The organism is Luteococcus japonicus (assembly GCF_003752415.1).
Taxonomy (GTDB): Bacteria; Actinomycetota; Actinomycetes; order Propionibacteriales; family Propionibacteriaceae; genus Luteococcus; species Luteococcus japonicus.
On record NZ_RKHG01000001.1, the window covers coordinates 1,862,744 to 1,920,414 of the forward strand.

The window sequence follows — 57,671 nt, forward strand, 5'->3', positions numbered from 1 at the left end:
GAACCTCATCCGCGGCAACCAGGGCTTCGTGGGGCTCGACAACTACGTCTGGGTCCTCGAGCAGCCTCGTTTCTGGAAGGGGCTGCGCAATACCTTCAGCATCTTCCTGCTCTCCTCGGTTCCCCAGGTCGTGGCCGCAATCCTGATAGCTGCTGTCCTGGACGCGAACCTCAAGGCGAAGACCTTCTGGCGGATGGGCGTGCTGCTGCCCTATGTGGTGGCCCCCATCGCCGTCTCCCTCATCTTCGGGCAGGTTTTCTCCGACCAGTCCGGCGTCATCAATGCCGTCCTCGGACAGCTGGGCATGGACCCGATTGGCTGGCACAAGGACGTGCTGGCGTCCCACCTCGCCATCGCCACGATGGTGAACTTCCGCTGGACCGGGTACAACACGCTCATCTTCCTGGCCGCCATGCAGGCGATCCCGCGCGAGACGATCGAGGCCGCGGTCGTCGACGGGGCCAGCCGCGTCAAGACCTTCCTGCACGTCACGATCCCGATGCTCAGGCCGACGATCATCTTCGTCGTGATCACCTCCACCATCGGTGGGCTGCAGATCTTCGACGAGCCGCGCATGTTCGACACCACCGGCGCGGGCGGCGCGGACCGTCAGTGGATGACGGTGACGATGTACATGTACGAACTCGGCTGGGGCAGCCAGCGCAACCTCGGCCGCGCCTCTGCCGTCGCCTGGATCCTCTTCCTGATCGTCGTGACGATCTCCCTGCTCAACTACTTCATCACCCGTCGCATCTCATCCAGCGGCCAGACACATCCCACCCGCCGCCTCGGCCGTACCCAGGGAGGCACCCGATGAGCGCCCAGCTCTCCACCCCCGCCATCGAGCAGATCGCCGGAAAGGGAGCAGCCCGCGCGGCCCGGCGTCGTCAGGCCCGCCTCGAGGGTGGCGTGCGACGCCCCGGATGGGGCACCTACCTGCTGCTCACTTTGGTGCTCCTGGTCTCCTTCGTGCCGATCTACTACGCCTTCCTGCTCGCCTCGTCCACCAGCTCGGAGATTGCCCAGCACCCGATCCCCAGCCCGATCCCCGGAAGTCACCTGCTGGAGAACCTGCAACGCGTGCTCCACTCGGACATCAAGATCTGGCAGGCCTTCCAGAACAGCATGATCGTCTCGGTCGTCACTGCCCTGTCTGTGATGTTCTTCTCCACCCTCGCCGGTTTCGCCTTTGCCAAGCTGCGCTTCCGCGGCAAGCGATTCCTGCTGGCCTTCGTCATCGGCACCATGGCCATCCCGTCGCAGCTGGGCATCATCCCGCTGTTCATCGTGATGGCCAAGCTCGGCTGGACCGGGAAGCTGGCCGCCGTGATCGTGCCGGCCATGGTCTCCGCCTTCGGTGTCTTCTGGATGACCCAGTACCTGGAGGATGCGCTCCCCTACGAGCTGATCGAGGCTGCCCGCATGGACGGATGCAACATGATCCGCACCTTCTGGCACGTCGTCGTTCCGGCGGCGCGGCCCGCGGCTTCCATGCTGGGCCTGTTCACCTTCGTCGGCTCCTGGACCAGCTTCTTCTGGCCCTTCATCGTGCTCGGATCGTCGAACCCGACGCTTCCGGTGGCGCTCCAGCTGCTGCAGGCTTCCTATTTCAAGGACATGGCCCTCATCATGGCTGGTGTGCTCATCATCACCCTGCCCCTCGTCCTGGTCTTCCTCGTGGCCGGCCGTCAACTGGTTGCCGGCGTCATGCAGGGAGCAGTGAAGGGATGAGGCCAGACTCCTCGACGCCCACGCTGGACGACGTGGCGCGGCTGGCCGGAGTCTCCCGGGCAACCGCGAGCCGAGTCCTGAACTCCGGGACCACCGTCCACGAGGACAAGCGGCGTGCCGTCGAGGCCGCCGTGGCCAAGCTCGGCTACGTTCCCAACCATCTGGCCCGTGCCCTCGCCACGCAACGCGCCGGCGTCGTCGCCCTCATGCTCCCCGAGAACGAGGACCGGATCTTCTCCGACCCCTTCTTCTCGCAGCTCTACCACGGCGCCTTGCAGGGCTTCACGGGCTCGCGCACCCGCGTCGTGCTGTCCGTCAGCCAGCCCGGCGACGCACCGGACGCCATGGCCCGGTACCTGTCCAGCGGACACCTCGACGGAGCCATCGTCGCCTCACACCACGGGTGGGAGATCGCTCGCCAACTCCATGCCACGGGCCGTCCGGTGGTCTTCATCGGTGATCCCGGGATCTCCGGGGCACCCTATGTGGACATCGCCCAGGAGGAGGGGGTCAGGCTGGCCGTCGATCACCTGGTGGCCCGCGGGGCAACACGGATCGCCACCATCACCGGACCGCTCGACATGGTCGTCGGACGACGACGTCTCGAGGCCTTTCGCGACACCCTGGCCGACCATGGGCTCATGCCCGTGGCAGCCGTGGCCGGTGGTTTCACTCGGGAGGGCGGAGAGGCTGCCGCCCAGGAGCTGCTGGCCAGGGAAGCCGGCTTCGACGGGCTCTTCGTTGCCTCGGACCTGATGGCACGGGGGGCACTGCGCGCCCTGCGCCGGGCGGGCCGCGAGGTTCCACGAGACCTGCTCCTGGCCAGCTTCGACGACAGCGTGATCGCCACCGAGAGCGATCCCCAGCTGACCAGCGTCGGCAATCCTGCGCCGGAGCTGGCAGCCGAGGCGAGCCGCATGCTCCGTGCCATTCTGGCCGGTGAGGCGGTCGATTCGCCATGCATCCTGCCCACCCGGATCAGCGTGCGCGAATCGGCCTGATTCCCCAGTTGCCCGTGCTCTTAGGGTCAGACCATGACCGCAACGCTGCCCACCGGCCGTGACCTGCGCGGCCCCCGCCTGGTCGCCCACCCGTTCACGGAACAGGACTGCACGGACCTGGTTCCGGTGCTGATGGACGAACGAAGCTATGCCCACGGCTGGGTGATGCACCACCGCCCCTCGACACTGGAGAATGCGACGCGGATGGCGCGTGACTGGATCAACCCGGGCTCGTGGGACGGCAAGGGGCAGGGACGGCTCAGCTACTGTTTCCGGCTGGCGGCCGACTGCGACCTCGGGACGGCGGGCACCTTCGTCGGCAGTTCCTCGCTGGGAGAGGTGAACCTGCAGCGCGAGCAGCTGCACCTGGGCTGGACCATCTACGCGCCCGCCTTCTGGGGCAGCGGCACCAATGCCGAGGCGAAGTGGCTGCTGCTGCGCGAGGCCTTCGAGGGCTGTGGGATGGGCCGGGTGAAAATCCAGACCGACATCCTCAACACCCGCAGCCAGGCCGCCATCGAACGGCTCGGCGCCACGCGGGAGGGGGTGCTGCGACGCGACCAGCCGCGCGAGGACGGGACGTGGCGGGACACCGTCGTGTTCAGCATCCTCGCCGACGAGTGGCCACGGGTGGAGCAGGGGCTGCTGGCACGTCTCCCCACCCCACCCATGTGACCCGTCAGTCCATGTCTCCGAGCAGCAGGCGGAAGACGACCGAGTCGTCCTTGCGCCCCAGGCCCTGCCGGCGTCCGCGCAGGTAGATCTGCTCCGCCGCGGCAGCCAGCGGCGCCTCCTGCGTCACCCCACGCGCCGTCTGGGTGACGATCCCCATGTCCTTCACGAAGATGTCCAGCGCCGAACGCGCCTCGTCGTGGTCGCCATCGACCATCCGTCGGCCACGGTCACCGAACATGAAGGAGGCCGCGGCGCCGGCGCCCAGCACCTCGTAGACCTGGTTGACGTCCAGGCCCATCGAGTCGGCCAGGGCGAGCGCCTCGCCGGCGACGGCGATGTGCACGCCACACAGCAGCTGGTTGACCACCTTGAAGCGCTGCCCGTCACCCGGGACATCGCCGACGACGGGAGCGCTGGAGGCCAGGGCATCCAGCACGGGTCGCGCCAGATCGGTGTCCTCGGGTGCTCCGGAGACCATCATCAGCAGGTCGCCCTTGCGGGCGCGCAGCACACCACCGGAGACCGGAGCGTCCACCAGGTGCGTGGTGACGTGGTCCAGCCGCTCCTTGGTCTTCTCGATGGCATCCGGCCCGACGGTCGCCATCACCATCACGACGGTGTCCGGGGAGAGGACCTCGGCGATGCCGCCCTCGCCGAAGAGCACCGCGTCGAGCTGCGGACCGGTGGCCACCATGATGCCCACCAGGTCCTTGCCCTGCGCGGCCTCCCGGGCGCTGGCCGCGCCCGCAACCGCGGGAGCCACGCTGGCCATCTGGTCCGCGCTCAGGTCGAAGGCCGTCACGTCGAAGCCGGCCTCCGCGGCCGCCAGGGCCATCGGGGCACCCATCGCGCCCAGACCGACCCAACCGATTGTCTTGATCCCCATCACTTGCTCCTCTTCTGGTGTGTCGCCTCGTCGGGGCGCTTCTGGTGTGTCGCCTCGTAGAGGCGCTTCTGCGAGGTCGCCTCGACGAGGCGTTCGACGGCTTCTGCGAGGGCATCGTCGCCCCCGACATTGCCCGGGAAGACCACATAGGGAACCCCGATGGTCTCCGGCGGCGCCTGCCGCGCGGTGAACATGGAGACCTGCCCGGGGAAGAACTGCCCCTGCACCACGGCATGGCTGATGCCGAGCCCGTTGGCGGCCACCTCGTGCGAGGTGATGCCGCCCTTGGCCACCACCCACGCCGGGCGGGCCTCGCGGACCCGGGCCACCAGCTCCACGACGGCGTCGGAGACCTTGCGGGCGATCTCTAGGGACTCGCCCTTGCTCTCGGTGCGCACCAGGTCACGGCTGGTGTAGACGACGCAGTCCGCGCTGGCCAGTTGGGCCCGCAGGGCCTCGGTCACCTCGGAGAGGTGCTCGTCACGGGTCTGCGGGTCCAGCAGGAGGGGAACCTGCAGTTCGAACTCCAACAGGGTCCCGCGGCGCTGCACCGCCTGCAGTTGGCGCGTCGTGAGGCCCACGTGGGAACCCACCACAACCAGGCCGTGCGAGCCCCGGCTCGGGTCGATGGCGATGTCCTCGGCCGCCAGCACCGCCGCGCCCTGCTGCCCGGACAGTGGCCGCACGAAGGAGGGCCCGCACCGCGTGATGAAGGTGCGGCCGACCGCCTCGCGCCGGGCGAGCGCCGCCGTGACGACCTCCATGTCGGAGTACTCGGTGGCGTTGACCACCACCCACGTCCTGCCGGAGACGGCGGCCAGGATCTCCTCGACGCGGTCGACGCCACCCTCGCGGATGTTCTCCAGGCCGATGCTGACCACCTCGTCAGCCTTCACTGCCCCGTCGGAGCGCTCCTCCAGGAAGCGACGCAGGTTGGACTGGGTGTATCCGAAGGTGGCGTCCTTGGCGAAGTCCGTGTCGGCCGCCTCGTGCGCCTCGCCCTGCACCATCGCGTAGTGGATGTCGTCCTTCGTGAATCGGCCGGCCTCGATCATCGCGGGGCAGAACAGGAAGCCGTCCACCTCCACGCCGCGTTCGGCCAGCACATCGGCCAGCACATTCGGTTCGGCCAGCACGTGCCCACGCAGCGTGGAGTCCGAGCGGGAGATCAGGTGGAGTCCCTGCGGGTTGACCCCGGCGTCGAGGACCCCCTCCAGGATGCGACGGTTCTTGGCGATGGCATCGGCCTCGGACAGGGCCCGGGTGTTCATCAGCACGAAGCAGGTGGCACCGGGCTCCTGCAGCACCTGCGCCGGGATGGCCGGGTCCTCCTGGAAGGCAATGTCGACGCCCGCCACGCACTGGGATCCGGTCGGATCATCGTCCAGCGCGAGGATCCGACGAGTGGACGTGGGATCTGTGGTCATGGTTCTGCTCCTTGCTCAGGACATGGCGCCGACGAGCGGCCACATCAGGGCCACGACGCCGAAGCCGACGACGGAGGCGACCGTGGTGGCCACCGTGTAGGACTTGAGGGCACTGGCCGTGTCCACCTGGTAGTAACGGCTCCACACCCAGAAGAGCGAGTCGTTCACGTGGGACAGCGCCATGGAGCCGACGCCGATGGCGATGGTCACAAGTGCGATCTGCATCGGGGACAGGCCCATGCTGGCGGCCAGCGGCGCAATCAGCGGCGCGGTGGTGATGGTGGCCACCGTCGCGGAGCCCTGGGCGGCGCGGATCAGGGCGGCCATCAACCAGGCCAGGAAGATGATCGGCAGGCCGGAACCGGACAGCACGTCGGCGACGGCCTGGGCCACACCGGTCTTGGACAGGACGAACCCGAAGGTGCCGCCGGCGCCGGTGATCAGGATCACCGCGGCAGTGGCGGGCAGGGCGGCACTGCAGACGTCCTCGATCTTGGAGGCATCCCAGCCGCGGCGCACCCCCAGGAAGTAGATGGCCAGCAGCACGCCGATCAGCAGTGCCGCGGGGCTTGCGCCGACCAGGGCGAAGAAGGAGCGCACCACGCTTCCCTTGGGCAGGGTCAGGGCGGTCACGGTCTGCGACATGATCAGCAGCAGCGGGATGACGATCATCGCCAACACCAGCCCGACGCTGGGCTCGTTGTCCTTGGCATCGGTCACGTCCTGCTTCTCCACGCCGGCCAGCGCACTGCCCTCGGCCGGGACGGGCGAGAAGACCTTCTTGACCAGGTATCCGCTGATCACCTGGCTGAACAGCCACATGGTGATGGCCGGGATGAAGCCGAGCAGCAGCACCATGCCGACGTCGGCGCCCATCAGCTCGGAACCACCCACGATGCCGGGGTGGGGCGGCAGCACGACGTGCACGGTGAGCAGCGCCATCACGGTGGGCAGGGCGAAGGTGAGCATGTTGGCGCGGCCGGGCATCTTGCGCGCGACGGCGAGCACGATGGGCACCAGCACGATCGTGGCGACGTCGACGAAGACCGGGATGCCGAAGATGAAGGCCGAGGCGCCCAGCGCCCACGGGGCACGCTTCTCACCGAAGGCCCTCAACAGCGCCTTGGCAAGCACCTCTGCACCGCCGGAGATCTCGATGATCTTGCCGAGCATGGCGCCCAAGGTGACGATCAGGGCCACGGATCCCAGGGTCTTGCCCATGCCCTCCTGCAGCGTGGGGATGACGGCGGCCATCGGCATCCCGGCCACGAGAGCCAGGGCGATGGAGACCACGATCATCGCGATGAACGGGTGGGCCTTGGCCTTGATGATCAGCGCGAGGATCGCACAGACCGCGGCCAGGCCCAAGAGGACCAGCATGGTGGGAGCCATCGAAAACCCTTCGGACGACGTTGTTCTCTGGGGATGTTGCGAAGGACAAACCTCCACAACTTGTCTGATATCTGACAAGATAGGTTCGAGGCAGCACGATGTCAATGGCCCGGAAGGACATCATGAAGGCGTCGGAACGCACCAGACAGCAGATTCTCGAGGCCCTGGCCGCGCGGGAATTCACCGTGGGCGAAGAACTTCCCGCCGAGGCCCGGCTCGCCGAACGCTTCGGCGTCTCCCGGTTGACCATGCGCGAAACGTTGGGCTCGCTGGCCGGCGCCGGGATCCTCGAGGTGCGCCAGGGCCGCCTCAACCGGATCGCCCCAGTGGCCGCATGGTCGGTCCTGGACCCGGAGATCGTCGAGGTGCGGGCCAGGCTCGAGGGGGACACCAGCAAGCTCGTCGTGGCCCTGATGGAGGCGCGTCGCGTCCTGGAGGTCGGCATGTCCCGGCTCGCGGCAGCGCGGATCACCGACGAGGAACTGGCCGCGCTGGAGGAGCAGGTCGAGGTGATGCGACGAAATGTGGACTCCCCCGACTGTGTCGAGGTCTCGGCAATGGCGGACATCCGCTTCCACGAGATCATCCTCGATGCCGCCCACAACCCCTTCCTGCGTGAGGCCTTCCACACCCTGGCGCAGATGCTGCTGCGCGTGCGTCGGGAGACCTCGCGCAGTAGGCAGGTCCGCCTTGAAGCACTGGGCTGGCACGACCGGATCCTGGCCGCCCTGCGGGACCACGACGAACAGGCCACCGCAGCGGCGATGGCCTCCCACATGGACCAGACCCTGGAAGCCACCCGGGAGATCAGCCTGCTCTGAGCGTCCCAACCGGGGTGACCACGCCCCAAGATCCTGATGGAGGAATCAATGAAGATCGTCATCGCCGGCGGCGCCGGTTTCCTGGGCAGCATGCTCACCCGCGAACTGCTGACCCGGATGGACGCCGGCGGCGCACCCCTGGAGGCCGACGGGATCACCTCGCTCGATCTGGCGCCGTCCCCCGTCGACGACCCGCGAGTGCACTCAGTCGTCGGGAACCTGGCCGACCAAACCCTGCTGGAGCAGGCGATCGACCACGACACCGTCGGCGTCTACCACCTCGCCGCCGTGCTCTCCGGGGGCTCCGAACAGGACTTCGACCTGGCGATGGCGGTCAACGTCGACGCCACCCGTGCACTGCTGGAGCGAATGCGTGCCGTCGGACAGGAGACGGGCCGCCCGCCGCACCTGGTCTTCACCAGCTCGCTGGCCGTCTTCGGCGGCACCATGCCCGAGGCAGTACCGGAGCACTGGGCCGAACAGCCCGACTCCACCTACGGCGCCTTCAAGGCGATCGGCGAACTGCTGGTCAACGAGTACTCCCGCAAGGGCTTCCTCGACGGGCGGATCTGCCGGCTCCCCACCATCTCCGTGCGGCCCGGCAAGCCGAACTCGGCGGCCAGTTCCTTTGCCAGCGGCATCCTGCGGGAACCCCTGAACGGCATCGCGTCACAGTGCCCGGTGCCGCACGGGACCCGGATGTGGCTCTCCTCGCCACGCACCGCCGTCGCAAACCTGGTGCACGCCATGGGGATCCCGGCCGCTGACCTGCCCGGCTGGCGAGGCATGAACATCCCGGGCATCTGCGTCACGGTGCAGGAGATGCTCGAATCGCTGGAACGCGTCGGGGGTCAGGACGCGCGTGCGTTGGTCACCGACGTCCCGGACCGGCGGGTGATGGACATCGTGTGCTCCTGGCCCGGCGACTTCGACGTCGAGCGGATGCTGGCGCTGGGATTCGTTCGCGACGAGGACTTCGACGACGTGGTGCGCCAGTACGTCGAAGACCACCTGTCCTGAGTCAGCGCTTGGTGCGGGGCGGGCCGGGGAGCAGGAACTGGCCCGCCTCCTTCCACGCGATGAGCCCACCGTGGACGAATTCTGCCGTCATCCCCTGGGCCTCGACGAGCTTCACGGCGTGCCCGGAGCGCAGGCCGGTGTCGCAGATCAGCAGGATGGGCTTGTCGGGCTCGGCGAAGGGGTCACCCTCGTAGACGGCGTCCATCACGTTCTCGGCCAGTGCCTTCACGTCGACCAGCCGTGAGCCGGGGACGTGGCCGGCCTCATACTCGCCCAGGCCACGCACGTCGCACATCACGCTGCCCTTGGCCATCAGCGCCAGCGCCTCGTCGACGCTGATCCCACCTTCGGGGGTCATCTTGTTGATCAGTCGGTCACGCAGTCCCATGGGGACCATCCCACCACATCCACCAGATGCCCAGAACCGAACAATGTGTGAGTTCGGGGCCCTGGGAGGGCCATGAACTCACACATTGTTCTGACGGGACGGATCAGAGGACCACGCGCGCCATCAACGAACCCACCAGACAGCCGACGCTGACGATGATGAGGCCGGGGATGATGAAGGAGTGGTTGATCACGAACTTGCCGATCTTCGTGGTGCCGGTGCGGTCGAAGCCGATGCAGGCCAGGTCCGACGGGTAGGTCGGCAGGATGAAGTAGCCGTAGGCGGCAGAGACGAAGCCGATCATCGTCACGGGGTCGACGCCGATCTTCAGGCCGATCGGGGCCATGGCGGCCACGGCGGCACCCTGCGAGTTGACCAGCTTGGAGACCAGGAAGAGGGCAATCGCGTAGGTCCAGGCGTGGTTCTGCACCATCGTGGTCAGGTTCGCCTCCAGGCCCTCGATGTGGGCGCCGAAGAAGGTCTCGGCCATCCAGGCGACGCCGAAGACGCTGAAGATGGCCACCATGCCGGCCTTGAAGACCGTCGTGTTGGGGACGTCGGAGGTCTTCACCTTGCAGAAGAGCATGATCAGTGCGCCGGCCACCAGCATCAGCATCTGGATCACCAGGTTCATGCTCAGCGGCTTCATCACGCCCTTGTCATTGGCGAAGCTGGGGCGCAGGCCGTCGAAGGCGCCCATCACGACCACCAGCGCGATGGTGGCGAAGAAGATCCAGGTGGCCCAGTAGGCGGTCTTCGGGAAGACGGTGTCCAGCAGGGTGGATCCGCCCGAGTAGATGAAGTCCCGCTGCTCGGGGTCGGCGATCCTTGCCTGGAAGTCGGGATCCTTGTCCAGGTCCTTGCCACGCTTGATGCTCCACAGCGCCGCGATGAGCACACCGCAGAAGGTGGCGGGGATGGATACCATCAGGATCTGCGGGATGGAGTAGACCTTGGTGCCGGCCTCCTGCGCGTGGGCGGCGAGCAGTGAGGCCAGGGTGACGGTGGCCACGGAGACGGGCGAGGCGGTGATGCCGGCCTGCGCGGCAACCGACGAGACGGCCATCGGACGCTCGGGGCGGATGCCCTTCTTCAGGGCGATGTCCTCGATGATCGGGAACATGGTGTAGACGACGTGGCCGGTGCCGCACAGCAGGGTGAGGAACCAGGTGGTCAGCGGCGCGAGCACCGTGATCTGGTTGGGATGCTTGCGAAGGATCTTCTCCGCGAACTTCATCATCACGTCCAGGCCGCCGGCCTGTTGCAGCACCGACGCGCAGCCGATCACGGCCAGGATGGTCATCATCACGTCGATGGGCGGATCACCCGGCCTCAGGTGGAAGCCGAAAACCAGGATGATCAGGCCGAAGCCGCTGATCAGGCCAAGCCCCAAGCCGCCATGGCGGGTGCCCATGATCAGGCACCCCAACACCACCAGTAGTTGTAACCACACCATCGTCGGAACTCCTCGTGCCTCGGCTCCCTCTTGGCCCGGGAAGCCGTCTGGTGCCCCATCCCACCGGCCCGCGCTGCCCCCTGTCGCGGTTGTGTTCTTTGTGTTCCCGAACACGAAGGGCAACCGGCGACGGGCCGAAGCGCCACAATGTGTGGGTGGAGACCCGATCACTGGCCCGGCGCTACCTGTGGCTGATCGGCGCCCTGCTGCTGGTGGAGGTCGCCCTGATGGCGTCGATGCTGGCGCTCGACTCGCGCCGCTACCAGCACGACCGGGCGCGCGTGCGGTGCACCCACATCGCCCAGGCCGTCGCCCTGTCCCCGGTGACCCGGCAGGCCCTGGTGGACGGGGCTCCGTCGCCGGACCTGACCGCCTATGCCCGAGACCTGACGCACGCCAGTTCCATCGACTTCATCACGGTGATGGACTCCAGCCGCGTCCGCTACAGCCACCCGGACCCCGCCCAAGTGGGCAAGACCTTCATCGGTGACCTGGGCACCGCCACCCAGGCACAACCCTTCACCCAGCAGTACTCCGGAACACTGGGCCCGTCGATGCGCGCGGTGGTGCCGGTGATGGAGGGCGGGCGGATCATTGGCTACGTCGCGGCTGGCGTCACCATCGAGCGGATCCAGAACGCGCTGCCCACCCAGCTCGGCATCATCTCCGGGCTCTCCGGGGTGCTGCTGGTCACCGGTCTGGGTGGTGCGCTACTGGTGGCCCGTCAGCTACGACGCGAAACCCACGGCCTAGGGGCCACGGAGCTCGCCTCGATGTACGAGTACCACGACTCGATGCTGCACGCGGTCCGTGAGGGCCTGCTCCTGCTGGACCGCGACGGCACGGTGCAGTTGTGCAATGTGGAGGGGATGCGGCTTCTGGGTCTCGAGCAGGACCCGACGGGGCGTGGGATCGGCGCGCTGGGCCTGACCTCGACACTGGTCACACCCCTGCTCTCCGGCACGATGCCGCCGGACCAGGTGCTCCAGGTGGGCGAGCGGATCTTGGTTGTGAACCAGCAACCGGCATCCTTCAAGGGGCGGCGCACCGGTTCGGTGGTCACCTTCCGCGACCACACGGAGCTGCAGTCCATCACCGGGGAACTGGCGACGGTCCGTGGCCTGACCGAGACGCTCCGTGCCCAGAACCACGAGGCAGCCAACCGGTTGCACACGGTGGTGAGCCTGATCGAGATGGGCGACACCGACCAGGCGGCGGCCTTCGCGACGGAGGAGCTGGCGGACCGGCAGGCCGTGATGGGAAGGATCGCGGGCGGCCAGCGCGAACCCATCTTCGAGGCGCTGTTGCTCGGCAAGATGGCGCAGGCACGTGAAGCGGGCATCGAGCTGGTGATTGACCCGGACAGCCACCTGGCGAGCATGCCGATCTCCCCCAGCGAGGCCGTCACGGTCGTCGGCAATCTGCTGGACAACGCCTTCGAGGCTGTCCGCGGTTGCTCGACGCGCCGGGTCGAGGCCTTCGTCCAGTCGACCCCCACCAGTTTCGTCTTCGAACTCGAGGACTCCGGGCCGGGCGTGCCGGCCGAGCTCAGGGACACGATCTTCACCCGCGGCTGGACCAGCAAGGCCGACGACCAGGGCCACGGCCTGGGCCTGGCGCTGGTGGCGCAGGTGGTCCACCGGCACGGCGGGACCATCACCTGCGGCAGCTCGGAGCTGGGCGGCGCCCTGTTCAGCGTGGATATCGACGCCGAGGACGCGGCGGAGGCCGTGGCATGAGCGGCATCCGCGTCGTCGTGGTGGAGGACGAGCCGATCGCGGCCCAGGCCCACGCGTCCTACCTGGAGCGGCTCGATGGCTTCGAGGTCTCCGGGAGCGCGCCGTCGTGCGCCGAGGCGCTGCGGGTCATCGCGCGCGAGAAGCCTGACCTTGTGCTGCTGGACATGCGCCTTCCCGACGGGCACGGGCTGGAGCTGCTGCACCGGATGCGCGCCGGCGGGCAGCTCTGCGACGTGATTGCCGTCACCAGTGTGCGCGACGTGGAGGTGGTGCGGCACGCCATGGCCATGGGCATCACCCACTACCTGATCAAGCCCTTCACCTTCGACGCCTTCCGCACCAAGCTGGAGAACTACCGCGCCTACCGCAGCCACTTGCACCAGACAGGCCGCACGGTGCCCGACGCGGTGGCCCAGTCCGACGTCGACCACCTCTTCGACCTGCGCTCGTCGGCCAATGGCGCCCCGGCGACGCCGAAGGGGATCTCGCCCGAAACTCTCCAGGCCGTCACCCAGCTGCTGGCCTGCGCCGAGGCGGGACTGTCAGCTGCGGAGGTGGCGCAGTCCGTGGGCACGTCGCGGGTGACGGCCCGTCGCTACCTGGAGCACCTGGCCCAGACGGGCTTCGCGGAACGACGTGAGCGCTACGGCCATGCCGGGCGCCCCGAGGTGGAGTACCTGCGCCACGGCTCTTGAAGACGGATCGTCGGCGCGCTTGGCTGGGTGGACACACAGAAGGAGACGGACATGTCAGACGCCATCAGGGTGGCCAGTGAGGGACAGATCGCCGAGGACGAGGCGATCGTCGTCGACGCCGCGACCGCGGGAACCGATGACGACATCGCCGTCTTCTTCTCCGAGGGCCGTTACTGGGCGCTGACCAATCTGTGCACCCACGGGCAGGCCTCCTTGGCGGATGGCTGGGTGGAGGCCGGAGAGGTGGAGTGTCCACTGCACGGGGCTCGCTTCTCCCTGAGCACGGGCGCGGCGCTGTGCCTGCCGGCCAGCGTGCCCGTCGCAACGCACCGCGTCGAGGTCCGCGACGGGGGGATCTGGCTGTGCCCTGAGGTCCCCGTCGAGGGTGCGGCGCTGTGATGCACGTCGCCATCGTCGGCGGGGGGCTGGCCGGCTTCAGCTGTGCACAGGAGCTGCGACGCGGGGATCCTCAGGCCCGGATCACGATCGTCGACCCGCAGGGTGCACCCTATGATCGGCCGCCCTTGAGCAAGGAGTACCTGACCGGCGAGATGCCGCGTGACAAGGTCTTCTTCCACGACGAGCAGTGGTTCGCGGAGCAGCGGATCGCTCTGGTCACCGACGCCGTGACGCGGCTGGACCTTGCGGGCATGACCGTCGAGCTGGACGGCGGTGGGTCCTTGACGGCGGACCGAGTGGTGCTGGCCACCGGTGGCCGGGCGCGCCACCTGCCCATTCGCGGGGGCGACCTGGCAGGGTTGCTCAGCCTGCGGACCCTGGACGATGCGGACCGGCTGCGCGCCGCTCTGGTCCCCGGGCGACGGCTGGCGATCGTCGGTGCCGGCCTGGTCGGGGCCGAGGTGGCCTCCACCGCGGTGGCCTCCGGCGTCGAGGTGACCCTGGTGGATCCCGTCGAGACTCCCTTGCTGGCCGCCGCCGGGGCCCTGGTGGCCGGGCGGCTGCACGCCATGCACGCCGTACACGGGGTGCGGGTGATCCGGGCGGCGATTGAGCGGATCGAGGCACTGCCGCCCACCTCCCCGCGCCTCGACCCCCGTTCCCCGAGCCTGTCGAGGGGCTACCGACTGCAACTCTCCGACCGTTCCACCCTCGAGGCCGACGACGTGCTGCTGGCCGTCGGACTCGTCCCCGATGACGGTCTCGCACGCGAGGCCGGCCTGGAGTGCGAGGACGGCATCCTCGTGGACCGGGCGCAGCGGACCAGCCACCCTCACGTGCTGGCCGTGGGTGATGTCACCCGACGCCGCGCCGAGGGGACGTCGGGCATTCGGCACGAGCACTGGGAGGCAGCGATGCGCTCCGGTCAAACGGCGGCGGCCGCCCTGTTGGGCACGGATCTCCCGAACCACGGTGCCAGCTGGTGGTGGAGTGACCGTTACGGAGTGCACGCGGAGGGGCTGGGTGACCTGGGCACAGGAAGCAGTGTCGTGCGAGAGCTCGGTGACGGCGCCGTGGTGGACTTCCGCCTGGCGGATGAGGGCCGCCTGCTGGGTGCGGCCGCCATCGATGCGCCGCGGGTGGTGCGTGCCGCCCGCCGTCTGATGGATGCCGGGATTCCCGTGACGGCTGAGGACCTGGCGGATCCTTCGGTGGACCTGCGCAAGCTCGGCCGCTGAGGGGAAATCCCCGGAAGATGTTTGTGACTGGGAAAAAAGATCACCCCGGGCTCCCCTTCAAAACTGTCGGAGCCACTGGTTAGCGTGTTGACCCGTCGGGCATCGGTGCTCGACGGGTCGCGGCGTTCCCCCTGCCGCGTACGGACACAGGAGACACCGTGGTCAACACATTCCGGCGTCGGGCGAGCGCAATGGTCGCGTCCGCCCTGGCGCTCACCTTCGGTCTGGGGACGCAACCTCCCCGGGCATTTGCCGCAGAGCGGACGGCCACCCTGGTCGGCAGCCTGCAGGACGAGCTGGGTTGCTCGTCGGACTGGCAACTGGACTGCGAGAAGACGCAGCTGACCAAGCAGCCCAACAGCAGCATCCACAGCACCACGGTCACCATCCCGGCGGGAAGCTGGGAGTACAAGGTGGCCATCGACAAGTCCTGGGACGAGGCCTACGGCGAGGGCGACGGCAATGCCAAGCTCGTGCTGGAGGCCCCGGCCGAGGTGGAACTCAGCTACGACGACGAGACACACCAGATCGGGCTACGCCCCACGAAGTTGGCCGGAGCGGTGGGCGACGAGGACAAGAAGCTGGCCACCGATTCCTTGCGCGAGGCGGTCACCAAGGAACGCTTCTACTTCCTGATGGCCGACCGCTTCGCCAACGGCAGCACCGCCAATGACACCGGCGGGATCCCCGGGGACCGGATGAAGAATGGCTTCGACCCGTCCGACAAGGGCTTCTACCACGGTGGCGACCTCAAGGGCGTGATCAACAAGCTGGACTACATCAAGGGCATGGGCACCACGGCCATCTGGCTGACCCCGTCCTTCAAGAACCGCCCCGTGCAGGGCACCGGCGAGAACGCATCGGCCGGCTACCACGGTTACTGGATCACCGACTTCACCCAGATCGACCCGCACCTGGGCACGAACGATGACATGAAGCAGCTCATCAACCAGGCGCACGCCAAGGGGATGAAGGTCTACTTCGACATCATCACCAACCACACTGCGGACGTCATCGACAATGCGCAGAAGTCCTATTCCTATGTGAGCAAGGACAAGGCGCCGTACAGGGACGCCTCCGGCAAGGTCTTCGACGACGCCGAGTACGCGGGCAAGGCGGACTTCCCGGCCCTCGACGCGGCCACCAGCTTCCCGCTGACGCCCGTGGTCGCCGAGGCAGACAAGGACGTGAAGGTCCCGGCCTGGCTGAACGACCCGACGATGTACCACAACCGTGGGGACTCCACCTATGCCGGCGAGTCCAGCACCTACGGTGACTTCTCCGGCCTGGACGACCTGTTCACCGAACGTCCCGAGGTCATCCAGGGGATGACCGACATCTACAAGACCTGGGCTGCCTTCGGGATCGACGGCTTCCGGATCGACACCGTCAAGCACGTCAACACGCCCTTCTGGAGCCAGTTCAGCCCCGCGGTGACGAAGGCCGCGACGGATGCCGGCACGAAGGACTTCTTCATGTTCGGCGAGGTCTACGACTCGGACCCGAAGGTGCAGAGCACCTACACCACGGCCGGCAAGCTGTCCGCGACGCTGGACTTCGGCTTCCAGGGTGCGGCCGTCAATGCCGTGCAGGGAAAGGCGACCGCGGGCCTTCGTGACTTCTTCGCCAGCGACGACTGGTACACCGACACCGACTCGAATGCCTACCAACTGCCCACCTTCCTGGGCAACCACGACATGGGGCGCATCGGCATGATGCTGTCCAAGGCGGGCTACTCCGGCGACGAGCTGCTCAAGCGCACGCAGCTGGCCAACTCGCTGATGTTCCTGGTGCGTGGCAACCCGATCACCTACTACGGCGACGAGCAGGGCTTCATCGGCGCCGGCGGCGACAAGGATTCCCGCCAGGACATGTTCGGCACCAGGACCGCGCAGTACCAGGCCGAGCAGCTGGTGGGCGGCGGCACCATGGGCACCGGGGAGCACTACTCCACCACCAGCCCGATGTACCGCCAGATCTCCCAGCTCTCGAAGCTGCGGCAGGACCACCCGGCACTGGCCGACGGTGCGCAGATCCACCGCTTCGCCTCCTCCGGCGCGGGAATCTATGCCTTCAGCCGGATCGACCGGACCACGGGCACCGAGTACGTGGTGGGTGTGAACAACTCGGACAAGCAGGCCACCGCCAGCTTCCAGACCTACCTCCCGAATGGGAAGTTCGTACCGCTGCACGGCAGCTCCACCACGCTTGCCTCGGGCAAGGACAGCAGGGTCAGCGTCAGCCTCCCGGCCCTGTCCGTGGGCGTGTGGAAGGCCAAGAGCCCGCTGCGGGAGCGGGCCAATGCCCCGGCCGTGCAGTTCAAGGCCCCGACGGCGGGCGCCGTCATCGGCAATGGCCGCACGGAGATCAGCGCGTCGGTCCCGGAGAACACCTTCGCCCAGGTGAGCTTCGCCTGGCGTCCGGTGGGCACCTCGGAGTTCAAGCCCTTGGGCACCGATGACAATGCCCCCTACCGGGTCTTCGCCGACACCTCCTCACTGCCCCAGGGTTCCCTGGTGGAGTACCGGGCCATCGTGAAGGACTCCTCCGGCAATGTGAATGCCACCAGCACCTACGCCCAGGTGGGCACGCCGAAGCCGGCATCCACCGGTGACACCGGCAATGTCGGTCCGGTCACCCAGCCCGATGCCGTCTCCGTGCCCGGCTCGCACAACAGCGAGATGGGCTGCACCGCAGACTGGTCCCCGGAGTGCGACAAGGCCCAGCTCACCCTGGATGCCAAGGACCAGGTCTGGAAGGGCACCTTCCAGGTCCCGGCCGCCGAATACGCCTACAAGGCCGCCATCCACAAGTCCTGGGATGAGAACTACGGCGCGGGCGGGGCTGCGGGTGGCTCGAACGTCACCTACAACTCACCCGGCACCGTGACCTTCTACTACGACCACGCCCGCCACTACGTCACCAGTGATGCGCAGGGCCCGATCATCACCGCCCCCGGTTCCTTCCAGTCCAAGCTGGGTTGTTCAGCCGACTGGTCCCCGGACTGCATGCAGCCGTGGCTGGTCGATGCGGACGGTGACGGGGTCTACACCTGGAGTTCGGCGGCCATCCCCGCCGGCAACTACGAGTTCAAGATCGCCGAGGGACTGTCCTGGGACACGAGCTATGGCGACGGTGGAACCGCGGGTGGCAACAACATGACGATGGCCGTCCCCGCCGACGGCACCGTGATGACGATCAGCTACGACGCGGCCACCCACAAGACCACGGTGACCGCTTCCAAGGCCGGTGCGGCTCCTGATCTGAAGGCCGCCAAGGCCATCTGGCTGGACCGCGACACCATCGCCTGGCCCGCGAGCTCCCTGCCCAAGGGTGCCGACCCGGCCAGTCTGGACTGGCGCCTGCACTGGTCGAAGGCAGGCAATCTGCGGGTTGATGCGGAGACCCTCGTCGCCGACGACGCCCAGCAGGCGGACCTGACCTGGAACCCGGCGGGGATCAGCGCCGACGTGCTGGCGAAACACCCGGAGTTGAAGGGCTACCTGGCGCTTGACCTGGACAAGGCCACCGCCAAGAAGGTGCCCCAGATCCTCACCGGTCAGGTAGCCGTCGCCATGTACGACGACCTGGGCGCCCTGTTGGATGCCACCGGCGTGCAGATCCCCAAGGTTCTCGACGACCTCTATGGGAAGGCCGCTTCCGGCAAGAAGCTGGGCGCCTCCTTCTCCAGCACCGGGATCACCTTCCGCGTCTGGGCCCCCACCGCGCAGCAGGTGAACCTGCTGACCTGGCCGGCCGGATCGCCGGACCAGGACGCGTCCAAGGCCACCCGAGTGCCGATGAAGAAGGACGCCACGGGCACCTGGCAGGCCATCACCGGCAAGAAGTTCGAGAATGTTCGCTACCTGTACGAGGTGAAGGTCTTCGTACCTGCCGAGCAGAAGGTGGTGACCAGCCAGGTCACCGACCCGTACTCGGTGGCACTGACCCTGAACTCCACTCGTTCCGTCGCGGTCAACCTGGACAGCCCGCAGTGGAAGCCACAGCAGTGGGCGAAGACAGCCTCGCCGAAGCTCGCGCAGAACGTCGACTCGACCATCTACGAGCTGCACGTGCGGGACTTCTCCATCCAGGACAAGACTGTGCCAGCGGCTGACCGCGGTTCCTACAAGGCCTTCGCCAGCAATGGCGACGGGACGAAGCACCTTCGGCAGCTGGCCACGGCCGGCCTGAACACGGTGCACCTGCTGCCCACCTTCGACATCGCGACGATCGAGGAGGACGAGGCGAAGCAGAAGACACCGCCGTGTGACCTGGCCTCCTATGCACCCGATTCGAAGGAGCAGCAGGCCTGTATCCAGAAGATCGCCGACGCCGACGGCTACAACTGGGGCTACGACCCGCTGCACTATCTGGCCCCGGAGGGCAGCTACGCCTCCACCACGTCGGCGGCCGACGGCGGCAACCGCGTCGCCGAGTTCCGCACCATGGTGGGTGCCCTGCATGCCAACGGCCTGCGCGTCGTGCTGGACCAGGTGTACAACCACACCCCGGCATCGGGGCAGGACGCCAAGTCCGTGCTGGACAAGGTGGTGCCCGGCTACTACCAGCGGCTGGATGCCAAGGGGGCCGTGTACACCTCCACGTGCTGCCAGAACACCGCGACCGAGCACACCATGATGGGCAAGCTGATGGTGGACTCCACGGTGCTGTGGGCCAAGGCCTACAAGGTGGATGGCTTCCGCTATGACCTGATGGGCCACCATTCGGTGGAGAACATGAAGGCGGTTCGTGCGGCGCTGGACAAGCTGACGCTGGCCAAGGACGGGGTCGACGGCAAGTCCATCTACCTCTACGGCGAGGGGTGGAACTTCGGTGAGGTGGAGAAGAACGCCCTGTTCACCCAGGCCAGCCAGGGGCAGCTCAACGGAACCGGTATCGGCACCTTCAGTGATCGGCTGCGGGACGCCGTGCGTGGCGGCGGACCCTTCGACGAGGATCCCCGCAAGCAGGGCTTCGGCTCCGGCGAGGCGTCGGACCCGAACGGTGCCCCGATCAATTCAGACGCGGCGAAGAGCCTGGACCACGACATGGACCTGGTGCAGCTCGGGCTGGCCGGCAATCTGGAGGACTACTCCTTCCGCACCATGTCCGGGGCCGTGAAGACCGGCGCCCAGGTGGACTACAACGGTGCACCGGCCGGGTACGCCAGCGAGCCCGGTGAGGTGATCAGCTACGTCGACGCCCACGACAACGAGACCCTGTGGGACTCGCTGACGATGAAGCTGCCGAGCAGCACGTCGATGGATGACCGGGTGCGGATGAACACCCTCAGCCTGGCCACGACGGCGCTGGCGCAGACGCCGTCCTTCTGGCATGCCGGGGCGGACCTGCTGCGCAGCAAGTCACTGGACCGCAACTCGTACAACTCGGGCGACTGGTTCAACACGCTCGACTGGACGGGCTCGGACAACGGCTTCGGCAAGGGGCTGCCGCCCGAGGCGGACAATGCCGCCAAGTACGGCTTCATGCAGCCGCTGCTGGCCGACGCGAAGAACAAGCCCAGCCAGGAGCAGGTGCAGCAGGCCTCCTCCCAGGCCACCGATCTGTTGGCGCTGCGCTTCTCCAGCAAGCTCTTCCGGCTCGGTTCGGCGGAGCAGATCAAGGCCAAGGTCAGCTACCCGGTCTCCGGCACGACGGCGATGCGCCAGGGCGTCCTGGTGCAGCGGATCGATGACACCGTCGGAACCGACGCCGATCCGGCCCTGAAGGGGTTGGTGGTGGTCTACAACACCACGCCGCACACCCAACGCCAGCCCGTTGCCGGGGTGAAGGGCGCCAGCTTCCAGCTGAGCCCCGTGCAGGCCAAGGGTTCGGACGACGTGGTGAAGAAGTCCAGCTTCGACGCGGCCAGCGGCACCTTCACGGTTCCGCCCCGCACCGTGGCGGTCTTCGTGCAGAAGTAGCCCCAGGGAGGCCTCGGGCATCCGGACCACGGGTGCCTGAGGTTCCCGAACCACGGCTCCCGAGCCTGTCGAGGGGATGAGGGGGCGCTCCACCGGAGCGCCCCCTCCTTCATGCCCTCAGCCTCTCCAATACTGAGTTTCCCTCAATGACCAACCGTCTGAGACATGTGTCCAGCAGATCTTCAGGATGAGTGTCCGTACTCAGCGCGAGGCGGAATTTCGCTTGTGGTGAAGGATTTGTGCGCCGCGGGCTGACGCATGCGCGGGTCACCGATGCCCATCGGGCCCTGATCGAGTTTTATTAACGTTTCTCAGGAACGTATCTTCGAAGACCGTCGCCCCACGCGACAGCACGTACCGCAATCCCCAACGGCCAGGACCCCTCCCGGGATCCGGGCAGCAAAGGACAATCCATGTCGAAGCTCCGCACCACCCTCAGCACCAGCCTCGCCACGCTGGCGATTGGCTCCGTCTCGCTGGTGGGCAGCCCGACCGCGCACGCCCAGGCTCCCATACAGAACCCCGAGCCCGCCCCAGCCAGCAGCCAGACCACGTCTCGCACGCTGTCCGCGTCGAGCTCCAACAGCTCCAGCTCCAAGACTTCCGGACTGACCTTCGGCGCGCGCAGCGAGGCCGTGCGCAGCCTTCAGGCCAAGCTGACCCGCGCCGGTCACTACGTTCCGCAGACCGGCTACTTCGGCACGATGACCCAGCAGGCCCTGCGCGACTTCCAGGCCTCCGAGGGCATCACCGTCACCGGCCGCGCCACCGCCCGCACCCTGAGCGCCCTCGGCGGCGTCTCCGGCTCGTCGAGCACCTCGACCAGCACCGAGCGCACCGCCCGCAGCGCCGTGACCTCGTCGGTCAGCAACACCCGCCAGGCCGCCAGCTCGGCCGGTGCCCAGGCCGCCGTCGACTTCGCCTACGGCGCCATCGGCACCCCCTACGTCTACGGCGGCACCAGCGCTGCCGGCTACGACTGCTCCGGCCTGACCCAGGCCGCCTGGCAGGCTGCCGGCGTCAGCATCCCGCGCACCAGCTACGCGCAGTGGAGCGGCCTGCAGAGTGTCTCGACCTCCAATCTGCAGCCCGGCGACATCGTCGTCTTCTACGGCGGCAGCCACGTCGGCCTGTACGTGGGCGACGGCCAGGTCATCCACTCCTCGCGCCCCGGCCAGCCGGTGTCGAAGGTCTCGATGAGTACCATGCCGGTCTCCGGCGCCGTGCGCCCGGCCTGATCCACACCCGCAGCACCTGCGCGTCCCAAGCGGCGGCCCACCACGAGTGGGCCGCCGCTTTCTGCTGTCACCGCAGGTTCTTCTGGCTAGGGTTGATCCATCACCGGCCATCCTCAGGAGCACACCATGAGCCTGTTTCCCGGACGCAGCGGGGACGCGCTGCTCGTCGTCGACGTCCAGAACGACGTCATGTCCGGCCTGTGGCAGCCGCAGCGCATCATCTCCACCATTGATGACCTGGTGGGCCGGGCGCGCATCGCCGGGACTCCAGTCGTGTGGGTGCGCCACCAGAGCGCGGGGTTGGAGACCGGCAGCGAGGGCTGGCAGATCGTCCCGGAGCTGACCCCGGAGGCCGGCGAGACGATCATCGAGAAGCGCTACGGCGACTCCTTCGCCGAGACCGAGCTCGACGACATCCTTGCGGCCGCCGGTGCAGGCCACATCTGGCTGACCGGTGCCCAGAGTGACCTCTGCGTGCGTGGAACGCTGTTCGGAGGGCTCTACCGGGGCTATGACGTGACTCTGGTGGAAGATGCCCACACCACCGAGGACGCGTCGGCCGACTCGCTGCACTTCACGGGCGAACAACTCATCGCCCTGGTCAACAAGCTGGCCTGGACCACCCGCATGCCGGGCGTCACCTCACACCTGTCCAAGGCCACCGACGTCGTCTTCGCCCCGGCCGACCGGATGGACGACGAGGACAAGATCGAGGCACTCGAGCTGGAGGAGCAGGCCGAGGAGGATGCCGAGGACGTCGCCATGGGTTTGGGCGATCCGCAGGCGTGACGCCTAACCCCTCCCGACGGTGCTCTCCCGCAGGACGAGTCGCCATGGGACGTGGGCCTCAATGGCCCCTTCCGACAGGGTGCCGTTGATACGCCCCAGAAGTAGTCGCAGGCTCTCATGCGTGAGGGCATCGAGGTCCGGCTGGATCGTGGTCAGCGGCGGGTCCGCAAAGGCCGCCTCGGCGATGTCGTCGGAACCGGCCACGGCCACGTCCTCCGGCACCCGGATTCCACGGGCGCGACAGGCACTCAGGGCCCCGATGGCCATCAGGTCGTTGAAGCAGAAGACGGCATCCGGTGGTTCCGGCAGGGCCAGCAGGCCCTCCATTGCCTCGCGGCCGGCGGCGCGCGTGTAGGCGGGGACCCCGACGACGAGGTCCGTGTCCACGGCAATTCCGGCTTCGGCCAAGGCGTCCCGGTGACCCTGGGCACGAACACTGGCTGTGCCGTCGAAGGCTTCATAGCCGATCACGGCGATGCGCCGTCGCCCGAGATCCAGCAGGTGCTGCACCATGGCACGCGAGGCGGCGACGGAGTCAATGGCGACGTGGTCGTAGCCGGAGGGAACCGCCCGCTCCCCGAGCAGGACCATCGGTGTCGTGTCCCGCCGGGAGCCGAAGTCGGCAGCCTTCACGGACAGTGGGGAGAAGACCACCCCGTCGACCATGTGGCTCTGCACCCCGGACATCACCTGCTTCTCCTGTTCGAGGGCACCGCGCGTGACGTCCATCAGGGCGATGAAGCCGTGCTCGGCGGCCGCCTCGGTGAACTTCTGGGCGAGTTCCCCGAAGTAGGGGGAGTCGATCTGGGGAATGGCCAGCGTCAGGAATCCGCTACGCCCGTACTTCAGTTGCCGGGCGCTGAGGTTGGGGCGGTAGCCGAGTTCGTCGATCGCGCTCTGCACTCGCGCCCGGGTGGACGGCCGCACGTGCGGGAAGTCGTTGACCACATTGGACGCAGTGCGCACGGAGACCCCTGCTCGCTCCGCGACATCCCTCAGCCGGCAAGGTGAGACTCAACCGGGGAGGAAATCGCCAGATGAACTACGCCCTTCACATGATCGCCGTGACCCAAGCGCGGGTGCCGACCAGACCTGGGGATACTCCTCGGCCCGGGACGCCGCCGACTTCGAGAAGCGGGTCCGAGAGATCATGGAAGCGGTCAGGGCCTCCCCGATCCTGGGTGGCTACTGAGGTCGGCAGCCCGCCCTGCATCTGACGTAGCTTGATCTTGGAGTACCCAGCTTGGGATACAACCCAAGCTGGGTACCGACAGACCAAGCCATGTGCGCTCAGGGCCGAGCAGGCAGCACAGCGGGAATGAGATGTTCCTGCGGGTCCTCAACGTCCCCGGCCACCAGCTGGGCGACAGCCTTCAGCAGGCGCATCTCCTCCACCAGTTCGGGCGCAGACTGCTCCACGAGCTGCACGGCCAGTCCCACGGCGGGAACGCCTTCGACGGTCTGCTCCAGGCGCGTCATCTCGTCCAACGCCTCCTGCGCCTGCTCCCCGCGCCCGAGCCGCACGCCATAGACCTTGTTGCGGCCGCTCAATCCGGTCACCTCGAGGTCCCCGACACCGGGAAGCCCGAAAGCTGTCTCCGGACGCGCACCCAGCGCCTGCCCAAGGAGCGACATCTCACGCACAGCCCGGGCGAAGGTCGCAGCCTTGAGGTTGTGGTGCGGCACCCCGGTCTTCTCCTCCAATCCATCTGCCACGCCCAGCGCGATGGCGTAGACATTCTTCATCGGGGCACAGATCTCCACGCCCACCTCGTCGTCGCTCGCCTCGATGGCGTACCGGTCCGTGCGCGCCTCGCGGGCGTACTTCTGCGCGACCTCCAGTTCCTTGCATCCGAAGATGGTGGCGGTGGGTTCCCGCCCCGCACACTCGTTGGCCTTCACCGGCCCGGCGATGGCGACGATCGGCGGCAACTCAACGCCCTTGGCTGCGGCAATGGCCCGCATGGCGTCGGGCAGCAGCTGGATGCGGCCATCCTCATCGGGGCAGAAGCCCTTGCTGGTCAACCACATTGCGTCGGCCTTCGCGATGCCGTCGAGGGCCAGTTCCAGAACCCCGGGAACCCCGACGGAGGCGATGGCCATCACAACGACGTCGGCGCCCTCGAGAGCCTCGTCGAGTTGGGCGGAACGGTAGAGCTTGACCCCTTCGGCCAGCGGAACCTTGGTGCGCGGGTGCGGCTGTCCGGCCTCGACGGCATCGAGCAGGTGGTCGTCGAGCCACGTGCCCCACAGCCGCACCTCCCACCCAGCATCCACAACGGGGGTGCACAGGGCAGAGCCCATGGCTCCGGCTCCCAGAATGGTGATCACGCTCATGTCATGCCTCCTCGACGGTCATTTCCGCCTTGTTCGGGTACTTGGTGGCGAACTGGTGGATCTCTTCCACGACGGGATGCAGCGCCTCATAGAGCTTCCCCTGGATGACGGCCACCTCCTGGTAGCGGGCGTGCAGCTTCTCGTCGGGTTCCGTGGTGTCGCCGAACTTGGCCATCTGCTTGGCCGCGGTGCGGATGGAGGTGTCACCGAAGACGCCAGTATGTGCCATGGCAGCGGTCGCCGCACCCAGTGCTGCGATCTCCTCCTCGGCGCATGCGGTGATGGGAATACCGATGGTATCGGTCATGATCTGGCGCCAAAGCGGGCTGCGGGTGCCACCGCCCATGGCGCGGATCGTCCGGATCGGGACGCCGGTGGCCTCGGTCATCCAGGACAGGTTGCGCGCCATCTCGATGCCGATCGCCTCCAAGATGGAGCGGTACATGGCGGCACGGTCGTGCGAGCCCCGCCACCCCACCTGGGCGCCGCGTGCGATCGGGTCCCACCATGGGCTCTGCACGGCCTGCCAGTACGGAAGGGTGAACAGGCCACCACAGCCTGCGCTGACCTGGGCGGCCGCGGCCTCCAGCTCCGGGTCCGGACGGCCTCCCAGCGCGGGGTTGCCGAGGGCCTGTCGGAACCACGTCGCAAGATAGGAGCCGGAACTCTGCAGGATCTCAAGCACGTAGGTGTCGGGAACACCGCCAGCCAGAGTGCGGTAGGCCTTGCCGAACTGGTAGGTCTCACTGAGCACGCCCGAGTTCACGGCGGTGCCCAGGTTCAGGTAGGCGATGTCTGGTTCGACGGCGGCCGCTCCCAGCCCAGCGGCCTGTCCGTCTCCCATGCCGCCGACGACGGCGATGTTCTGCAGCAGGCCCCAGCCCTCGCGGACCTCGGGAATCACCTGACCGATGTACTCGCCGGGCTTGACCAGGTCCGCCATCTGCGAGCGCTGTACGCCGGCCAGTTCCAGCAGCCCGGCGTCATAGTCCTGCTTGGCAATGTCGAACAGGCCCAGCGAATCCGCACAGGCCACGGAACTGGTCCACAGCCCCGTCAGATTCCAGACCAGGTAGCCGTGCACATCGGTCAACTTGTGTGCGGTGCGCAGGGCGTCGGGTTCCCGCTCCTTGAGCCAGATCAGCTTGTAGAGGGCCGGCGTGATGTCGGCGGGCTTGCCGGACAGCTCATGAATGGCGTCGGTGCCGTACTTCAGGATCTGGTCCGAGGCCCGCCCGTCGAGCCAGAGGATGCCGCGACGCAGTGGGCGGCCCTGCTCGTCGAAGGGGGCAAAGCTCTCGCGCTGGTGGGTCATCGCCATTGCGACGATGCGCCCACGCTGCGCCGGGGTGAGCTTAAAGACCGCCTCGTGGATCGCTTCATTGGTGGACTTCCACCAGTCCAATGGATCGTGCTCGAACCAGGCACTCTCGGGCGAGTGCAGCGTGATCTCACGCTTGCCCTGACTGAGGACCTTGCCCGTCTGGTCGACGACGATCGCCTTGGTGGCCGTGGTCGACGAGTCGAGCGAGATGACGAGGGGATCTGTGGTGCTCATGGGTTTCTCCAGGATCGACGGTGAACCGGAGCGGCATGCAGAGGCCGCATGATCCCAGCAGACCACAAATTCACATTGCAATCTATGTTTTCCCCAAAATCTGCGTGAATTTTATCCTTGCTCGTGCGTCACCACACGCCCCTCGGACCAGACGGTGCAGCTCCGGGTGGGGCCCGCGATCCGCACCACATCGGATAGCGTCGGTCCGTGCCAGATTCCCAGCCCGTGATCCGGGTCAGCGCCGTCGTCCTACGCGACGAGCGCGGCCACTTCCTGACCGTCCGCAAGCGCGGCACCAGCATGTTCATGTTCCCGGGAGGCAAGCCCGAGCACGGCGAGAGTCCTGCCCAGACGGCCATCAGGGAGCTCGACGAGGAACTGGGCGTCACGCTCGAAGAGGACCGGTTGGAACTGATCGGCACCTTCAGCGCACCGGCGGCCAACGAGCCCGACCACGTGGTCGAGTCCGTGGTCTTCAGTCACCCGTCGGTGCCCATCGACGGCGTCGCCGCAGAACTCGAGGAATTGCGCTGGCTCAACCCTGTGCGGCCCTTCCCGCAGGACCAGGCCAAGCTCTCGACCAAGGTCTTGGAGCACCTGGGCTACTGACACCCGCCGAGCGTCGACAAGCTCGGCCGACGGTGAGCTACTTGTCGGCGGATCCCCCGCGACGACGCTCGGCGATCTTGGTGTACATGTCGTCGATCACCTCACCGAAGCGCTTCTCCACCTCGCGGCGCTTGACTTTCAGGGTGGGCGTGAGCAGGCCGTTCTCCAAGGTGAAGTCCTCCAGCAGCAGCCGCAGCTCGCGCACCTGCTCGTGGTGGGGCAGCGCCTCGGTCAGGGTCGCCACCCGCTGACGCACCTCGTCGACCAGCTCGGAGTTCTCCAGCAGCTCGGCGGGGCTGGTGTGGCTGATGCCCCGCTTCTCGGCGACCTCCGCGAGATGCGGCAGCGAAGGCTTCACCAGCAGGGTCAGGCAGGGACGGTTGTCGCCCAGCACCACTGCATGTTCGAAGAGCGGGTCGGCCAGCAGCATCGCCTCGATCGGCTGCGGCGCGATGTTCTTGCCATTGGCCGTGACGATGATGTCCTTCAGACGATCGGTGATGACAAGGTAACCGTCGAGGTCCAGGTAGCCGGCGTCGCCGGTGTGCAGCCAGCCGTTCTCGTCAATCGCGGCGGCCGTCGCCTCAGGATCCTTCCAGTAGCCCGTCATGAGGTTGGGGCCGCGGTAGAGGATCTCGCCACCCTCACCGATGGCGAGCTCGCCGCCGGGAGTCACGGGCCCGCAGGTGCCGAACTTGAAGGCACGCGGCGGGTTGTAGGCCATCAGCGGCGCCGCCTCCGTCATGCCGTAGCCCTGGATCATCAGCAGCCCGACGGCGGAGAAGAACTCCTCCACCTCTCGGCGCAGCGGTGCCCCGCCGCAGCCCAGGTAGGACTTGTTGCCGCCCATCGCCTCGCGGATGCTGGACAGCACCAGCTTGTCCGCCAGCGGCAGCTGCGCCCGCCAGTACAGCGCCGGTGTCCTGCCCTTGCGGTAGGCGCGCTGGCACTGGCCACCCACCCGCAGTGCCCAGTCCAGGATGCGCTCGCGCGTCGGGTCCCCGGCCACCTTCTCGCGCGCGGTCGAGATCACCTTCTCGTACAGCTTCGGGACGCTCATCATCATGGTGGGGCGCACCTCCACCAACATCTCCGCGACCGTCTTGGGATTGGGCACATAGCTGGTCGCGCAACCGTGGGCCAGTACGAAGAAGGTCCAGCCCCGCTCGAAGGCGTGCGAGAGCGGCAGGAAACACAGGCTGTGGTCGTCAGGGGCGGGGTGGAAACCGTCGGTGATGCCGACGGTCTGAGCGGTGAAGGCCTTGTGCTGCAGCATCACGCCCTTGGGGGCGCCGGTCGTGCCGGAGGTGTACACCAGTGTGAGCAGGTCGTCGGGGCTCGCCGCAGCCAGGCGCTGCTCCACCTGCGCGTCGAGGGCGTCGCGGTCGGCGCTTGCTGTGGCGGTGTCGACGAAGTCTTCCAAGCCGAGCAGACCCTCGGCAGCGGAGAAGCCGACCACCGTGTCCAGCAGGTCCTCGTCGGCGGCCGCCTCGCGGGCACGCGCCGCGAGCTTCTGGTTCTCGACGAAGATGATGCGGCTTCCCGAGTCCCGAAGGATGTGGCGCACCTGGTCTGTGGTGGAGCTGGGATAGATCGGCACGGAGACGGCACCGATGGTGCAACAGGCCAGGTCGATGCAGGTCCACTGCGGCCAGTTGTTGCCCAGGATGGCGACGCGGTCACCGCGGGCCACACCAGCCGCGACGAGTGCCGCGGCCACCCGCCGTACCTGACGGTCGAGCTCCGCGAAGCTCTGCTCCTGCCAGACCCCGTCCACCTTCACCCGCGTGGCGACGCGCCGTCCACCACGCTCCACGGTGGCGCGGAACTGGCGCGCGAGGTGGTCGGTGGCCTGCAGCTGGTAGCTCGGGCGGGGTGCCATGGTGCTGGACTCCTGGGTGGTCGTGAGGGAAATCTGGCGGTCACTGACCGTGACCGCTGCCCCTTCGTCGCTCCGCGATCTTGGCGTACATGTCGTCGATCACCTCACCGAAGCGCTTCTCCACCTCGCGTCGCTTCACCTTCAGGGTGGGCGTCAGCAGCCCGTTGTCCATCGTGAAGTCCTCGAAGAGCACGCGCAGGTCTCGGATCTGCTCGTGGCTGGGCAGCTTCTCCGTCAGGACGGCGACGCGCTGGCGCACCTCCTCGGCCACTTCCGAGTTCTCGAGCAGCTCGGTGGGGCTGGTGTAGCTGATGCCCCGCTTCTCGGCGATCTCGGCCAGGTGCGGCAGCGACGGCTTCACCAGCAGGGTGAGGCAGGGACGGTTGTCGCCCAGCAGTACCGCATGCTCGAACAGCGGATCGGCCAGCAGCAGGCCCTCGATGGGCTGTGGCGCGATGTTCTTGCCGTTCAGCGTGACGATGATGTCCTTGAGGCGGTCGTTGATCACCAGGTAGCCGTCATTGTCGACGTAGCCGCCGTCGCCAGTGTGCAGCCAGCCGTCCTCGTCGATGGCCGCCGCGGTGGCCTCCGGATTGTTCCAGTAGCCCTTCATGACAGTGGGGCCACGGAAGAGGATCTCGCTCTCGGCGCCGATCTTGAGCTCGCCGCCCTCCATCACCGGCCCGCAGGTGCCGAACTTGAAGTTGTCGGGGCGGTTGAAGCTGATCAGCGGCGACGCCTCGGTCATGCCGAAGCCCTCGATCACCAGCAGGCCGGCGGCGGAGAAGAACTCGGCCACCTCAACGCGGAAGGGGGCACCGCCACAGGCCATGAACTTCTTGTTGCCACCCATCGCCTCGCGGATGCTCGACAGCACCAGTTTGTCCGCCAGCGGCAGCTGGGCACGCCAGTACAGGTTCGGCTCCTTGCCCTTGCGGTAGGCGCGCTGGCACTGGCCGCCCACCCGCATGGCCCACTCGAAGATCTTCTTGCGGGAGGGGTCGTTGGCCACCTTGGCGTGCGCGGTGGCATAGACCGTCTCGAAGAGCTTCGGGACGCTGGCCAGCATCGTCGGCTTGGCAAGCACCAGCAGGTCGGCCACCTGCTTCGCGTCGGGAACATAGGTGTTCATGCAGCCGCGGCTGATGGTGAACATGCTGAAGCCGCGCTCCAGCGCGTGGGAGAGCGGCAGGAAGCACAGGCTGTGGTCCTCCGGGGTGACCGGCAGGTACAGGCTGAGCGCGTGGTTCTGCGCGATGAGGTTGCGGTGCCGCAGCATCACGCCCTTGGGCGCTCCGGTGGTGCCGGAGGTGTAGATGATCGCGCACAGGTCGTCGGGGCCGACGACCTCGGCCATCCTGCGCTCCACCTCGGCCTCCAGCTCCTGCCTGCGCGCCGGGCCATCGCCGGTCGCGTCGAAGGCGGACAGCGTGCTGGTGCCGTCGAGCTGGCTCTCGTCGAAGCTGACCACCTGCAGCACGCTCGGCATTTCGTCGAGGACGTCGAGGCAGCGGGACGCCTCGGACTCGCCGCTGGCGAAGATCAGCCGCGCGCCGGAGTCATTGATGATGTGCTTGATCTGCTCCGGGGTCGAGGTGGCATAGATCGGGGTGGGGATGGCGCCGATGGTCATACAGGCGAAATCGACCTGGGTCCACTCGGGGCAGTTGTGCGCGAAGATCGAGACCCGGTCACCGGGCTCGACGCCGGAAGCGACGAGGGCGCGCGCGGTGCGCCGGATCTTCTGGTCCAGTTCGGCGTAGGTCTGCACCACCCATTGCTCGCCCTGCCTGATCCGCGACGCGGGACGCGAGCCGTGCTCGGCCACCACCGAACGGAACATGTGCGCGAGGTGCTCCATGCCAGACCTTTCAAAAAGCGACAGAACCTACGCCTCCGTAGGCAGCGCAATTCTTGCACCCGGCGGCAACAAAGACCATGGCGGGGGGCGCCACGGTCAGTACCGAAACAGGGATCAGCCGCGGCGTCTCCCGTGCAAGTCCTTGTACAGCTGGTCAATCTGGCCGGCGAAGGCCCTCTCGATGGTGCGGCGACGAAGCTTCATCGTCGCGGTCACCATGCCATTGGCCATGGTGATCCGGTCATGGGCAACGACGACACCGCGCACCTGCTCGTGGTGCGCCAAGCCGCTGGTGAGGTCCGCGGCACGTCGGGTCAGGGCCTCTCGCACCGCGGGGTCGACGGCCAGGGCGGTGGGATCGTCGGACAGGCCCAGTTCCGTGGCCAGTGTCGTCCAGCCGTCACGGCTGGGCTGCAAGACGGCCACCAGACAGGGGCGGGCGTCGCCGACGACGATCGCCTGCTCGAAGACGGGGTCTGCCATCAGAGCCGCCTCCACCGCCTGGGGCGCCACATTCTTGCCATTGGCGGTGACGATGATGTCCTTGAGCCGGTCGGTGATGCTGACAAAACCGTCGGGGTCGACGTGGCCGACGTCTCCGGTGTGCAGCCATCCGTCGCGGATCGCTTCGGCCGTGGCCTCCGGGTTCTTCCAGTAGCCCTTCATCACCGAGCCACCGCGGACCAGGATCTCCCCGCCGTCGGCGATGCGGATCTGACTTCCCTTGATCACGAAGCCGACCGTGCCCAGCTTGTAGTGGTCATTGCGGTAGATGGTCATCATCGGGCCGGACTCGGTCAGCCCGTATCCCTGACCCAGCAGGATTCCCGCGGCCGAGAAGAACTCCTCCACCTCGCGACGCAGGGGCGCACCGCCGCTGACCATCAGCGTCTTGTTGCCGCCGACGGCGTGCCGGATCTTGGACAGCACCAGCTTGTCGGCCAGCGGCAGCTGCGCCCGCCAGTAGGCGGCCGGTTCCTTGCCCTTGCGGTGGGCGCGCTGACACTGCCCGCCGACCCGCAGCGCCCAGTCCATGACGCCCCGCGCCACTGGCGAGGAGGCCTGTTCCTTGGCACCGGTCATCACCTTCTCGAAGAGCATCGGGACACTGACCAGCAGCGTCGGGCGCGCCTTGGGCAGCAGCTCGCCGATCTTCTTCGGGTTGGGGCTGTAGGTGTTCATGCAGCCGCAGTGGAAAAGGTGGAAGGTCCACAGCCGCTCCAGCGAGTGCGCCAAGGGCAGGAAGCAGACGGAGTGGTCCGTGGGCTGGAAGTCCCAGCATGCGTCGATGGCCACCATCTGGTTGCCGAAGCCGCCATGGGCGAGCATCACGCCCTTGCTGACGCCGGTGGTGCCCGACGTGTAGACGATGGTGGCGACGTCCTCCGAGCGGCCCGCCTCGATCCGTCGGGCCACCTCGTCGGCCTGGTCCCGGTTGTCCTCCTCGAGCATCCGCCACAGGCCGTCGAAGGTGACGACCTCGACAGGCTCCGCCACCGAGCCACCATCCCGGTTCCCCTGGCTTGTCGAGGGGGTCATCGCCTCGGCGACGATCTCGGCCTCCCGCTGCCCGGCGACGACCACCATCCGCGAACCGGAGTCGACCAGGATGTGGCGCACCTGTTCGGCGGTGGAGGCGGCGAAGACGGGCACTACGACGGCACCGGCGCTCAGGGCGCCGAGGTCTGCGATGGACCATTCGGGGTGGTTGTTGGCGAAGATGGCGATCCGGTCACCGGGCTGGATGCCGCGGGCGACGAGGGCTCGGGCGAAGGCGAGGATCTGGCGGTGGAAGCCGGCGTAGCTGGTGGTGGTCCACTGCCCGTCCGGCCCCTCGACGCGGGTTGCGGGACGGTCCGCGAAGCGCTCGGCGGAGTCGGCGATCATCCGCGCCAGGTGGAAGGTGGACTCGTCGATCACTGCCGCCGGGGAGGTGCGGCGGATCGGGGCGAGGTTGTTGGAGGTGAAGACGATCGTCTTCTGGACGGCGGCCATCAGGCGAGCTGCTCCTTGAGGTAGTCGAGTTCCAGGGAATGGACCTGCGCATCACCTGGGGTCTCCAGCACCACCGACGCCCCGGCCAGCCGCACCACCTCGACGAGTCCTTCGGGGTCCACCTGCCCCTGCCCGAGGTTGGCGTGCCGGTCGGCGCCGGAGTCGAAGGCGTCGCGGGAGTCGTTGCAGTGCACCAGGTCGATCCGGCCGGTGATGCCCTTGATGCGTTCGACGAGCCCGACGAGTTCCTCGCCGCCGGCGTGGGCGTGGCAGGTGTCCAGGCAGAAGCCGACCTTGTCGGCGTCGGAGGCCGACGCGATGGTGCTCCACAGCTGGTCGATCCGCTCCAGGTGGCGGGCCATGGCATTGGCACCACCGGCGGTGTTCTCGATCAGGATGGGGCAGGCCATGTCCAGCCCGTCGACGGCCTTGCGCCAGTTGTCGAAGCCGACCGCCGCGTCATCGTCCTTGCCGACGTGACCACCGTGCACGATGACGCCCTTGGCGCCGATCTCGGCTGCCGCGGTGACCTGCTGCTGCAAGGACTTGCGCGACGGGATGCGGATCCGGTTGTTGGTGCTGGCCAGGTTGATGACATAGGGCGCGTGCACCCACAGCTCGATGCCCGCGGCCTCGGCGTCGGCCTTCAGCTTCTCGGTGCCGCCGGCGTAGTCGACCCGCGGCCCCTTCCACCCCTGCGGGTCCCCCAGGAAGAACTGGACGGCGGTTGCGCCCATGGCGCTCGCCTCGGCGATGGGGTCGGTCTGGTCAACGTGGGCACCCAAGCAGATCATGGCCCCGACTCTAACCCGCCCCACCGACACGCGCGTCTTGCTGCCGTCACGGCCAGAGTTCGGCAGACTGGGGCACATGAGCCAGCAGCAGGACCCGTCCGCCCCGTCGCAGACCACCGACAGCACCGGGCAGATCGCCGACACCACGGGACTTCTCGCCATGTCCCGTCGCGCCGGGCGCCAGTACTCCTTGTACTTCGTCCTGCTGGGAGCTGCCGCGCTGGTGCTGGGCTTCCTGCTGGCCGTGATGAGCTGGGAGGTCGCCATCCCCGTTGGTCTGCTGATCATCGCCGCCTGCATCGCCGCGCTGGGCAAGTTCGTCAGCTCCAACCAGCGCGTCGTCGGTGAGTTCAACCACTTCGCCCGTCCCTTCTGGGGCGTCTACCTCGTCGCGCTGCTGGTGGCCATCGGTGGCGTCCTGCTGTGGAAGGACCACACCTGGATGGGCTGGGTCGGCGGCGGCCTGGGCCTGCTCGACGGCCTGGTGGCGGGCCACTTCGTCGACCGCGCCTCCAAGGCGTCCACCGCGCCGGCCGCAAGCTCCGCGCTCCACTGAGGCACCGGCCTTGACAAGCTCGGCCACCCGATCCAGCGGGCCTCGGCAAGCTCGGCCACCGGATCCAGCGGGCCTCGGCAAGCTCGGCCACCGCAATGGGCCGACGCCCCCGGGCGAGGTTCCCCGCCTGAAGCGCTGGGGGTAGTCTCGGGAACGTGACCACAGCCGTATACATCGCATCCTCCGAGGGTGGTGTCGGCAAGAGCACGATCGCTCTCGGCCTTGTCGAAGCCCTCGCCCGTAACGTCAAGTCGGTCGGAGTCTTCCGGCCGCTGGTGAAGTCCTCCGAGGACGACATCGTGACCCGCACCCTGATCGCCCAGGAGGCGGTCCCCCAGTCCTACGACGACGCCATCGGCATCAGCTACGCCGAGCTGGCGGCAGACCCCGACGAGGCGATGACGACGATCGTCAACCGCTACGAGTCGCTGCGCAAGAAGTACGACGCGCTGGTCATCGTCGGCTCCGACTACGCCGACGTCTCCGCGCCGATCGAGATGAACTTCAACTCCCGCGTGGCCGCCAACCTCAACGCCCCCGTCCTGCTGGCCGTGCGCGGCAAGAACCGCAGCGTCGACGAGGTCCGTCGCTCCGCCGAGGTCGGCCTGGGCGAGTTCGAGGCCGGCCACAACACCATCTTCGGCGTGATCGCCACCCGCATCGCCCCCGAATTGGCCGACGAGGCCCGCATTGCGCTGGCAGGGATCCGCTCGGACCTGGTCACCGGCGTGCTGCCGGAGACCGACCTGCTGGCCGCCCCCACCGTCGAGATGCAGTTCAACGCCCTCAAGGGCGAGCTGTGGATGGGCAGCGAGCGGGAGATGAACAAGGAGTCACTGGGCGTCCTGGTGGCCGGCATGACGCTGCCCAACTTCCTGAACCGGATGCAGGAGGACCGCACCGTCCTGATCCCCGCCGACCGGATGGACCTGCTGCCGGGTGTCATCATGGCGCACCGCTCGCCGTCCTTCCCGAACCTGGCCGGCCTGGTGCTGACCGGCGGCTACGAGATCCCCGCCAGCATGCGCACCCTGATGAAGAGCGTCGACGCGCGCCTGCCCATCTGGACCGTGCAGGAGACCACCTACGAGACCGCGCAGGCCTTCTCGCGCCTCGAAGGCCGCCGCACCAGCTCGCCCCGCAAGATGGAGATCAGCCGCAAGCTGTTCGCGGACAACATCAACAGCGCGCAGCTGCTCGACTCGCTGGGCCGCCACGTCCCGAACCTGCGCACGCCGCTGATGTTCGAGAACCAGATCATGTCGCAGGCCCGTAGCGACGTGCGCACCATCGTGCTGCCGGAGTCCCAGGACGACCGCATCCTCGAGTCCGCGGCCACCATCCTGGAGCGTGCGGTGGCCAACATCGTGCTGCTGGGTGACTCGCTGGAGATCAACCAGCGGGCCCGCAAGCTCAAGATCGACCTGTCCAAGGCCAAGATCGTCGACCCGAAGGACGACGAACTGCTCAACAGGTTCGCCACGGAGTACGCCAAGCTGCGCGCGAAGAAGGGTGTCACCTTCGAGCAGGCCAAGGACAAGATGGCCGACCCGTCCTACTTCGGCACGATGATGGTGCACTTCGGCATGGCCGACGGCATGGTCTCCGGCGCGGTCAACACCACCGCCAACACCATCCGCCCGAGCCTGGAGTTCATCAAGACCAAGCCCGGCATCAAGGTGGTCTCCAGCTCCTTCCTGATGTGCATGCCGGACCGCGTCCTGGTCTTCGGCGACTGCGCCGTGAACCCGAATCCGAACGCCGAGCAGCTGGCCGACATCGCCATCAGCTCCGCGGAGACGGCGAAGGGATTCGGCATCGAGCCGAAGATCGCCATGCTGTCCTACTCCACCGGCGAGTCCGGCTCCGGCCCCGACGTGGACAAGGTGCGCGAGGCCACCCGGCTGGTCAAGGAGGCCCGCCCGGACCTCGTCGTCGAGGGTCCGATCCAGTTCGACGCCGCCATCGACGCGACCGTCGGTCAGAAGAAGATGCCCGGCTCGCCCGTCGCGGGGCAGGCCACGGTCTTCATCTTCCCGGACCTCAACACCGGCAACAACACCTACAAGGCCGTCCAGCGCACCTCCGGTGCCGTTGCCGTCGGCCCCACCCTGCAGGGTCTGAACTGCCCGGTGAACGACCTGTCGCGTGGCGCCCTCGTCGACGACATCGTCTCCACCGTCGCCATGACGGCCATCCAGGCGCAGGCGCGCCCCGCCGGCGCCGGGTCGCCGATGCGCGAGGCCTGAGCCACCGCCCAGGCTGGTTGAGCTTGTCGATGCCCCTCGATGGGTGACGGGACCACGGTCCCCGAGCCCGTCGAGGGGATTCTTCGTGCTGCCGGGAAGGATTTGGAGTCCCCATACGTTGTGAAGGCATGCACAACCACTTCAACGGAGTGAAGACCGCGGCGCTCTTCGGCGGCATCTTCGGCCTGCTGCTGCTCGTCGGCGGCGCCCTGGCGAGCTACACCCGCAACAGCAGCTTCATCATCATGTTCGCCCTGTTCGGGGTGCTCACCACGGCGTGGAGCTACTGGAACTCGGACAAGATCGCCATCCGTTCCATGGGCGCCCAGCCGGTCAGCCCGCAGGAGGCGCCCGGGCTGTACCGGATCGTCGAGGAGCTCTCGAGCAAGGCCAACCAGCCGATGCCGTCGCTCTACGTCAGCCCGACGATGAGCCCCAATGCCTTCGCCACGGGACGCAACCCCTCGCACGCGGCGGTCTGCGTCACGCAGGGCATCACCCAGCTGCTCGACGAGCGCGAGCTGCGCGCAGTGCTGGGCCACGAGCTGATGCACGTCTACAACCGGGACATCCTCACCAGTTCGGTGGCCGCTGCCATCGCCGGCGTGATCAGCTCGATCGGCCAGATGCTGAGCTTCGGCGCCATGTTCGGCGGTGGCCGCAGCGACGAGAACCGTGGCTCCGGCATCGGCGTGCTGGTGGCGGCCCTGGTGGCTCCGCTCGCCGCGTCGGTGATCCAGATGGCCATCAGCCGGACCCGTGAGTTCGACGCCGACGAGGACGGCTCGGAGCTGACCGGGGACCCGCTGGCCCTGGCCAATGCACTGGCCAAGATCGAGCACGGCGTCGCCGCCGCGCCGATGGCACCCACCAAGGACCTGGTGAACTCCAGCCACATGATGATCGCCAATCCCTTCGGCGGCCTGAACGTGCGCCAGATGTTCAGCACCCACCCGGCGACGGCGGACCGGATCATGCGGCTGGAGCAGCAGGCCCAGCGGATGGGCCAGTAACGCCCCCTCAGCGGCCCATGCTGCGGAAGCGTTCCCGGCGGCGGGCCAGGCGCTCGTCGTCGGGCATGTCCAACAGTTCGTGCAGGTGGTGAGCCACGGCCTCACCCACGGAATGGCAGAAGGTCTCGGCGCCCTCACCTGTCATGTCATCGGGTTCGGTGACCACCTCGTCGACGACGCCGTCGCGCGCGAGGTCGTGGGCGCCCAGTCGTTGGCGTCGCGACATCTCGGCCGCCATGTCCCCATTGCGGTGGACGATGGCGCTGGCACCTTCCGGCGCCAACGGAGCCAGCCAGCCCTTGCCGGCACAGAGCATGCGGTCGGCCGGCAGCATCGCCAGCGCCGCACCTCCGCCGCCCTGGCCGAGGATCAAGGAGACCGTGGGGACGCGAAGGTCCGCAAGCCAGCCCAGGGTGCGGGCGATCTCGCCGGCCAGCGCCATCTCCTCGGCCTGCTGGGTCAACGCGGCACCGGGGGTGTCGATGATGCTGACGACGGGGATCCGCAGTTCGTCGGCCAGCCGGAATCCGCGTCGGGCAAGGCGCAACCCCGCCGGGGACAACGGCTCACCATGGCTGGCCGAACGGTCGTGGCCCACCAGGACGCAGGGGATGTCGCGGAACTTCGCCAGCCCGACGCGCACCGCCGGATCCACCTGGCCGTCGCCGGTGCCACTGAACCAGACCATGTCCGTGCACTCGAAGTGCGCCAGGTCCACCAGCCCCGGCCGCTCGCTGGAGCGGGTGGCCTGCACTGACGCCCACGGGTCCGCCTCCACCACCAGGTGCGCCTGCTCGCGGCGCACCACCCGGGGCCCGACGCGTGGCGCTCCCGCCGCGGAGAGCAATGTGGCCCAGACGGCCCGCAGCTCGTCGACGGGGACGACGGCGTCGACGATGCCCCGCTGCTGCAGGTTCTCGGCGCGTTGGATGCCCTCGGGGATCATCTCGCCGGTGATCGCCTGCTGTGCGCGGGGCCCGAGGAATCCAATCAGCGCATTGGGCTCGGCCGTCGTGTACTGGCCCAGCGATCCCCACGAGGCCAGCACGCCGCCGGTGGTGGGGTGTCGCAGGTGCACCAGGTAGACCAGGCCGGCGTGACGGTGCGCCTGCACCGCCTGGCCGATCTTCACCATTTGCACGAAGGCTGCCGTGCCCTCCTGCATCCGGGTGCCACCGGAGCATGGGGCGGCAAGCAGCGGGATCCGCTCGGCGGACGCACGGTCCACGGCATTGAGGATCAGGTCGCTCGCCGCGTGACCGATGGAGCCGCCCAGGAAGCGGAATTCCCCCACCACGAGGGCCACGCGCCGCCCGTCGAGGGTTGCCTCGCCGGTGAGCACCGACTCGTCAAGACCGGTCTTGTCACGGGCAGCGGCGAGTTCCGCGGCATAGGCCGGATCCTCTGGTTCTCGGGCAGGAAGGTGCCAGGCGATGAAGCTCCCGGGATCGACGACCCGCTCGACGAAGTCATGGGCACCAATGCGCTCGGATCCCATGCTGATGCCTCCTGTCCGCGAGGCCTCGTCGCCTCAGGGCCCACGGTAGTGAGCGGGTTGCGATGGCGGTATGCGGCGGACCGCTGGCCGGACTGCAAACCCGGCGAACCCTGGGGAAATTCCTCGAGGAGCTCCCGATACGCTGAACACATGCCGAAGCCCATCCTGCTGCTGAACTGTGGTTCGTCCAGCATCAAGTACCAGATGATCGACGCAGACACCGAGGGCGTGATGGCCGTCGGCCTCGTCCAGAAGGTGGGAGATCCCACGCCAGGCACCATCGACCACGAGGTTGATGGCGAGGAGTTCCACGACTCCACCTACTTCCCCAGCCACACCGAGGCGATTGCCGCCGTGGTGAAGATGTTCAACACGCACGGCCCGGACATCACCGAGGCCGTCGCCGTCGGACACCGCACCGTGCATGGTGGCACCGAGTTCAACTCGACGACGATCATCGACCAGGCCGTCATCAACAAGCTGGTCGAACTGTCCGGCCTGGCCCCGCTGCACAACCCGCCCGGCATCGCCGGCATCCGTGCCGCCCGTGAGATCCTGCCCCACGTCCCGCACGTCGCCGTCTTCGACACCGCCTTCTTCGCCGAGCTGCCGGCAGCCGCCTACACCTACGCCATCGACACCGAACTGGCGAAGAAGTACCAGATCCGCCGCTACGGCTTCCACGGCACCTCGCACCAGTACGTCAGCGGACAGGCGGCCCAGTTCCTCGGCAAGGACATCTCCGAGCTGAAGCAGATCGTCTGCCACCTGGGCAATGGCGCCTCGCTGTCGGCCATCGATGGTGGACACCCGATCGAGACGACGATGGGCCTCACCCCGCTGCAGGGCCTGGTGATGGGTACTCGCTGTGGCGACGTCGACCCCGGCCTGCACGCCTATCTGGGGCGCGAGATGGGCCTGGACGTGGCCGAGGTGGACACCATCCTGAACAAGCGTTCCGGCATGTTGGGCCTGTGCGGCAAGACGGACATGCGTGACGTCGAGGCGCAGATGCTGGCCGGGGACGAGGCGACCCAGTTGGCCGCCGAGGTCTACATCCACCGGCTCGTGGGCTACATCGGCAACTACATCGCCCACCTGGGTGGCATCGACTGCATCACCTTCACCGCCGGCATCGGCGAGAACGCGGCCTGGGTGCGCAAGATGGTCGTCGAGAAGCTCGGCTACTTCGGTGCCGTGCTCGACGAGGAGGTCAACGCGACCCGCTCCAAGCAGCCGCGACGGATCTCCACCCCGGACTCGCAGGTGGAGGTGCTGGTCATCCCCACCAATGAGGAGCTCGCGATGGTCCGCGAGACCATCAGGACGATCGGCGCCTGAGGGATCGCACACCTCGACAACAGCAACTGGCCGTCTCCCGGACCGATTCCGGGAGACGGTCGGTTGTCTTGCCGGGCTCACTCCATGAGGAAGCGGTCACCGATTCGGTCCCGGACGTCGTCCATCACGTCCAGGTAGGAGATGGTGTCTCCCAGCGGGCGAAGCGGTGTTTCGGTTCGCCCTTCGCTGATACAGCGCGCCACCTCCAGCGCCTCGTGGAACAGGCCCGCGTGCTCGATGGCCTTCTCCTCATAGCGCAGGGCCCTGCCTGTGGCCCGGTCCAGCAGCGTGAACGAACCGGGCTGGTAGAACTTGCGGTCGAATTGCAGCATGGCCTTGGTACCGGAGATCATCCCGACATTGGGCAGTTCACCCAGCAGGCTGGTCTGCAGCGACGCCTGGGCGAGCGTCGGGTAGTGCAGGCTCATGGTCACAGTGCCCATGACGCCGCTGTCGGCCCGGGTGCCGACGGCCTGCACCTCGTCGGGTTGGCCCAGCAGCCAGGTGGCGAACATGACCGGATAGGTGCCCAGGTCCAGCATCGCGCCACCAGCGAGCTCCGGGTCCAGGATGCGGTGCCCGTCGTCGAACCACTCCCCTTGGTCGGCCTGGATGGCGATGATCTCCCCCAGCACGCCGGCCTGCACCAGCTGGCGCACCACGTCGAACTTCGGAAGGAAGAGCGTCCACAGCGCCTCGGCGCAGAAGACGCCGGCCTCGCGCGCGGCGGCGGCAACCTCACGTGCCTGCTGCGCATTGATGCCCATCGGCTTCTCGATCAGCACATGCTTGCCCGCAGCGATCACCCGCAGCGCATCGTCGCGATGGTTGGGGTGCGGCGTGGCGATGTAGACGACGTCCACGGTGGGGTCGGCGAGCATCTGCTCCACGTCGCCATGGGCCCGTTCAGCACCCACAGCGGTGGCGAAGGCGTCCGCCCTGGACTGGCTGCGGGAGACCACCGCGGAGATTCGTTGGGTGGTGGAGTCGCGCAAGGCAGCGCAGAACTTGTCGGCGATCCACCCTGTTCCCATGATGCCCCAGCCCAGCGAAGGAACCTCGTCGGGCATCGGTCGACGAGAGACGGGCAAGTGCTCGGGGAAGGTCATCTCACTCACCCGGCTTGGTCAGGTCGGCGCCCGCGATCTCGGCGAGCTTCACCGGACGCCCTTCGCTCACCGACAGGTCACAGGCGGCGGCCATGCGTAGCGCCTGGACACCGTCGTAGGCGGTGCAGGGAGAGGGTTGTTCGCCACGAGCCACGGCCAGGAAGGCGTCGAGCTCCACGTGGTAGGCCGGCAGGAAGCGGTCCATGAAGCTGATCACCCGCGGGCCGGTGGGCCAGCTGATGCCCTCCTCGGCGGAGATCAGGGCGAGGCTCTCGTCCAGGCCGACACCGATGTCTCCCCTGGAACCGTGCACCTCCATGCGCACGTCGTGACCGTAGGAGTTCTCACGGCTGCCGGAGAAGGTGACCAGGGTGCCGTCGGTCATGGTGAAGATGCCCATGCCGGTATCGATGTCACCGGCCTGCTTGATGTAGTCGGTGCCCTTGTTGCCGCCGACTGCGTAGGCGACGTCGACCTCGACGCCGGTGACGTAGCGGATGATGTCGAAGTCGTGGATGTTGCAGTCACGAAACAGGCCGCCCGAGACGCGAATGTAGGCCTCCGGCGGCGGCGCGGTGTCCAGCGAGCAGGCTCGCACCGTGTGGATGAATCCGAGCTCACCGGACTCGACGGCCTCACGTGCCCGGCGATAGCCGACGTCGAAGCGCCGCTGGAAGCCGATCTGGATCGGCACGTCGGTCTGCTGCTCCAGCAGAGCCAGCTCGATGGCCTCCTCCAGGCTCGCGGCAACGGGCTTCTCACAGAAGGTGGGCAGTCCTGCCGCAAGGCCTGCTCGGATCAGCTCCCCGTGGGTGTTGGTCGGGCTGGTGATGACGAGGGCGTCGATGCGCCCGAGCATGGTCTCGACGTCCGGGGACGAAGCCACACCCACCTCTTCCGCGGCCCGTTGGGCCACGTCGGGGAAGGCATCGGAGAGGATGACCTCATCGACCCCGGGAAGTTCCTTGAAAGTCTTGGCGTGGTACGCGCCGATGCGCCCCGCCCCTGCAATCCCAATACGCATGAATTGACCTTACATTCGGACATCTCCTCGCACTAGGGATTGACCGGGACACCACGAAAGGAGGACGGCCGCCCCGACCTGACGACCGGGGCGACCGCCGCCACCCTTTGCGAGGAAGTACTGCTTGTGAGGACTACTTCGCGGCGCGCGCGGCGAGACGCTCGTCCAGGATCCTGTTGGCCTCGTGCAGGGTGTTCGAGGCGAACTCCAGACCCTCGATGCGGCCCATGGACGTGTCCTCGTGCTCGATGTTGACCCACATCTCGGGATCCACGTCGTACAGGGCCTCCAGGAAGTCGGCCCAGTACTCGACGTCGTGACCGACGCCCACCGCGACGAAGTCCCAGGCGGACTCGCCATACTTCGGCCATTCGTTGGCCCACTCGTCGCCACCCAGGTTGGTGCGCGGCTCGTCGGGCGACAGGCGACGGAAGTGGTTGTCCAGCACGGAGCGGTAGGCCGCATTGGGGTTGACCCGGGCATCCTTGGCCGCCGAGTGGAAGACCAGGTCGCCGAGGTAGCGCACGGCCTTGACCGGGTCCATGTGCTGCCAGAACAGGTGCGAGGCATCCAGCTCGACGCCAACATGGGTGGCACCGGTCAGCTCGACGAGCTTCTGGATGTCCAGGGGGGTGAAGACCAGGTTCTGCGGGTGCAGTTCCAGCGCCACCTTGACGCCGTGGTCGGCGGCCAGCCGGTCCATCTCGCGCCAGAAGGGCACGGCGATGTCCCACTGGTAGTCCCAGACATCGAGCGCGGCCGAATTCCACGCATTGACGATCCAGTTGGGGTGCACGGTGTTGGGCTCACCGCCGGGCAGGCCACTCATGGTGACCACACGGTCCTGGCCCAGACGTTCGGCCAACTTGATGGAGCGACGTACGTCCTCGGCGTGCTTCTCGCCGATCGCCGGGTTCGGGTGCAGCGGATTGCCGTTGCAGTTCAGGCCGGCAATCTGGACTCCGGTGCCCTCGAACTGGCCCAGGAAGTCATCACGGGCGGTGTCGCTGGTCAGGATCTCGTCGATGTTCTGGATGTGGGTGGGAGGCAGGAAGCCGCCGGAGTTCATCTCGATGCCGGTCAGGCCGGCCTCGGCGACGGCCTTGAGGGCCTCTGGCAGCGGACGGTCGTGCAGGATCGCGTTGTAGACACCAAGCTTCATGATCAGATCTCCCCGTCGTTGATGGAATCGTCATTGATGGAAACAGCGGCGCCGCCCTGCTGGGCCGATTCGGCCACGGCGTTGAGGACGACCATGTTGCGCAGGCCCTCGTCGAAGGAGGCATTGCGCGGCAGCGACTTCTCCTCGGGAATGCCGGCCACCTCTTCGAGGAAGGCGCGGGCCTGGAAGTAGAAGCCGTCGTTCTGGCCCACGCCGACGCCGGGGGCATCCATTGGCAGGCCATTGGAGAAGTAGGGGTGGTCGGGACCCACGGAGATGCCGCGGTACCCGTTGCGACCATAGGGACCCTCGTTCAGGAAGAGCTCGAAGTGGCCCGGGTTCAACATGTCGAAGCGTGCCGCGCCCTTCTCGCAGAAGACCTCGAACTTGAGGCCATTGGGGTGACCGGCTGCCACGCGCGAGACTTCGAAGGTGGCGACGCCACCGTCGGCGAGCTGTGCACCGAAGCCGGCGTAGTCGTCATTGGTGACTTCTTCGAACTCGTCACTGACGGCGGCCGGGCCGTGCCCCTGGACATCAGCCAACGGCAGCGGGCGCTTGCTGATGGCGGTGAGGAAGCGGCCACCACTGACCTCCGTGATCTGCCCACCCATGAACTCGCCGATGTAGCTGAGGTGGCTGGCCACGTCACCGAGGGCGCCGGTGCCGGGCGCGCCGCGGTAGCGCCAGGCCATCGGGGACATCGCGTCGAAGGAGTAGTCGCACCAGTAGCGGCCGCTGAAGTTGATGACTTTGCCCAGCGTCCCGTCCTGGATCAGTTCACGAATGGCCGCGATGGCAGGCTGGCGGCGGTAGGTGAAGCCGACGCGTGCCACGGTGGACGCCTCGCGGGCGGCCTTGGCCATGGCTCGGGCATTCTCGATGGAGTCGCTGAGCGGCTTCTCGCACAGCACGTGCTTGCCGGCGGCCAGCAGCCCCTCGACCATTTCACGGTGCAGGGCATTGGCCACGACGACGCTGACCACGTCGATGTCGTCAGCCTCGGCGATCCTGTGCCAGTCGGTCTCGAAGCGTTCGTAGCCGAAGCGCTTGGCGGCGGTCTCGGCGAAGCCGGCATTCGCGTCGCAGATGGCGACGAAGCGGATCTCCGGCAACACGGACTCATACAGGGTTGGGGCCACTCGATAGGCCTCCGCGTGCGATCGTCCGGCCATGCCGGCGCCGATCACGGCCACCCCCAGGGACTGCTTGGTCACGACATCCTCCTTGATGTGTCCTACTGGTCTGATTCCTGCTGGTTCTGGATCTTGTGCTCCATTTTTGGAGCGCTCCAAGTACCTCCAACGGTAGGCCCGCGCACTGCGCTCGTCAAGGGCTTGTCCTGACAATTCCGAGCGAAGGCCCAGCACGGCAACCAGCTACCCTTCTGACAACGACAGATGGGGGAACAGTGGCAACCAGCGGCACATCGCGCCCGACGATCTACGACGTCGCACAGGAGGCAGGGGTCTCCAAGTCGCTCGTCTCACTGGTGCTCAACGACTCCCCCTTGGTCAGCGACCCCAAGCGCGCGGCGGTGCAGCGAGCCATCGAGAAGCTGGGCTACCGGCGAAGCCGCAATGCCGCCAGCCTCGCACGTCACCGCTCACACACCGTGGGGCTTGTGGTGGACGACTTCGAGAACCCCTGGTTCGCCCCCCTGCTGCACGGCCTACGCGAGACACTGGCACCACACGGTCTCCACGTGGCCATCCGCGACCAGCAACCAGTACAAGGGCGGCCGGTCAATGCCATCGAGGACTTCCTGGAGAGCGAGGTCGACGCGCTGGTGGTCGCCGCCGAGCCGGGCCGCGACTTCGACGATCCGGGCGTGCCCACCGTCGTGGAGAGCACTCGCCTCAACACCATCGCGGGAGCAGACCTGGTCAGCAGCGACCAGCTGGCCGGTGCACGACTTGCCGTCGACCACCTGGCAGGCCTGGGACATCGCGAGATCGGCCACGTCAGCGGGCGCGGAGGCGCCGCGGCGACCAGATGCCGCGGCTACCAGCAGGGCATGGAGGCCCATGGCCTGACCCCACGCATCGTCGGCACTCGTGAGGACACCACCGAAGAGGGAGGTTATCGGGGGAGCCTGGAACTACTCCACGAGAATCCCCAGATCACGGCCATCTTCACGGCGAACGACACCATGGCGATGGGCGCATGGGCCGCCCTTCGTGAACACGGCCACCACGCTCCACCAGGGGTTGCCCTGGTGGGCTATGACAATTCGCCAGCCGCCCGCAGCCACCTGCTGGACCTGACGACGGTGGACCCTCGCAACCACGACGTGGGGGTCCTGGCCGCCGAGACGCTGCTGCGACGGATGGCCGACCCGAACCGTCCGCCGGAGCAGCTGCAGGTGATCCCCGAGCTGGCCATCCGCTCCTCATCCGGAGCCGCACGGTCAGCACCGGGAGGACACACCAGGGACGACTTCATTTGTCCTGACAAATAGGCGGTTAGATATGGCTTTTGTCCTGACAAGAGCCTAGAGTTGTGGTGTCGAGCAGCGAGGCTCAGGAGGAGTCCAATGTCCCCGTCCACCACCGCACCAGTCATCACCATGGGTCGAATCGGCGTCGACCTCTATCCACTGCAGATCGGCGTCGGCCTCGAGGAGGTCGCCTCCTTCGGCAAGTTCCTGGGCGGCAGCGCCACCAATGTGGCCGTCGCCGCTGCCCGGCTGGGCCACCAGGACGTGGCCACCGTGACGGCCGTCGGCAATGACCCCTTCGGCCGGTGGCTCCGCACGGAGATGAAGCGGCTGGGCGTCAAGGACGACTTCGTCGAGACCACCGAGGATCTACTGACCCCCATCACCTTCTGCGAGATCTTCCCGCCGGATGACTTCCCGCTCTACTTCTACCGGCGCCCCACCGCCCCGGACCTGCAGCTGCGGCCCTATGACATCCCGCTGCGCTCCATCGTCGAGGCGAAGCTGTTCTGGTTCACCGGCACAGGCCTGTCCCAGGAGCCCAGCTACTGGGCGCACATGACGTCCTTGGAGCACCGCGGCCGCACCCAGCACACGGTCTTCGACCTGGACTGGCGTGACATGTTCTGGCGCGAGCGCCACATTGCCTCCGAGCGCTATGCCGAGGCGCTGAAGTACTCCACGGTCGCGGTGGGCAACAAGGCCGAGTGCGAGGTTGCCGTCGGTGAGACCGAACCCGAGCGCGCCGCCGATGCCCTGCTGGAGCGTGGTGTGGAGATCGCCATCGTGAAGCAGGGGCCCAAGGGAACCCTGGCCAAGACTCGTGACGAACGCATCGAGCTTCCGCCCACGAAGGCGCATACCGTCAACGGCCTGGGCGCCGGCGACGCCTTCGGTGGTTCCGTCGTCGACGGGCTGCTGCGGGGACTGCCGTTGGAGGAGATGGTCCGGCGTGCGAGCGCGGCGGGTGCCATCGTCGCCTCTCGGTTGGAGTGCTCCACTGCCATGCCCACCGCGGAGGAGATCGATGCCGTGGTGGCCGCAGGCGACACCGCGGTGCTGGGTGAGCGCCCCTGAGCGTCTCTGGAGACAAAGACAGTGGTCCCCGGCGCACAAGCGCCGGGGACCACTGCTGTCCGAACAGGTGCTGCGCGTCAGCCCAGGGCCTCCAGCGAAGCCTTCGCATTCTCCACGGGGCCACCGTCGGCCGGGGGCTCCTCGTCGATCATGATGTCCTGCTCCAGGACGTAGTAGCCGTCGAAGCCAGCCTGGTCGAGGGTCTTCACGATGGTGGCGAAGTCGATGTCGCCCTGGCCGATGGGGGTGAACATGCCGGCCTTGATGCCTTCGCTCCAGGTGATCTCACCGGGCAGCAGCTTGTCGGTCATCTCCTTGCGGATGTCCTTGGCATGCACGATGTCCACCCGGTCTGCGTACTTCTTGACCAGCTCGACGACATCGCAACCACCACAGGCGATGTGGCCCGTGTCCAGGCACAGGCCGACGGTGGAGTTGTCCAGGACCCGTTCGATCTCGTCCGCGTTCTGCACCATGGTTCCCCAGTGCGGGTGGAGGCAGGCGGTGACCCCACGGGCGGCGCAGACCTCGCGGATCCTCGAGAGGTTGGAGAAGAGTGTCTCCCAGCCCTTCTCGTCCAGCACGGGGCGGTCGTCGTAGCCGTCGCGGCCGGAGTCAGCGGCCAGGATCAGGAAGTCGCCGCCGGCGGCCTCGAAGGCGTCGAGCTCCTTGTCGACCATCGGGATCGGGTCGAAGTCCGGGTCATGCATCACGGCCAGGAAGAAGGCGCCGACTGGCTTGAGCCCGAACTTGCCTACCACCGCAGCGCGCTCGACGGCATCGGTGGGGAGCCAGCCCTGGGGGCCGAACTCGGTGGCCGTCAGACCGATCTGCTTCATCTCGGTCAGGACCCGCTCGGGATCCATCTGGTATCCCCAGCCAGGGACCTCACACACGCCCCAGCTGATCGGGGCTCCGGCAATCTTCATGACAACTCCTGTGGTCTTCGTCGTGGAACGCCGCAACCTCGGTGTCGCGGCGGGTTGATCAGGTTGGCCGCGACGGTCACATGGCTGCCCATGTGACCGTCGCGGCCGGTGGTTCATCGTCGTGGACCGGGATCCCCGGTCACTCCTCGCGCTTGAAGGACATCGAGGCCGCGTAGTGACCCGACTCAGAGGGCCAGCGGCTGGTGATGGCCTTCATCCGGGTGTTGAAGAGCACACCCTCGGGGCCGTGGATGTGCAGGTCGCCCAGAAGCGAGTCCTTCCAACCGCCGAAGGAGTAGAAGGCAACCGGGGTGGGGATCGGCACGTTGACGCCCACCATGCCCGCCTGGACGTCAAGGGTGAAGCGACGGGCCACACCGCCGTCATTGGTGAAGATCGCCGATCCGTTGCCGAAGGGAGAGGAGTTCACGATCTCGATCGCGTCCTCATAGGTGTCGGCGTGGACGATGGCCAGGGCGGGACCGAAGACCTCTTCGTGGTAGAAGGGCGCCTCGACCGGGACATTGTCGAGGATGGTGGGGCCAAGCCAGAAGCCGTCCTCGTAGCCGTCGACGGTGCAGCCACGGCCGTCGAGCACGACGGTGGCGCCGCGCTTCTCGGCGTCGTCGATCAGGCCGACGATGCGCTGCTGCGCACTCTTCGAGATGACCGGCCCCATCTGGACGCCCTCGTCGAGGCCCATGCCGACCTTGATCTTCTCGGCGTGGGCCTTGACCAGCTCAGCAAGCTTCGGCCCACAGCCACCCACGGCGACGACGACGGGCAGTGCCATGCAGCGCTCGCCAGCCGCGCCGAAGGCGGCGGCCGAGATGTGCTGGGCCGCGAAGTCCAGGTCAGAGTCGGGCATCACGATGGCGTGATTGTTGGCCCCACCGAGAGCCTGGACGCGCTTGCCGGTGGCGGTGGCGCGCTCCTGCACGATGCGGGCAACGGGGGTGGAGCCGACGAAGCTGATCCCGTCGATGCCGGGGTGCTCCAAGATGCCGGAGACCAGCTCACGGTCACCGCCCAGCACATTGAAGACGCCGTCGGGAAGGCCTGCTTCCTTGTACAGCTTGGCGATCAGCAGCGAAGCCGTGGGCGTGGGGCTGGCCGACTTCAGGATGAAGGCATTGCCGGTGGCGATGGCAATCGGGTGCATCCACATGGGGACCATCACCGGGAAGTTGAAGGGGCAGATGCCGGCCACGACGCCGATCGGCTGGCGGATGGAGTGGATGTCCACCCCGGAGGAGATGTCGAAGGAGTGCTCCCCCTTGAGGGCGGCGTTGATGCCGCAGGCGAAGTCCAGGGTCTCGCGACCGCGCTGGATCTCACCGACGGCGTCGTTGTAGTCCTTGCCGTGCTCGGCGACGACGCTCTTGGCGATCTCGTCGGAGTGGGCCAGGACCAGCTCGCGCATCTTGAACATGATGGCGACGCGCTTGGCGAGGGAGTACTTGGCCCACTTCTTCTGGGCGGCGGTGGCCACCTCGACGGCGTGGTCCAGGTCTGCCTGGCTGGCGGCCAGCAGTTCGGCCTCCACCGTGCCGGTGGCGGGGTTCTCGACGGGGATGCGGCGAGTGGGGGAGCCTTCGTACTCCGCGCCAGCAATCCAGTGGGCGATGGTCTTGGTCATGTGACCGCTTCCTTCCATGTACTGGCTCGGCATTCGCCTGGGCCTGCTCGCTGCGGTGCGAGTCCGGAATCGACGCGCAACCTCCGTGTTGTGCGTTTGTCCTGACAATAACATGTCGTGATTTGCGCCACAACGGGGGTGCCTGAGGTCATCCAATCTCCAAGTTGCGCGCCGTCATCACACAGCCTAGACTTGAGTTTGTCAGGACAAAGTTCTGGCGAACACCACGATGGCCGTGCGGTTGGGGCCATCGGCTCCTTCTGCGGCCATGCCTACCGAAGGAGAAACAATGACCACCATGCTCACCGCCCCCACCACCTCCGCTGCCATTGAGGATCTTCAGGACTCCACGGTTCGCGTCGAGGTCCTGCAGCCACTGCTGGTCTGCGCCGCTCTGGCCATCCTGTGCGGCGCCATGGTCATCGCCTCCGTGCTGACCGGCTCCGCGATCGTCCTGGTGGCCGCCGCGCTGCCGCTGATCGGCGCGAGCTTCCTGGCCGTCTTCGCCTCCTTCCGTCAGTGCTTCTGAGCCGGAGACACTGACCCGGACCAGGCCAGCCGGACGAACATCCCCGTCGCGTCCCGCGAACTGCGGGAGACCGACAGCACGAAGCAGCATCATCCGGGCGGGCACTTCCCCACTGCGAGCCTCCGACCCCAGGGCAACGGAACCGCACAACCAGCCCCCCAACCCCAGAGCAGAGTCACAGTCTCGGCTGGACAAGAAGAGGCCGGCATCCATGCACGTGGATGCCGGCCTCTCGCATTCGAGCCGAGAATCAGATCTTGCCGCCGCTGGCGAAGTGCTCCTCGAGCTCTTCCAGAGAACGACCACTCGTGTTCGGGAGGAACTTGTACAGCACGCCGATCACGACAAGGCCAAGCACGAAGAAGATGCCGAACATGCCCTGGAGGCCGGCCTTTGCCGTGACCACCGGGAAGGAGAAGGTGATGATCGCGTTGACCACCCACATGAACAGAATCGAGACGCCCATGCCAAAGCCGCGGACCCGGAGCGGGAACATCTCGGACAGGGCGACCCAGACCGGAGCATTGAGGCAGCACTGCATGAAGAAGACGAAGCTCACGCACAGCAACAGCACCAAGTAGGCACGGGCAGTGCTGGCTGGCATCAACGTGGCGACAGCCGTGATCAGACCGTGGATCAGGGTGGTCATGCAGAAGCCGAAGATGATCAGCTTGCGACGAGCCACCTTGTCGATCACGACGAACAGGCACAGCGCGGTGCCGACGACCGACAGCACGCCATTGGCAACATTCGCAATGATGGCAGCCTGCGACGAGAAGCCCGCTTCATGCAGAAGCTGGGTGCCGTAGTACATGATCGAGTTGATACCGGTGATCTGCTGAGCCGCAGCCAGGAAGCAGCCGATGATGACCAGGCGTCGGATCCACGGGATGCCCATGTCAGACCAGCCACCGGAGTTGGCCAGCTTCTCCTCCTCGGCCAGCCGCTCCACCTCGGCCATCTCCGCGCGGGCGCGATCCTCATTGCGCACCTGCATCAGGACGGCCAGGGCCTCGTCGTGACGCCCGTGCTTGAGCAGCCAGCGAGGAGATTCGGGCATCTTCATCATTCCGAAGAAGAGCGCCACCGCAGGAATCATGCAGATGACGAGCATGTAGCGCCAGACCGAACCGTGATGACCCCACACGCTGGCGATGATCGCGTTGATGGCGAAGGCGAGCATCTGGCCAATCACGATGGCCAACTCATTTCGACCACTCAATGCACCGCGACGCTCGGTGGGCGCAAGCTCGGCGAGGTAGACCGGAACAGTGGCGGACGCGGCACCGACAGCCAGACCGAGGACCACGCGAGAGACCAGCAGCACACCCAACCCGGGCGCAACCACACAGCCAAGGGCTCCGAAGAAGAAGAGCACGGCGATGGTGCTCATCGTCTTCTTGCGGCCGAGCTTCTCGTTCAGGATGCCCGAAACCAGGGCACCCACTGCCGCACCAAGCAGCAATGTGGAGGTGACCAGCCCCTCGCTGGTGGCCGTGAGGCCCAGGTCCTTCTTCATCGGCTCCAGCGCGCCATTGATCACGCCGGTGTCGTAGCCAAACAGCAGGCCGCCGAAGGTCGCCACGATGGCGATCGTGTCCAGGCGGCGCTGGTGAGGACCGGCCTGAAGGGGTGGTAGTTCAATCTTCGCGGCGGTTGCCGCTGGAGTTCCGTGGGACATCCTTGTCTCCTTGTTCAGGGCCCAGTGAACTCAGTCATCAGGCCACCAAAGCTAATTCTCTCCCACCCATTAACCCTCAGTTCATACAAAACGTCAATAGTTTGTCCGAACATTCCGTCATTTCATTTTGGATCTCTCGACCGCTGACGTGTCGTCGGGTGAGCCGGAACCTGTCCGACCCACCCGATGACTGGCCCCCCCATCACAAGGACATGTCCACCACGGCGCGGCCCACGATCCCGCCCTGACGCAGCAGGTCGTAGCCCTCCCCCGCCTGCTCCAACGAGAAGCGGCGGGTCACCAGGTCCTTGTAGTTGATCTCCCCCCGCGCGGCCATGTCGACCACAGCCGGAAGGTCCACCCGGGTACGCGCACCATAGGAGCCCAGGATGGACTGGCTGCGCCGCACGGTGCGGTTGATCTCCACCTCGGCCGTCTGCACACCGGCACCGAGACCGATCGGGACCATCCGGCCGCCGTCGCTGAGCACGTCGAGGGCCGTCTTCCAGGTGGGGCCGATTCCGAGCGCCTCGAAGGCGACGTCGACACCCCTGCCACCGGTCAGCTCGAGCACCTTCTCGCGGGCATCGCTGGTGGCGGAGTTCACCGTGGCCGTGGCACCGAAGCCCGTCACGGGCGCCAGCTTCTCGTCGCTCACGTCGATGGCAATCACCTGCTTCGCCCCCATCGCCGCGGCAATCTGGCAGATGTTGCTGCCCACCCCGCCGACGGCCACGACGGCCACCGTCTCGCCGTACTGCAGACCGGAGCGGCGCACGGCACCATAGGCGGTCATGGCGGCACATCCCAGGATCGCCGACGGGACGGTGTCGATCTCGTCGGGAACCGGCGCGACGGAGGTGGCGGGGATCACGGCGTACTCGGCCAGCCCACCCATCGAGTACATGTAGACCGGGTCGCCGTCGGGCGTGGCCAGCCGGGTGGTGCCGTCGTAGAGCACGCCCTTCAGCCGGTTCAGGTCGAAGAAGGGGCCGCAGAGCTCGTCGTGGCCAGTGGCGCAGGCCGGGCACCGGCCGCAGGGCATCAGGAAGGCACCAGCAACACGCTGCCCGACGGCCAGGCCAGTGTGCTCCGTACCTTGACCGAGTTCGACGATGGTGCCGGCCACCTCGTGACCCAGCACGGCGGGCATCGGGAAGGCGATGGCCCCGCCGATCACGTGCAGGTCCGAGTGGCACATGCCACAGGCGTCGACCTTGATCAGGACCTCATCGGCATTGGGACGGGGCGTGCGCAGGGTCTCGACGCGCAGACCCTTTCCGGGTTCGCGCAGCACGGCGGCGCGCATGGTTTCGGGAATCTGGACGGACATGGCAGGTCTCCAACCTTTGATGGGCGCCCCGGCGGCCCCGGGCGCGCTCGAATGAACTGCGGGCCCCGATGGGAATGGTCATCCCCCGGGGGCCCGCAGTCAGGAGCCGGGGGAACCGAACTTCTCAGGCAACGAGCTCCTTGGTGATGCGCTCGAGCATGCGGCGGTTCACGTCATCGGCCTTCTCGTGCCAGCCGAAGACACAGACCGAGATGACGCCGTCGAAGTTGATCTCACGCAGCGTGGCGAAGACCTCGTCCCAGGGCACTTCGCCCAGGCCGATCTCGTTGTGCTGGTGGATCCGGGCGTCCACTCCCGGCGGATTGATGATGTAGCGGTTGCCGTCATTGGCCCGGTGGTTGAAGGCGTCGGCCATGTGCACCTCGCGCAGCTTGGGCGCGCTGTCACGAATCATGCGCGCCACATCGCCCTTGCCGTCGGACAGGTGGAAGGCGTGCGGACAGCAGAACTCGTAGCCGATCCACTCCTTGTTCACGCCCCGGACCAGGCGGTACGCATCGTCATGGAGCTCGACGAAGTCATAGGGGTGGGCCTCCATGTTGAGGCGAATGCCGTACTTCTCGAAGTCCGGGACCAGCTCCTCCATGGAGCGGTACCACTGCGCCTCGCACTCACGCGGAGTGTTGGGATTCCCGGAGAACTCACTGGTGATCTCCCGCACATCGAGCTGGTCGGCCAGCTCCAGCAGCCGTCGCCAGTTGCGCACCTGCGCCTGGCGCTCCGTCTCATCGGTGGAGGACCAGTTGAAGACGGGGTTCAGCGTGCGGACCTTCACCCCGGTCTCCTGCTGGGCCTTGTTCAGCTCGGCGACGAAGTCGTCGTCGGCCTTGGGGTAGTGGTGCCAGAAGTGGAAGTCCGCCTGGGGCGAGAGTTCCACGTACTGGAAGCCCAGGTCGGCCGCCTTGCGCAGGGTCTCGGGCACCGACATGGTCATGTAGTACATGTTCGGGTCAAGGGCGATGTCGACCATGACACTTCCTTTCTGGAACGGGCTTGGGGTTGGAGGGGTGACGGCCGGGGAAGGGAGCCGGCCGTCACCCAGCACTGGGTCAGGCGTAGAAGTCCGGCTTCTGGACCATCCGGACCTTCACCGGCTTGCCCTCGGGATCCTCGAGGGAGGCGACGGCGGCGTCCACCACGCAGGCGGCTGCGTAACCGTCCCACGAGTCTGCGCCCGTGTGCTCGTCCTTGCCCACCGCCCGGATCCACTCCTGGACCTCCTGGTTGAAGGCGGCGTGGAAGCGGTCGATGTGCGAGCTGCAGATCCTGTTGCGGTCGCCGTGCCCGTCGCGGACGTGGATCTTCTCCTGGTCACCCAGACGAGCGGTGCCGGCCTCCATCACCAGCTCACACTCGATGGAGTAGCCGAACTGGATGTTGACGTTCACCTCGTCGTCGATCAGGACGCCGGACTCGGTCTTCATCACCACGACGATCGGGTCGTTGAGGTGTTCGAAGCGCTTGGAGGTGAAGCGGGGACGATCCACGCGCGCCTCGACGATCTCCTCGCCCAGCAGCCAGCGCATGGTGTCGATCTCGTGGATGGCGGTGTCGTCGATGGCCATGCGCGAGACATAGCCCTCGGGAACGCTGGGGTTGCGGTGCCGGTTGTGCACCAGCGTGGCGTAGCCCAGGTCCCCGGCCTCCAGGAGCTCCTTCATCTCGCGGTAGCCCTGGTCGAAGCGACGCATGAAGCCGACGGTGACCAGCTTCTTGCCGGCCTTCTGCTCTGCGGCCATGATGCGCTCGCAGCTCTCAGCCGTGGTCGAGAGCGGCTTCTCGCACAGGATGTACTTGCCGGCCTCGATGGCGGGGATCAGGGATTCCTCGTGCACCTTGCCGAAGGTGGCCACCAGGATGGCGTCCACGTCCGGGTCTGCGATGAGCTCCTTGCCATCGGCATAGGCCTTCGCACCCAGCGGTTCGGCCACGGCCTTGGCCGCTTCCAGGTTGATGTCGGCGATGGCGACGACCTCGGCGCCGGCAAGTTCATTGGTGATGCGCTCGACGTGCGCGCGGCCCATGCCGCCAGCGCCGATGAGACCAATTCGGACAGTCATGTCAGTTCAGCTTTCTGTGGTTCGTCGTCGAGGAGGCTCAGGCCAGCCCGAGGCCCAGCGAGGCCAGGTACTTGCGCATGTTGATGGCATTGCCCTTGGGGAAGTCGGGGGCGCAGGGGTACATGTCCTGCTCGCAGATCACGTACAGCTCCTTGTCAAGGTCAGCCAGGGCCTCGATCAGGGTGTCCATCGGGGGCAGGCCGGCGGGCGGGCAGACCGAGGCGCCCTTGGCGACGGCCTCACCGAAGGGCCAGTCCTTCTCATGGGCCTCCTTGACCAGTGCCTCGTCGAAGGCCTTGATGTGCACATAGCCGATCCGCTCGGGGTACTTCTGGCACAGCTCGACGGGATCGCCACCGCCGTAGACGATGTGGCCGGTGTCCAGACAGAAGGAGACGTACTCCGGGTCGGTCGCCTGGAAGATCCGGTCGATCTCCTCGGGGGTCTCGATGTGCGAGTCACCGTGGGGGTGCAGCACCATGGTCAGGCCGTAGTCCTGCTTCATGATGCGGCCGAGCTTGTTGGCATTGTCGACGTAGAGCTGCCATGCCTCGGGCGACAGGACACGGTCGTCGGTGAATTCCCAGGTCTTGTCGTCGCGGTACAGCGGGGGCAGGTGCACGATGTACTCGGCACCGACAGCGGCGTGGGTCTCGGCGATGTCACGGAAGGTCTTCTCGGTTTCAGCCCAGGCCTCCTCCTTGTGCAGGATGCCCCAACCGGTGCCGGCGACGACGCGCATGCCGCGCTCGTCCACCCAACGCTGCAGTTCCTTGGGATCCTTCGGGAAGTAGCCCCAGGGGCCGGTCTCGAGGACCTCGAAACCCGCCTCGGCCATCTCGGTCATGGCGACATCGGGGTTGATCTGCTTGGGGTCACTGGGGAACCAGACTCCCCACTGGTCCGGGCACACGCCGATCGTGAGCTTGGAGTAGCGCGGGTTGGTGGTGTTGACGGACTTGCCCTTGTTCTCGAACTGCATTGTTCTGTCCTCACTTGTCGTTGCCACGACGGCGTGGCTGTGGGTACTGCCAAACGGTGGGGGAAGGGGCCCAGGTGGTGTCCCTCCCTGGTCTGTCACAGGTAGTGACGCTGCGGCTTGCGGTCCTCGACGTAGTCCGCGTACGCCTTCTGAGTGCTCTCCAGTCGGGAGACGCCGGAGACCGGCACGTCCCACCAGCTGGATCCGGGCGGGTTGGGGCCCGTCAGGTCCGTCTCGATGTGGATCATCGTGGGACGGTCCGACTCGTGGGCCTTCTGGTAGGCCTCGCGGAACTCCTGGATGCCGTTGACCTTGAGCACATCCAGCCCCCACGAGGCGGCATTGGCGGCAATGTCCACGCCGGCGATCAGCTCGTCGTCGGCCAGATGGCTGCCTTCGCCGCGCTGGCGGTACTTGGTGCCGAAGCGCTGCGAGCCACGGGACTCCGACAGGGCGCCGATGCTGGCGAATCCGTAGTTCTGCAACAGGACGTAGATGACCTTGATCTTCTCCTGGACCACCGTGGCCAGCTCCATGGGGAGCATCTGGTAGGTCCCGTCGCCCACGATGGCGACTACCTCCGATTCCGGGCGGGCCAGCTTCACACCCAGGGCGGCGGGAACCTCGTAGCCCATGCAGCTGAAGGCGTACTCCACGTGGTACTGGACCGGGGTCTTCGCCTGCCACAGGGCCTGCAGGTCACCGGGCATCGAGCCGGCAGCGTTGATCACGACGTCCTCGTCGCCCATCAACTCGTTGAGGGCACCGAAGACCTCCGTCTGGGCGGGGAGTGGGCCGTGGTCACGGTGGTAGCAGAGCTGGACCTGCTCCTCCCAGGCCTTCTTCTCGGCCGCGACCTTCTCGGTGTAGGCAGGATCGACGTGGTAGCCGTCGAGCAGTTCCGTCAGCGCAACCAGCGCCTCACGCGCGTCGGCGACCATCATCTCGGCCGACTGCTTGGCGGCATCGAAGCTGGCGACGTTGATGTTGACGAACTTCACGTCGGGGTTCTTGAACTGGGTCTTCGACGCGGTGGTGAAGTCCGAGTAGCGGGTGCCGATGCCGATCACCAGGTCAGCCTCGTCTGCGATGTGGTTGCCGGAGTCGCCTCCCGTGGAACCCACGCCGCCGATCGAGCACTCGTGGTCGAAGTTGATGGCGCCCTTGCCG

At 67.1% G+C, this 57,671-nt stretch carries 46 protein-coding genes (2 of these 46 running past the window's edge); 21 read left to right on the forward strand and 25 right to left on the reverse strand.

Annotated features, from left to right (window positions below):
• The 4 genes in view from EDD41_RS09055 to EDD41_RS09070 are tightly spaced (at most 33 nt apart) and all read left to right on the forward strand, a layout consistent with a single transcriptional unit that may run on beyond the window.
• Positions 1-817, forward strand: the 3' portion of a protein-coding gene (locus EDD41_RS09055) for a carbohydrate ABC transporter permease (RefSeq protein WP_094765605.1). Its footprint begins 152 nt before the window's first position; only the last 817 of its 969 coding nucleotides appear in the window; the start codon falls outside the window, past its left edge; it ends in the stop codon at positions 815-817.
• Positions 814-1,731, forward strand: a complete 918-nt coding sequence (locus EDD41_RS09060; protein ID WP_211336622.1) for a carbohydrate ABC transporter permease — start codon at positions 814-816, stop codon at positions 1,729-1,731. Before EDD41_RS09055 ends, EDD41_RS09060 begins: the two co-directional genes overlap by 4 nt.
• A complete protein-coding gene (locus EDD41_RS09065; RefSeq protein WP_094765606.1) occupies positions 1,728-2,732 on the forward strand; it encodes a LacI family DNA-binding transcriptional regulator in 1,005 nt (334 codons plus the stop codon). Before EDD41_RS09060 ends, EDD41_RS09065 begins: the two co-directional genes overlap by 4 nt.
• A gap of 33 nt (positions 2,733-2,765) precedes the next feature.
• Positions 2,766-3,407, forward strand: coding sequence for a GNAT family N-acetyltransferase (locus EDD41_RS09070; protein ID WP_094765607.1), 642 nt, complete (start codon positions 2,766-2,768; stop codon positions 3,405-3,407).
• A gap of 4 nt (positions 3,408-3,411) precedes the next feature.
• On the opposite strand, the gene EDD41_RS09075 is transcribed toward EDD41_RS09070, so the two are convergent.
• The 3 genes from EDD41_RS09075 to EDD41_RS09085 are packed head-to-tail and all read right to left on the reverse strand — an operon-like array spanning position 3,412 to position 7,112.
• Positions 3,412-4,293, reverse strand: a complete 882-nt coding sequence (locus tag EDD41_RS09075; protein WP_094765608.1) for an NAD(P)-dependent oxidoreductase — start codon at positions 4,291-4,293, stop codon at positions 3,412-3,414.
• The gene (locus EDD41_RS09080) at positions 4,293-5,720 is read right to left on the reverse strand and encodes a four-carbon acid sugar kinase family protein (protein WP_123575660.1); all 1,428 of its coding nucleotides are present in this window, start codon (positions 5,718-5,720) and stop codon (positions 4,293-4,295) included. The genes EDD41_RS09075 and EDD41_RS09080 overlap by 1 nt, the downstream gene beginning before the upstream one ends.
• Positions 5,721-5,735: 15 nt before the next feature.
• The gene (locus EDD41_RS09085) at positions 5,736-7,112 is read right to left on the reverse strand and encodes a GntT/GntP/DsdX family permease (protein ID WP_123575661.1); all 1,377 of its coding nucleotides are present in this window, start codon (positions 7,110-7,112) and stop codon (positions 5,736-5,738) included.
• 122 nt (positions 7,113-7,234) lie between these two features.
• Between EDD41_RS09085 and EDD41_RS09090 the strand changes: the two genes are divergently transcribed.
• Entirely contained in the window at positions 7,235-7,933 is a 699-nt protein-coding gene (locus EDD41_RS09090) for a FadR/GntR family transcriptional regulator (protein WP_170165305.1), read from the forward strand.
• 48 nt (positions 7,934-7,981) lie between these two features.
• A complete protein-coding gene (gene denD, locus EDD41_RS09095; RefSeq protein WP_123575663.1) occupies positions 7,982-8,953 on the forward strand; it encodes a D-erythronate dehydrogenase in 972 nt (323 codons plus the stop codon).
• A 1-nt stretch (position 8,954) separates the two neighbouring features.
• On the opposite strand, the gene EDD41_RS09100 is transcribed toward denD, so the two are convergent.
• Together EDD41_RS09100 and EDD41_RS09105 are read right to left on the reverse strand one after the other, a co-directional pair.
• Complete coding sequence (locus EDD41_RS09100; RefSeq protein ID WP_123576970.1) at positions 8,955-9,341, reverse strand: rhodanese-like domain-containing protein; 387 nt, start codon at positions 9,339-9,341, stop codon at positions 8,955-8,957.
• A gap of 103 nt (positions 9,342-9,444) precedes the next feature.
• Positions 9,445-10,797 carry an anaerobic C4-dicarboxylate transporter gene (locus EDD41_RS09105; protein ID WP_123575664.1) on the reverse strand — a complete coding sequence of 451 codons (1,353 nt, stop codon included), beginning with the start codon at positions 10,795-10,797 and terminating at the stop codon, positions 9,445-9,447.
• A 155-nt stretch (positions 10,798-10,952) separates the two neighbouring features.
• On the opposite strand from EDD41_RS09105, the gene EDD41_RS09110 reads away from it, so the two are divergent.
• The 7 genes from EDD41_RS09110 (at position 10,953) to EDD41_RS09140 (ending at position 22,822) form a co-directional block, all read left to right on the forward strand.
• Positions 10,953-12,536 carry a sensor histidine kinase gene (locus tag EDD41_RS09110; RefSeq protein ID WP_245995594.1) on the forward strand — a complete coding sequence of 528 codons (1,584 nt, stop codon included), beginning with the start codon at positions 10,953-10,955 and terminating at the stop codon, positions 12,534-12,536.
• A complete protein-coding gene (locus tag EDD41_RS09115) occupies positions 12,533-13,231 on the forward strand; it encodes a response regulator (RefSeq protein WP_123575665.1) in 699 nt (232 codons plus the stop codon). Before EDD41_RS09110 ends, EDD41_RS09115 begins: the two co-directional genes overlap by 4 nt.
• A 51-nt stretch (positions 13,232-13,282) precedes the next feature.
• Positions 13,283-13,630, forward strand: coding sequence for a non-heme iron oxygenase ferredoxin subunit (locus EDD41_RS09120; protein WP_094765616.1), 348 nt, complete (start codon positions 13,283-13,285; stop codon positions 13,628-13,630).
• The gene (locus EDD41_RS09125; RefSeq protein WP_123575666.1) at positions 13,630-14,868 is read left to right on the forward strand and encodes an NAD(P)/FAD-dependent oxidoreductase; all 1,239 of its coding nucleotides are present in this window, start codon (positions 13,630-13,632) and stop codon (positions 14,866-14,868) included. The genes EDD41_RS09120 and EDD41_RS09125 overlap by 1 nt, the downstream gene beginning before the upstream one ends.
• 158 nt (positions 14,869-15,026) lie before the next feature.
• Positions 15,027-20,795, forward strand: coding sequence for a pullulanase-type alpha-1,6-glucosidase (pulA, locus tag EDD41_RS09130; RefSeq protein WP_245995595.1), 5,769 nt, complete (start codon positions 15,027-15,029; stop codon positions 20,793-20,795).
• Between the two features lie 413 nt (positions 20,796-21,208).
• Positions 21,209-22,033 (forward strand): C40 family peptidase, encoded by an 825-nt coding sequence (locus tag EDD41_RS17180; protein WP_123575668.1) that lies wholly within the window; start codon positions 21,209-21,211, stop codon positions 22,031-22,033.
• A gap of 126 nt (positions 22,034-22,159) precedes the next feature.
• Complete coding sequence (locus EDD41_RS09140; RefSeq protein ID WP_123575669.1) at positions 22,160-22,822, forward strand: cysteine hydrolase family protein; 663 nt, start codon at positions 22,160-22,162, stop codon at positions 22,820-22,822.
• A gap of 3 nt (positions 22,823-22,825) precedes the next feature.
• On the opposite strand, the gene EDD41_RS09145 is transcribed toward EDD41_RS09140, so the two are convergent.
• The 3 genes from EDD41_RS09145 to EDD41_RS09160 all read right to left on the reverse strand — a co-directional run bounded on the left by EDD41_RS09145 (position 22,826) and on the right by EDD41_RS09160 (position 26,717).
• Positions 22,826-23,821, reverse strand: a complete 996-nt coding sequence (locus EDD41_RS09145; RefSeq protein WP_123575670.1) for a LacI family DNA-binding transcriptional regulator — start codon at positions 23,819-23,821, stop codon at positions 22,826-22,828.
• 291 nt (positions 23,822-24,112) lie between these two features.
• On the reverse strand, positions 24,113-25,159 hold the full coding sequence (locus EDD41_RS09155) for an NAD(P)H-dependent glycerol-3-phosphate dehydrogenase (RefSeq protein WP_123575672.1): 1,047 nt from the start codon (positions 25,157-25,159) through the stop codon (positions 24,113-24,115).
• Between the two features lies 1 nt (position 25,160).
• Positions 25,161-26,717, reverse strand: a complete 1,557-nt coding sequence (locus tag EDD41_RS09160) for a xylulokinase (protein WP_123575673.1) — start codon at positions 26,715-26,717, stop codon at positions 25,161-25,163.
• Positions 26,718-26,924: 207 nt separating this feature from the next.
• Here EDD41_RS09160 and EDD41_RS09165 point away from each other — a divergent pair, with 207 nt between their 5' ends.
• Positions 26,925-27,326, forward strand: a complete 402-nt coding sequence (locus tag EDD41_RS09165; RefSeq protein ID WP_123575674.1) for an NUDIX hydrolase — start codon at positions 26,925-26,927, stop codon at positions 27,324-27,326.
• 37 nt (positions 27,327-27,363) lie between these two features.
• On the opposite strand, the gene EDD41_RS09170 is transcribed toward EDD41_RS09165, so the two are convergent.
• The 4 genes from EDD41_RS09170 to EDD41_RS09185 form a co-directional block, all read right to left on the reverse strand.
• Positions 27,364-29,208 carry an AMP-dependent synthetase/ligase gene (locus tag EDD41_RS09170; protein WP_123575675.1) on the reverse strand — a complete coding sequence of 615 codons (1,845 nt, stop codon included), beginning with the start codon at positions 29,206-29,208 and terminating at the stop codon, positions 27,364-27,366.
• 40 nt (positions 29,209-29,248) lie between these two features.
• Positions 29,249-31,069 carry an AMP-dependent synthetase/ligase gene (locus tag EDD41_RS09175; protein ID WP_123575676.1) on the reverse strand — a complete coding sequence of 607 codons (1,821 nt, stop codon included), beginning with the start codon at positions 31,067-31,069 and terminating at the stop codon, positions 29,249-29,251.
• Positions 31,070-31,183: 114 nt separating this feature from the next.
• Positions 31,184-33,064 (reverse strand): AMP-dependent synthetase/ligase, encoded by a 1,881-nt coding sequence (locus tag EDD41_RS09180; protein WP_123575677.1) that lies wholly within the window; start codon positions 33,062-33,064, stop codon positions 31,184-31,186.
• Positions 33,064-33,858, reverse strand: coding sequence for a deoxyribonuclease IV (locus EDD41_RS09185; RefSeq protein WP_094765624.1), 795 nt, complete (start codon positions 33,856-33,858; stop codon positions 33,064-33,066). Before EDD41_RS09185 ends, EDD41_RS09180 begins: the two co-directional genes overlap by 1 nt.
• A gap of 76 nt (positions 33,859-33,934) precedes the next feature.
• On the opposite strand from EDD41_RS09185, the gene EDD41_RS09190 reads away from it, so the two are divergent.
• The 3 genes from EDD41_RS09190 (at position 33,935) to htpX (ending at position 37,676) form a co-directional block, all read left to right on the forward strand.
• A complete protein-coding gene (locus EDD41_RS09190; protein ID WP_123575678.1) occupies positions 33,935-34,414 on the forward strand; it encodes a hypothetical protein in 480 nt (159 codons plus the stop codon).
• Positions 34,415-34,569: 155 nt separating this feature from the next.
• Complete coding sequence (pta, locus tag EDD41_RS09195; protein WP_123575679.1) at positions 34,570-36,663, forward strand: phosphate acetyltransferase; 2,094 nt, start codon at positions 34,570-34,572, stop codon at positions 36,661-36,663.
• A 128-nt stretch (positions 36,664-36,791) separates the two neighbouring features.
• Positions 36,792-37,676 (forward strand): zinc metalloprotease HtpX, encoded by an 885-nt coding sequence (gene htpX, locus EDD41_RS09200; protein ID WP_123575680.1) that lies wholly within the window; start codon positions 36,792-36,794, stop codon positions 37,674-37,676.
• A gap of 7 nt (positions 37,677-37,683) precedes the next feature.
• Here the strand turns inward: htpX and EDD41_RS09205 are convergent, their stop codons facing one another.
• Positions 37,684-39,174 (reverse strand): carboxyl transferase domain-containing protein, encoded by a 1,491-nt coding sequence (locus EDD41_RS09205; RefSeq protein WP_123575681.1) that lies wholly within the window; start codon positions 39,172-39,174, stop codon positions 37,684-37,686.
• A 150-nt stretch (positions 39,175-39,324) separates the two neighbouring features.
• On the opposite strand from EDD41_RS09205, the gene EDD41_RS09210 reads away from it, so the two are divergent.
• Positions 39,325-40,515 carry an acetate/propionate family kinase gene (locus EDD41_RS09210; protein ID WP_123575682.1) on the forward strand — a complete coding sequence of 397 codons (1,191 nt, stop codon included), beginning with the start codon at positions 39,325-39,327 and terminating at the stop codon, positions 40,513-40,515.
• 77 nt (positions 40,516-40,592) lie between these two features.
• Here the strand turns inward: EDD41_RS09210 and EDD41_RS09215 are convergent, their stop codons facing one another.
• The 4 genes from EDD41_RS09215 to EDD41_RS09230 form a co-directional block, all read right to left on the reverse strand.
• The gene (locus EDD41_RS09215) at positions 40,593-41,624 is read right to left on the reverse strand and encodes a Gfo/Idh/MocA family protein (RefSeq protein WP_123575683.1); all 1,032 of its coding nucleotides are present in this window, start codon (positions 41,622-41,624) and stop codon (positions 40,593-40,595) included.
• 1 nt (position 41,625) lies between these two features.
• Positions 41,626-42,648 carry a Gfo/Idh/MocA family protein gene (locus EDD41_RS09220; protein WP_123575684.1) on the reverse strand — a complete coding sequence of 341 codons (1,023 nt, stop codon included), beginning with the start codon at positions 42,646-42,648 and terminating at the stop codon, positions 41,626-41,628.
• A 133-nt stretch (positions 42,649-42,781) separates the two neighbouring features.
• Positions 42,782-43,810 carry a sugar phosphate isomerase/epimerase family protein gene (locus EDD41_RS09225; RefSeq protein ID WP_123575685.1) on the reverse strand — a complete coding sequence of 343 codons (1,029 nt, stop codon included), beginning with the start codon at positions 43,808-43,810 and terminating at the stop codon, positions 42,782-42,784.
• A gap of 2 nt (positions 43,811-43,812) precedes the next feature.
• A complete protein-coding gene (locus tag EDD41_RS09230) occupies positions 43,813-45,027 on the reverse strand; it encodes a Gfo/Idh/MocA family protein (protein WP_123575686.1) in 1,215 nt (404 codons plus the stop codon).
• Between the two features lie 194 nt (positions 45,028-45,221).
• On the opposite strand from EDD41_RS09230, the gene EDD41_RS09235 reads away from it, so the two are divergent.
• Positions 45,222-46,271, forward strand: a complete 1,050-nt coding sequence (locus EDD41_RS09235) for a LacI family DNA-binding transcriptional regulator (RefSeq protein ID WP_123575687.1) — start codon at positions 45,222-45,224, stop codon at positions 46,269-46,271.
• Between the two features lie 75 nt (positions 46,272-46,346).
• A complete protein-coding gene (iolC, locus tag EDD41_RS09240; RefSeq protein WP_123575688.1) occupies positions 46,347-47,327 on the forward strand; it encodes a 5-dehydro-2-deoxygluconokinase in 981 nt (326 codons plus the stop codon).
• A gap of 77 nt (positions 47,328-47,404) precedes the next feature.
• Here the strand turns inward: iolC and EDD41_RS09245 are convergent, their stop codons facing one another.
• Both EDD41_RS09245 and EDD41_RS09250 read right to left on the reverse strand, forming a co-directional pair.
• The gene (locus EDD41_RS09245) at positions 47,405-48,256 is read right to left on the reverse strand and encodes a sugar phosphate isomerase/epimerase family protein (RefSeq protein ID WP_123575689.1); all 852 of its coding nucleotides are present in this window, start codon (positions 48,254-48,256) and stop codon (positions 47,405-47,407) included.
• Positions 48,257-48,395: 139 nt separating this feature from the next.
• Positions 48,396-49,895, reverse strand: coding sequence for a CoA-acylating methylmalonate-semialdehyde dehydrogenase (locus tag EDD41_RS09250; RefSeq protein WP_123575690.1), 1,500 nt, complete (start codon positions 49,893-49,895; stop codon positions 48,396-48,398).
• 289 nt (positions 49,896-50,184) lie between these two features.
• On the opposite strand from EDD41_RS09250, the gene EDD41_RS09255 reads away from it, so the two are divergent.
• Complete coding sequence (locus tag EDD41_RS09255) at positions 50,185-50,424, forward strand: hypothetical protein (RefSeq protein WP_123575691.1); 240 nt, start codon at positions 50,185-50,187, stop codon at positions 50,422-50,424.
• A 250-nt stretch (positions 50,425-50,674) separates the two neighbouring features.
• On the opposite strand, the gene EDD41_RS09260 is transcribed toward EDD41_RS09255, so the two are convergent.
• The 6 genes from EDD41_RS09260 to iolD form a co-directional block, all read right to left on the reverse strand.
• Complete coding sequence (locus tag EDD41_RS09260) at positions 50,675-52,105, reverse strand: sugar porter family MFS transporter (RefSeq protein ID WP_123575692.1); 1,431 nt, start codon at positions 52,103-52,105, stop codon at positions 50,675-50,677.
• A gap of 202 nt (positions 52,106-52,307) precedes the next feature.
• Positions 52,308-53,438 (reverse strand): zinc-binding dehydrogenase, encoded by a 1,131-nt coding sequence (locus EDD41_RS09265; RefSeq protein WP_123575693.1) that lies wholly within the window; start codon positions 53,436-53,438, stop codon positions 52,308-52,310.
• 124 nt (positions 53,439-53,562) lie between these two features.
• Positions 53,563-54,429: a sugar phosphate isomerase/epimerase family protein gene (locus EDD41_RS09270; RefSeq protein ID WP_123575694.1), complete on the reverse strand. Its 867-nt coding sequence runs from the start codon at positions 54,427-54,429 to the stop codon at positions 53,563-53,565.
• A gap of 79 nt (positions 54,430-54,508) precedes the next feature.
• The gene (locus tag EDD41_RS09275) at positions 54,509-55,519 is read right to left on the reverse strand and encodes a Gfo/Idh/MocA family protein (RefSeq protein ID WP_123575695.1); all 1,011 of its coding nucleotides are present in this window, start codon (positions 55,517-55,519) and stop codon (positions 54,509-54,511) included.
• 37 nt (positions 55,520-55,556) lie between these two features.
• On the reverse strand, positions 55,557-56,501 hold the full coding sequence (locus tag EDD41_RS09280) for a TIM barrel protein (RefSeq protein ID WP_123575696.1): 945 nt from the start codon (positions 56,499-56,501) through the stop codon (positions 55,557-55,559).
• A 95-nt stretch (positions 56,502-56,596) separates the two neighbouring features.
• Positions 56,597-57,671 carry the 3' portion of a 3D-(3,5/4)-trihydroxycyclohexane-1,2-dione acylhydrolase (decyclizing) gene (gene iolD / locus EDD41_RS09285; RefSeq protein WP_123575697.1) on the reverse strand. Its footprint extends 833 nt past the window's final position, so only the last 1,075 of its 1,908 coding nucleotides appear in the window; the start codon falls outside the window, past its right edge; its stop codon occupies positions 56,597-56,599.

Coding starts and splice junctions, on each gene's coding strand:
- EDD41_RS09065 (WP_094765606.1), top strand. CDS start 1,728: ATGAGGCCAGACTCCTCGACGCCCACGCTGGACGACGTGGCGCGGCTG.
- EDD41_RS09205 (WP_123575681.1), bottom strand. CDS start 39,174: ATGGGATCCGAGCGCATTGGTGCCCATGACTTCGTCGAGCGGGTCGTC.
- EDD41_RS09210 (WP_123575682.1), top strand. CDS start 39,325: ATGCCGAAGCCCATCCTGCTGCTGAACTGTGGTTCGTCCAGCATCAAG.
- iolC (WP_123575688.1), top strand. CDS start 46,347: ATGTCCCCGTCCACCACCGCACCAGTCATCACCATGGGTCGAATCGGC.
- EDD41_RS09225 (WP_123575685.1), bottom strand. CDS start 43,810: ATGAAGCTTGGTGTCTACAACGCGATCCTGCACGACCGTCCGCTGCCA.
- EDD41_RS09080 (WP_123575660.1), bottom strand. CDS start 5,720: ATGACCACAGATCCCACGTCCACTCGTCGGATCCTCGCGCTGGACGAT.
- EDD41_RS09250 (WP_123575690.1), bottom strand. CDS start 49,895: ATGACCAAGACCATCGCCCACTGGATTGCTGGCGCGGAGTACGAAGGC.
- EDD41_RS09280 (WP_123575696.1), bottom strand. CDS start 56,501: ATGCAGTTCGAGAACAAGGGCAAGTCCGTCAACACCACCAACCCGCGC.
- EDD41_RS17180 (WP_123575668.1), top strand. CDS start 21,209: ATGTCGAAGCTCCGCACCACCCTCAGCACCAGCCTCGCCACGCTGGCG.
- EDD41_RS09265 (WP_123575693.1), bottom strand. CDS start 53,438: ATGTCCGTCCAGATTCCCGAAACCATGCGCGCCGCCGTGCTGCGCGAA.
- denD (WP_123575663.1), top strand. CDS start 7,982: ATGAAGATCGTCATCGCCGGCGGCGCCGGTTTCCTGGGCAGCATGCTC.
- EDD41_RS09060 (WP_211336622.1), top strand. CDS start 814: ATGAGCGCCCAGCTCTCCACCCCCGCCATCGAGCAGATCGCCGGAAAG.
- EDD41_RS09125 (WP_123575666.1), top strand. CDS start 13,630: ATGCACGTCGCCATCGTCGGCGGGGGGCTGGCCGGCTTCAGCTGTGCA.
- EDD41_RS09190 (WP_123575678.1), top strand. CDS start 33,935: ATGAGCCAGCAGCAGGACCCGTCCGCCCCGTCGCAGACCACCGACAGC.
- EDD41_RS09155 (WP_123575672.1), bottom strand. CDS start 25,159: ATGAGCGTGATCACCATTCTGGGAGCCGGAGCCATGGGCTCTGCCCTG.
- EDD41_RS09215 (WP_123575683.1), bottom strand. CDS start 41,624: ATGACCTTCCCCGAGCACTTGCCCGTCTCTCGTCGACCGATGCCCGAC.
- EDD41_RS09185 (WP_094765624.1), bottom strand. CDS start 33,858: ATGATCTGCTTGGGTGCCCACGTTGACCAGACCGACCCCATCGCCGAG.
- EDD41_RS09175 (WP_123575676.1), bottom strand. CDS start 31,069: ATGGAGCACCTCGCGCACATGTTCCGTTCGGTGGTGGCCGAGCACGGC.
- EDD41_RS09260 (WP_123575692.1), bottom strand. CDS start 52,105: ATGTCCCACGGAACTCCAGCGGCAACCGCCGCGAAGATTGAACTACCA.
- EDD41_RS09270 (WP_123575694.1), bottom strand. CDS start 54,429: ATGGTCGACATCGCCCTTGACCCGAACATGTACTACATGACCATGTCG.
- EDD41_RS09140 (WP_123575669.1), top strand. CDS start 22,160: ATGAGCCTGTTTCCCGGACGCAGCGGGGACGCGCTGCTCGTCGTCGAC.
- EDD41_RS09070 (WP_094765607.1), top strand. CDS start 2,766: ATGACCGCAACGCTGCCCACCGGCCGTGACCTGCGCGGCCCCCGCCTG.
- EDD41_RS09120 (WP_094765616.1), top strand. CDS start 13,283: ATGTCAGACGCCATCAGGGTGGCCAGTGAGGGACAGATCGCCGAGGAC.
- EDD41_RS09255 (WP_123575691.1), top strand. CDS start 50,185: ATGACCACCATGCTCACCGCCCCCACCACCTCCGCTGCCATTGAGGAT.
- EDD41_RS09170 (WP_123575675.1), bottom strand. CDS start 29,208: ATGGCACCCCGCCCGAGCTACCAGCTGCAGGCCACCGACCACCTCGCG.
- EDD41_RS09160 (WP_123575673.1), bottom strand. CDS start 26,717: ATGAGCACCACAGATCCCCTCGTCATCTCGCTCGACTCGTCGACCACG.
- EDD41_RS09245 (WP_123575689.1), bottom strand. CDS start 48,256: ATGAAGATTGCCGGAGCCCCGATCAGCTGGGGCGTGTGTGAGGTCCCT.
- EDD41_RS09100 (WP_123576970.1), bottom strand. CDS start 9,341: ATGGGACTGCGTGACCGACTGATCAACAAGATGACCCCCGAAGGTGGG.
- EDD41_RS09090 (WP_170165305.1), top strand. CDS start 7,235: ATGAAGGCGTCGGAACGCACCAGACAGCAGATTCTCGAGGCCCTGGCC.
- EDD41_RS09220 (WP_123575684.1), bottom strand. CDS start 42,648: ATGCGTATTGGGATTGCAGGGGCGGGGCGCATCGGCGCGTACCACGCC.
- htpX (WP_123575680.1), top strand. CDS start 36,792: ATGCACAACCACTTCAACGGAGTGAAGACCGCGGCGCTCTTCGGCGGC.
- EDD41_RS09115 (WP_123575665.1), top strand. CDS start 12,533: ATGAGCGGCATCCGCGTCGTCGTGGTGGAGGACGAGCCGATCGCGGCC.
- EDD41_RS09180 (WP_123575677.1), bottom strand. CDS start 33,064: ATGGCCGCCGTCCAGAAGACGATCGTCTTCACCTCCAACAACCTCGCC.
- EDD41_RS09075 (WP_094765608.1), bottom strand. CDS start 4,293: ATGGGGATCAAGACAATCGGTTGGGTCGGTCTGGGCGCGATGGGTGCC.
- EDD41_RS09105 (WP_123575664.1), bottom strand. CDS start 10,797: ATGGTGTGGTTACAACTACTGGTGGTGTTGGGGTGCCTGATCATGGGC.
- EDD41_RS09085 (WP_123575661.1), bottom strand. CDS start 7,112: ATGGCTCCCACCATGCTGGTCCTCTTGGGCCTGGCCGCGGTCTGTGCG.
- EDD41_RS09275 (WP_123575695.1), bottom strand. CDS start 55,519: ATGACTGTCCGAATTGGTCTCATCGGCGCTGGCGGCATGGGCCGCGCG.